Origin of the sequence: Allobosea sp. FBZP-16 (genome assembly GCF_002831785.1) — a bacterium.
GTDB lineage: Bacteria > Pseudomonadota > Alphaproteobacteria > Rhizobiales > Beijerinckiaceae > Allobosea > Allobosea lupini.
In genome coordinates this window covers 1-57,525 of the sequence record NZ_LNCQ01000020.1, presented here as the reverse complement: position 1 = coordinate 57,525, position 57,525 = coordinate 1, and the positions used below count along the sequence as shown (strand labels likewise).

48 protein-coding genes (1 of these 48 only partly in view) are annotated in these 57,525 nt (G+C 67.2%); 29 read left to right on the top strand and 19 right to left on the bottom strand.

Annotation, left to right across the window (positions count from 1 at the left end; genetic code table 11):
- Together CXY91_RS06040 and CXY91_RS06035 are read right to left on the bottom strand one after the other, a co-directional pair.
- A protein-coding gene (locus CXY91_RS06040; RefSeq protein ID WP_091831039.1) for a type II toxin-antitoxin system RelB/DinJ family antitoxin crosses the window boundary here: on the bottom strand, positions 1 to 216 show its 5' portion. It extends 90 nt beyond the left edge of the window; 216 of the gene's 306 nt are visible here — the first part of the coding sequence; its start codon is at positions 214 to 216; its stop codon lies beyond the left edge, outside the window.
- Between the two features lie 71 nt (positions 217 to 287).
- Positions 288 to 1,823, bottom strand: coding sequence for a helicase HerA-like domain-containing protein (locus CXY91_RS06035; RefSeq protein WP_091831041.1), 1,536 nt, complete (start codon positions 1,821 to 1,823; stop codon positions 288 to 290).
- 150 nt (positions 1,824 to 1,973) lie between these two features.
- Between CXY91_RS06035 and CXY91_RS06030 the strand changes: the two genes are divergently transcribed.
- From CXY91_RS06030 to scpA, 4 genes are all read left to right on the top strand, one after another.
- Positions 1,974 to 2,360: a hypothetical protein gene (locus CXY91_RS06030; protein ID WP_100959689.1), complete on the top strand. Its 387-nt coding sequence runs from the start codon at positions 1,974 to 1,976 to the stop codon at positions 2,358 to 2,360.
- 246 nt (positions 2,361 to 2,606) lie between these two features.
- Positions 2,607 to 4,529, top strand: coding sequence for a methylmalonyl-CoA mutase subunit beta (locus CXY91_RS06025; RefSeq protein WP_248307376.1), 1,923 nt, complete (start codon positions 2,607 to 2,609; stop codon positions 4,527 to 4,529).
- Complete coding sequence (gene thiD / locus CXY91_RS06020) at positions 4,526 to 5,353, top strand: bifunctional hydroxymethylpyrimidine kinase/phosphomethylpyrimidine kinase (RefSeq protein ID WP_282569363.1); 828 nt, start codon at positions 4,526 to 4,528, stop codon at positions 5,351 to 5,353. Before CXY91_RS06025 ends, thiD begins: the two co-directional genes overlap by 4 nt.
- The gene (gene scpA / locus CXY91_RS06015; protein ID WP_100959687.1) at positions 5,350 to 7,515 is read left to right on the top strand and encodes a methylmalonyl-CoA mutase; all 2,166 of its coding nucleotides are present in this window, start codon (positions 5,350 to 5,352) and stop codon (positions 7,513 to 7,515) included. Before thiD ends, scpA begins: the two co-directional genes overlap by 4 nt.
- A 28-nt stretch (positions 7,516 to 7,543) precedes the next feature.
- Here the strand turns inward: scpA and CXY91_RS06010 are convergent, their stop codons facing one another.
- The 5 genes from CXY91_RS06010 to CXY91_RS05990 all read right to left on the bottom strand — a co-directional run bounded on the left by CXY91_RS06010 (position 7,544) and on the right by CXY91_RS05990 (position 11,855).
- Positions 7,544 to 7,798: a hypothetical protein gene (locus CXY91_RS06010; protein ID WP_100959686.1), complete on the bottom strand. Its 255-nt coding sequence runs from the start codon at positions 7,796 to 7,798 to the stop codon at positions 7,544 to 7,546.
- 106 nt (positions 7,799 to 7,904) lie between these two features.
- Complete coding sequence (locus CXY91_RS06005) at positions 7,905 to 8,693, bottom strand: ABC transporter permease (RefSeq protein WP_100959685.1); 789 nt, start codon at positions 8,691 to 8,693, stop codon at positions 7,905 to 7,907.
- Positions 8,690 to 9,592, bottom strand: coding sequence for an ABC transporter permease (locus CXY91_RS06000; RefSeq protein ID WP_248307375.1), 903 nt, complete (start codon positions 9,590 to 9,592; stop codon positions 8,690 to 8,692). Before CXY91_RS06000 ends, CXY91_RS06005 begins: the two co-directional genes overlap by 4 nt.
- Entirely contained in the window at positions 9,589 to 10,764 is a 1,176-nt protein-coding gene (locus tag CXY91_RS05995) for an ABC transporter ATP-binding protein (protein WP_100959684.1), read from the bottom strand. Before CXY91_RS05995 ends, CXY91_RS06000 begins: the two co-directional genes overlap by 4 nt.
- Positions 10,761 to 11,855 carry a polyamine ABC transporter substrate-binding protein gene (locus tag CXY91_RS05990; protein WP_100959683.1) on the bottom strand — a complete coding sequence of 365 codons (1,095 nt, stop codon included), beginning with the start codon at positions 11,853 to 11,855 and terminating at the stop codon, positions 10,761 to 10,763. Before CXY91_RS05990 ends, CXY91_RS05995 begins: the two co-directional genes overlap by 4 nt.
- A gap of 152 nt (positions 11,856 to 12,007) precedes the next feature.
- Here CXY91_RS05990 and CXY91_RS05985 point away from each other — a divergent pair, with 152 nt between their 5' ends.
- Positions 12,008 to 12,739 (top strand): DUF3750 domain-containing protein, encoded by a 732-nt coding sequence (locus tag CXY91_RS05985; protein WP_100959682.1) that lies wholly within the window; start codon positions 12,008 to 12,010, stop codon positions 12,737 to 12,739.
- A gap of 172 nt (positions 12,740 to 12,911) precedes the next feature.
- Here CXY91_RS05985 and CXY91_RS05980 read toward each other — a convergent pair whose 3' ends face one another.
- Positions 12,912 to 13,754 (bottom strand): lytic transglycosylase domain-containing protein, encoded by an 843-nt coding sequence (locus CXY91_RS05980; RefSeq protein ID WP_248307374.1) that lies wholly within the window; start codon positions 13,752 to 13,754, stop codon positions 12,912 to 12,914.
- On the bottom strand, positions 13,751 to 15,034 hold the full coding sequence (locus CXY91_RS05975; protein WP_100959681.1) for a cystathionine gamma-synthase family protein: 1,284 nt from the start codon (positions 15,032 to 15,034) through the stop codon (positions 13,751 to 13,753). The genes CXY91_RS05980 and CXY91_RS05975 overlap by 4 nt, the downstream gene beginning before the upstream one ends.
- Before the next feature lie 138 nt (positions 15,035 to 15,172).
- Between CXY91_RS05975 and CXY91_RS05970 the strand changes: the two genes are divergently transcribed.
- Positions 15,173 to 15,631: an Lrp/AsnC family transcriptional regulator gene (locus CXY91_RS05970; RefSeq protein ID WP_100959680.1), complete on the top strand. Its 459-nt coding sequence runs from the start codon at positions 15,173 to 15,175 to the stop codon at positions 15,629 to 15,631.
- Positions 15,632 to 15,775: 144 nt separating this feature from the next.
- Positions 15,776 to 18,208: a penicillin acylase family protein gene (locus CXY91_RS05965; RefSeq protein WP_100959679.1), complete on the top strand. Its 2,433-nt coding sequence runs from the start codon at positions 15,776 to 15,778 to the stop codon at positions 18,206 to 18,208.
- Positions 18,209 to 18,247: 39 nt separating this feature from the next.
- Here CXY91_RS05965 and CXY91_RS05960 read toward each other — a convergent pair whose 3' ends face one another.
- A complete protein-coding gene (locus CXY91_RS05960; RefSeq protein WP_091831072.1) occupies positions 18,248 to 19,249 on the bottom strand; it encodes an alpha/beta hydrolase in 1,002 nt (333 codons plus the stop codon).
- Between the two features lie 82 nt (positions 19,250 to 19,331).
- Positions 19,332 to 20,438, bottom strand: a complete 1,107-nt coding sequence (locus CXY91_RS05955) for an alpha/beta hydrolase (RefSeq protein WP_158673281.1) — start codon at positions 20,436 to 20,438, stop codon at positions 19,332 to 19,334.
- A 127-nt stretch (positions 20,439 to 20,565) separates the two neighbouring features.
- On the opposite strand from CXY91_RS05955, the gene meaB reads away from it, so the two are divergent.
- Both meaB and CXY91_RS05945 read left to right on the top strand, forming a co-directional pair.
- Complete coding sequence (gene meaB, locus CXY91_RS05950) at positions 20,566 to 21,540, top strand: methylmalonyl Co-A mutase-associated GTPase MeaB (protein ID WP_091831077.1); 975 nt, start codon at positions 20,566 to 20,568, stop codon at positions 21,538 to 21,540.
- Positions 21,541 to 21,604: 64 nt separating this feature from the next.
- Positions 21,605 to 22,981, top strand: coding sequence for a TIGR03808 family TAT-translocated repetitive protein (locus CXY91_RS05945; RefSeq protein ID WP_158673280.1), 1,377 nt, complete (start codon positions 21,605 to 21,607; stop codon positions 22,979 to 22,981).
- Here CXY91_RS05945 and CXY91_RS05940 read toward each other — a convergent pair.
- Complete coding sequence (locus CXY91_RS05940) at positions 22,974 to 24,653, bottom strand: SulP family inorganic anion transporter (protein ID WP_100959675.1); 1,680 nt, start codon at positions 24,651 to 24,653, stop codon at positions 22,974 to 22,976. The genes CXY91_RS05945 and CXY91_RS05940 overlap by 8 nt on opposite strands.
- A gap of 51 nt (positions 24,654 to 24,704) precedes the next feature.
- Positions 24,705 to 25,718, bottom strand: a complete 1,014-nt coding sequence (locus tag CXY91_RS05935; RefSeq protein WP_100959674.1) for an asparaginase — start codon at positions 25,716 to 25,718, stop codon at positions 24,705 to 24,707.
- A 144-nt stretch (positions 25,719 to 25,862) separates the two neighbouring features.
- Here CXY91_RS05935 and CXY91_RS05930 point away from each other — a divergent pair, with 144 nt between their 5' ends.
- Together CXY91_RS05930 and CXY91_RS05925 are read left to right on the top strand one after the other, a co-directional pair.
- Positions 25,863 to 26,690: an alpha/beta hydrolase gene (locus tag CXY91_RS05930; RefSeq protein ID WP_100959673.1), complete on the top strand. Its 828-nt coding sequence runs from the start codon at positions 25,863 to 25,865 to the stop codon at positions 26,688 to 26,690.
- Between the two features lie 51 nt (positions 26,691 to 26,741).
- Positions 26,742 to 26,978 (top strand): Lrp/AsnC ligand binding domain-containing protein, encoded by a 237-nt coding sequence (locus CXY91_RS05925; RefSeq protein WP_038361355.1) that lies wholly within the window; start codon positions 26,742 to 26,744, stop codon positions 26,976 to 26,978.
- A gap of 3 nt (positions 26,979 to 26,981) precedes the next feature.
- Here the strand turns inward: CXY91_RS05925 and CXY91_RS05920 are convergent, their stop codons facing one another.
- A complete protein-coding gene (locus tag CXY91_RS05920) occupies positions 26,982 to 27,938 on the bottom strand; it encodes a LysR substrate-binding domain-containing protein (protein ID WP_158673279.1) in 957 nt (318 codons plus the stop codon).
- 202 nt (positions 27,939 to 28,140) lie between these two features.
- Between CXY91_RS05920 and CXY91_RS05915 the strand changes: the two genes are divergently transcribed.
- The 5 genes from CXY91_RS05915 to CXY91_RS05895 all read left to right on the top strand — a co-directional run bounded on the left by CXY91_RS05915 (position 28,141) and on the right by CXY91_RS05895 (position 33,782).
- Positions 28,141 to 29,742, top strand: a complete 1,602-nt coding sequence (locus CXY91_RS05915) for an ABC transporter substrate-binding protein (RefSeq protein ID WP_100959671.1) — start codon at positions 28,141 to 28,143, stop codon at positions 29,740 to 29,742.
- Between the two features lie 146 nt (positions 29,743 to 29,888).
- Positions 29,889 to 30,866 carry an ABC transporter permease gene (locus CXY91_RS05910; protein WP_100959670.1) on the top strand — a complete coding sequence of 326 codons (978 nt, stop codon included), beginning with the start codon at positions 29,889 to 29,891 and terminating at the stop codon, positions 30,864 to 30,866.
- The gene (locus tag CXY91_RS05905; protein WP_100959669.1) at positions 30,863 to 31,783 is read left to right on the top strand and encodes an ABC transporter permease; all 921 of its coding nucleotides are present in this window, start codon (positions 30,863 to 30,865) and stop codon (positions 31,781 to 31,783) included. Before CXY91_RS05910 ends, CXY91_RS05905 begins: the two co-directional genes overlap by 4 nt.
- A 2-nt stretch (positions 31,784 to 31,785) precedes the next feature.
- Complete coding sequence (locus tag CXY91_RS05900; protein ID WP_100959668.1) at positions 31,786 to 32,769, top strand: ABC transporter ATP-binding protein; 984 nt, start codon at positions 31,786 to 31,788, stop codon at positions 32,767 to 32,769.
- Positions 32,766 to 33,782, top strand: a complete 1,017-nt coding sequence (locus CXY91_RS05895) for an ABC transporter ATP-binding protein (protein WP_100959667.1) — start codon at positions 32,766 to 32,768, stop codon at positions 33,780 to 33,782. The genes CXY91_RS05900 and CXY91_RS05895 overlap by 4 nt, the downstream gene beginning before the upstream one ends.
- A gap of 9 nt (positions 33,783 to 33,791) precedes the next feature.
- Here the strand turns inward: CXY91_RS05895 and CXY91_RS05890 are convergent, their stop codons facing one another.
- The 3 genes from CXY91_RS05890 to CXY91_RS05880 form a co-directional block, all read right to left on the bottom strand.
- On the bottom strand, positions 33,792 to 34,178 hold the full coding sequence (locus tag CXY91_RS05890; protein ID WP_091831099.1) for an LCCL domain-containing protein: 387 nt from the start codon (positions 34,176 to 34,178) through the stop codon (positions 33,792 to 33,794).
- An 89-nt stretch (positions 34,179 to 34,267) separates the two neighbouring features.
- Entirely contained in the window at positions 34,268 to 35,545 is a 1,278-nt protein-coding gene (locus CXY91_RS05885) for a vWA domain-containing protein (protein ID WP_100959666.1), read from the bottom strand.
- Positions 35,542 to 36,573: an AAA family ATPase gene (locus CXY91_RS05880; RefSeq protein WP_100959665.1), complete on the bottom strand. Its 1,032-nt coding sequence runs from the start codon at positions 36,571 to 36,573 to the stop codon at positions 35,542 to 35,544. The genes CXY91_RS05885 and CXY91_RS05880 overlap by 4 nt, the downstream gene beginning before the upstream one ends.
- Before the next feature lie 292 nt (positions 36,574 to 36,865).
- On the opposite strand from CXY91_RS05880, the gene CXY91_RS05875 reads away from it, so the two are divergent.
- The 5 genes from CXY91_RS05875 (at position 36,866) to CXY91_RS05855 (ending at position 44,721) form a co-directional block, all read left to right on the top strand.
- Complete coding sequence (locus tag CXY91_RS05875) at positions 36,866 to 39,160, top strand: NADP-dependent malic enzyme (RefSeq protein WP_100959664.1); 2,295 nt, start codon at positions 36,866 to 36,868, stop codon at positions 39,158 to 39,160.
- Between the two features lie 173 nt (positions 39,161 to 39,333).
- Entirely contained in the window at positions 39,334 to 40,965 is a 1,632-nt protein-coding gene (locus CXY91_RS05870; protein WP_100959663.1) for a peptide ABC transporter substrate-binding protein, read from the top strand.
- Positions 40,966 to 41,078: 113 nt separating this feature from the next.
- Positions 41,079 to 41,999, top strand: a complete 921-nt coding sequence (locus CXY91_RS05865) for an ABC transporter permease subunit (protein WP_100959662.1) — start codon at positions 41,079 to 41,081, stop codon at positions 41,997 to 41,999.
- Positions 42,000 to 42,002: 3 nt separating this feature from the next.
- On the top strand, positions 42,003 to 43,124 hold the full coding sequence (locus CXY91_RS05860) for an ABC transporter permease subunit (RefSeq protein WP_100959661.1): 1,122 nt from the start codon (positions 42,003 to 42,005) through the stop codon (positions 43,122 to 43,124).
- A gap of 1 nt (position 43,125) precedes the next feature.
- A complete protein-coding gene (locus tag CXY91_RS05855) occupies positions 43,126 to 44,721 on the top strand; it encodes an ABC transporter ATP-binding protein (protein ID WP_100959660.1) in 1,596 nt (531 codons plus the stop codon).
- A 145-nt stretch (positions 44,722 to 44,866) separates the two neighbouring features.
- Here the strand turns inward: CXY91_RS05855 and CXY91_RS05850 are convergent, their stop codons facing one another.
- Positions 44,867 to 45,982 (bottom strand): branched-chain amino acid ABC transporter substrate-binding protein, encoded by a 1,116-nt coding sequence (locus CXY91_RS05850; RefSeq protein WP_100959659.1) that lies wholly within the window; start codon positions 45,980 to 45,982, stop codon positions 44,867 to 44,869.
- A gap of 81 nt (positions 45,983 to 46,063) precedes the next feature.
- Between CXY91_RS05850 and CXY91_RS05845 the strand changes: the two genes are divergently transcribed.
- Both CXY91_RS05845 and CXY91_RS05840 read left to right on the top strand, forming a co-directional pair.
- Positions 46,064 to 46,711, top strand: a complete 648-nt coding sequence (locus CXY91_RS05845) for a CGNR zinc finger domain-containing protein (protein WP_158673278.1) — start codon at positions 46,064 to 46,066, stop codon at positions 46,709 to 46,711.
- Between the two features lie 103 nt (positions 46,712 to 46,814).
- Positions 46,815 to 47,672: a D-amino-acid transaminase gene (locus CXY91_RS05840; RefSeq protein WP_100959658.1), complete on the top strand. Its 858-nt coding sequence runs from the start codon at positions 46,815 to 46,817 to the stop codon at positions 47,670 to 47,672.
- A gap of 105 nt (positions 47,673 to 47,777) precedes the next feature.
- On the opposite strand, the gene guaD is transcribed toward CXY91_RS05840, so the two are convergent.
- A complete protein-coding gene (gene guaD, locus CXY91_RS05835) occupies positions 47,778 to 49,091 on the bottom strand; it encodes a guanine deaminase (protein ID WP_248307373.1) in 1,314 nt (437 codons plus the stop codon).
- A 132-nt stretch (positions 49,092 to 49,223) separates the two neighbouring features.
- Here guaD and xdhA point away from each other — a divergent pair, with 132 nt between their 5' ends.
- The 6 genes from xdhA to CXY91_RS05805 all read left to right on the top strand — a co-directional run.
- On the top strand, positions 49,224 to 50,825 hold the full coding sequence (gene xdhA / locus CXY91_RS05830; RefSeq protein WP_100959657.1) for a xanthine dehydrogenase small subunit: 1,602 nt from the start codon (positions 49,224 to 49,226) through the stop codon (positions 50,823 to 50,825).
- Positions 50,826 to 50,847: 22 nt separating this feature from the next.
- Entirely contained in the window at positions 50,848 to 53,166 is a 2,319-nt protein-coding gene (xdhB, locus tag CXY91_RS05825) for a xanthine dehydrogenase molybdopterin binding subunit (protein ID WP_100959741.1), read from the top strand.
- Positions 53,163 to 54,029 carry a xanthine dehydrogenase accessory protein XdhC gene (xdhC, locus tag CXY91_RS05820; RefSeq protein WP_100959656.1) on the top strand — a complete coding sequence of 289 codons (867 nt, stop codon included), beginning with the start codon at positions 53,163 to 53,165 and terminating at the stop codon, positions 54,027 to 54,029. Before xdhB ends, xdhC begins: the two co-directional genes overlap by 4 nt.
- A complete protein-coding gene (locus CXY91_RS05815; protein WP_100959655.1) occupies positions 54,013 to 55,572 on the top strand; it encodes an ABC transporter ATP-binding protein in 1,560 nt (519 codons plus the stop codon). Before xdhC ends, CXY91_RS05815 begins: the two co-directional genes overlap by 17 nt.
- Positions 55,565 to 56,641: an ABC transporter permease gene (locus tag CXY91_RS05810; protein WP_100959654.1), complete on the top strand. Its 1,077-nt coding sequence runs from the start codon at positions 55,565 to 55,567 to the stop codon at positions 56,639 to 56,641. Before CXY91_RS05815 ends, CXY91_RS05810 begins: the two co-directional genes overlap by 8 nt.
- The coding region (locus tag CXY91_RS05805; protein ID WP_100959653.1) for an ABC transporter permease at positions 56,638 to 57,525 on the top strand (888 nt) is incomplete at its 3' end. The genes CXY91_RS05810 and CXY91_RS05805, both read left to right, overlap by 4 nt.

The window sequence follows — 57,525 nt, the reverse complement described above, 5'->3', positions numbered from 1 at the left end:
ATCCGCCAGGGCCTGCAGCACCTTCGCGCGGAACCAGGCATCATGTGCATCGCTGGTGCTGACGAGCTCGAGCGGCAATGCGCCCTCGTTCGCCGTGCGGGTCAGCAGAATGCGCACAGCATCCGAGACGGTGAGCCCCATCCCTTCAAGGACCGCCGTCGCGCGGTCCTTCACGTCGGCGTCGATACGCGCCTGCACCAAGGCATTCGAGGCCATGCTAAAACTCCCTTCAGGAGCAAAATGTAATGCACCTGAATGACAATTACCAGATGCGGCAATTGTGCTCGCTACCGCCGCCCGCCGGTGAGGCTCCCGAGCACGCCGCGCAGGATCGCGTTGCCGACCTGGCGGCCGATCGAGGTCGCGGCCGAGCGCGCCGCCGAGGTTATGATCTTCTCGGCCATGCTCTGCGGCAGCGGCCCGCCGCGGCTGCCCGGGCCGGTCTTCGGGCGCTCCTTCGGGCCGCCGAGCCAGCCGCCGATCGTGTCGAGGATGCCGCCGCCACCGTCCGTGGAGGCCTCGACCGGCGAGCCCTCGGCATTCATCCCCTTGCGCTTCATCAGCGCCTCATAGGCCGACTCCCGGTCGACCATGGTGTCGTATTTGCCGGTGAAGCCGGAGTCGCGCATGCATTGCGCCCGCTCCTGCGGCGTGATCGGACCGACCTGCGCCATCGGCGGGGCGATCAGGCAGCGCTCGACCATGGTCGGCGAGCCCTTGCCCTCCAGCGTCGAGACCAGGGCCTCGCCGACGGCGAGCTGGGTGATCGCCTGCTCGGTGTTGATCTTGGGGTTCTGCCGGAAGGTCTCGGCGGCAGCCCGAACCGCCTTCTGGTCGCGCGGGGTGAAGGCGCGCAGCGCGTGCTGGACGCGGTTGCCGAGCTGGGCCAGCACAGTGTCGGGGATGTCGAGCGGGTTCTGGGTGACGAAGTAGACGCCGACGCCCTTGGAGCGGATCAGGCGCACGACCTGCTCGACCGCGGTGAGCAGTGCCTTGGGCGCGCCGTTGAAGAGTAGATGCGCTTCATCGAAGAAGAAGACGAGCTTGGGCTTGTCGAGGTCGCCGACCTCCGGCAGCTGCTCGAACAGTTCAGAGAGCAGCCAGAGCAGGAAGGTGGCGTAGAGCCTGGGATTGGCCATCAGCTTGTCGGCGGCCATGATGTTGACGATGCCGCGGCCGTCGCGATCGGTCTTCATCAGGTCGTTGATGTCGAGCGCCGGCTCGCCGAAGAACAGGTCGCCCTTCTGGTTCTCCAGCACGAGCAGAGCGCGCTGGATCGTGCCGACCGAGGCGGAGGTGACGTTGCCGTATTTAGTCGTCAGCTCCTGGGCGTTCTCGGCGATGAAGGCGAGGATCGCGCGCAGGTCCTTGAGGTCGAGCAGCAGCAGCTTCTGTTCGTCGGCAATGCGGAAGGCGATGTTGAGCACGCCTTCCTGGGTGTCGTTGAGATCGAGCAGGCGCGCCAGCAAAAGCGGCCCCATCTCCGAGATCGTTGCCCTGACCGGGTGGCCCTGCTCGCCGAACACGTCCCAGAACACGGTGGTGAACTGGTCGGGCTCGTATTTCAGCCCGAGCTCCTCGGCGCGCTTGACGAAGGGCGGCTTGGAATTGCCGGGCGCGGCGATGCCGGACAGGTCACCCTTGATGTCCGCGGCGAAGACTGGCACCCCGTGCCTGGCAAAACCTTCCGCCAAAACCTGCAATGTCACAGTCTTGCCGGTGCCGGTCGCGCCGGTCACCAGCCCGTGGCGGTTGGCGAGCTTGAGCAGCAGCACCTCCGGCTTCTCGCTCTTGCCGATCAGGATCGTGCCGTCATCCGCCATGGTCGCGCCTGTTCCGTTGCCATAAGGTCGTAGACAGGGTGTAGCGAACCGAAACGTTGGGCGGAAGCATGAAGATCGCTTCCATCCGAGATAGTTTATGTGTAAACTATCTTGAGAGCACCAGCAAGCTCGTCATAAGAGGACCGCACGATGGAAGAACTGATCTCCCGCATCATGGCCGCTTCCGGCCTCGACGAGTCGCTGGCGAAGAAGGCGATCGGCATCATCCTCGCGTTCCTGCAGAAGGAAGGTCCCGCGGCCGAGATCGGCCAGCTGATGGCGGCGCTGCCGGGTGCGCAGGAGCTGGCCGAGGCCGAAGGCGGCGCCAAGGGCGGCCTGATGGGCGCGATCGGCGGCCTGATGGGCGGTGGCGGCGGCGTGATGGCGCTCGGCGGCCAGCTGATGGGGGCCGGCCTGTCGATGGGCCAGATCCAGAGTGTCTCGAAGGAGATGTTCGCGGTCGGTCGCGAGAAGGCAGGCGAGGACACCATGGGCGCGATCGTCGGCGCCATCCCGGGCCTCGGCCAGTTCGTCTGAGCCGACCCAACCCTCACGAATTTCCGGAACGCCGCCCTACCGGGTGGCGTTTTCGTTTGCGGGCATAGGAGTTCCCTGTCGCGGGGTTGCGCATTTCGGCACGGCTTTCCGACCAAGGGGGCATTTGCGTTCGCGCCGAGCCATGGCAATCAGGACTTCGCGGTTGCACAATGGGCCGCCAACTGGCGTGTGCTTCATCGCCCGACAGGAATGGCGGGAGGAACGCGTGCAAGGAGTTCGCTGCTGATGACCTCGACAGTCCTCGCCGATCTGCCCTTCATGGACGCATTCGCCACCCCGGGCGAAGCGCAGTGGCGCGCCGCTGTCGACAAGGTACTGAAGGGCGCCGATTTCGAGAAGAAGCTGGTCGGGCGGACGGCGGACGGTGTCCGGATCGAACCGCTTTACGAAGCCGCGGCAGAGGGAGGCGCACGCCCCTTACGCGCCGAGGCTGGGCGCTGGCGCGTCGCGGCCCGCATCGATCACCCTGATACGGCTGAAGCAGCAAGGCTCGCCCTCGCCGAGCTGGAAGGCGGCGCCGATTCCCTCAGCCTGAGTTTCGCCGGCGCTCCCGCGGCGCGCGGCTTCGGGCTCAACGCGACCTCTGTAGATGCTCTCGACGCCACCCTCGACGGTGTCATGCTCGATCTCGTCCGCCTGCGCCTCGACCCGGCTCCCGGTGGCCGCAAGCATGCGTTGCTGCTGGCTGATCTTGTCGACAAGCGTGGCCACGCACCCTCCTCGCTCCAGATCGATTTCGGCATGGAGCCGATCGGCGTGCTCGCCAGCTCCGGTTCACTCGCGGTGCCATTGCCAGAGCTCGGCAAGCGCATCACGGAGACGATCGGCAATCTGAAGGCGCGCGGCTTCACCGGCCCCTTCCTCGCCGCCGACGGCCGCACCTGGCACGAGGCCGGCGCGACCGAAGCGCAGGAACTCGGCGCCGTCCTGGCGACAGCCGTGACCTATCTGCGCCTGCTGGAAGCGCAGGGCATCCCGCTCGCCGAGGCGCGCGACGCCATCTCCTTCACCCTTGTTGCTGATGCCGACGAGTTCGTCACAGTCGCCAAGCTGCGGGCCGCACGCCTGCTCTGGGACCGGGTGCAGCGCGCCTGCGGACTTGAACCCAAACCCGTCTTCATTCATGCCGAGACGGCCTGGCGCTCGCTGACCCGGCGCGATCCATGGGTGAATCTGCTGCGTGGCACGATCGCCGCCTTCTCGGCGGGCGTCGGCGGCGCCGATTCGATCGGCGTCCAGCCCTTCACCGCGGCGCTCGGCCTGCCCGACGGCTTCGCACGGCGCATCGCCCGCAACACCCAATTGATCCTGCTCGAAGAAGCCAATCTCTGGCGCGTCGCCGATCCGGCGGCCGGAGCCGGTGGCTTCGAGGCGTTGACGCAGGCGCTGTGCGAGCAGGGCTGGCGCAAGTTCCAGGACCTTGAGGCGGAAAGCGCCGATGGCCTGACTGGGATCGTCGGCGCGCTCGCCAACGGCCATATCCAGAAGGGGCTGGCGCGCGAGCGCGACGCCCGGGCAAAGGCGATTGCAACCCGACGCGAGCCAATCACCGGCACGAGCGAATTTCCGAATCTGTCGGAAGCCTCGGTTTCGGTGCTGGCTCCGCCGCCCCCCATGCCCGGCAACGACGCGACCGGTGCTGCGATCACTGTCGAGGCCCTGCCGAGCATCCGTTTGGCCGAGCCGTTCGAGGCGCTGCGCGCCAGCGCCGATATCGCGCAAGCCGCCGGCGAGCGGCCGAAGGCGTTCCTCGCGACGCTGGGCCCGATCGCAGGGTTCACCGCCCGCTCCGGTTTCGCCCGCAATCTGTTCGAGGCCGGCGGCATCGCTGCGCCCTCCGGCGACGGCTTCGCCAAGGCCGGCGCGACCGATCTCGACGCGCTGGTCGCAGCCTTCCGCGCTTCTGGCGCGAAGCTCGCTTGCCTCTGCGGCTCGGATGAGAGCTATGCCGCCGAGGCAGTAGCCGCTGCGGCAGCGCTGACGGCAGCCGGCGCGACGGTCTGGCTCGCCGGCCGTCCCGGTGAACAGGAGGCCGCACTGCGCGAGGCCGGGGTGACGAACTTCATCTTCGCCGGCTGCGACGCCATCGCCGTGCTGCAGGATGCGCTGGCGATCGCCATATCCCCAGTCAGCACGAGCAAGGGATAGGCATGCCGATCGCCCTCACCATCGCCGGCTCCGACTCCAGCGGCGGCGCCGGCATCCAGGCCGACCTCAAAACCTTCGCGGCGCATCAGGTTTATGGCGCCAGCGTCATCGTCGCGCTGACCGCGCAGAACACCACCGCGGTCACTGCGATCCATCCGGTGCCGGCCGATTTCGTCGCCGCGCAGCTAGGCGCCGTCTTCGACGACCTTTCGGTCGATGCGGTCAAGATCGGCATGCTCGCCACCGCCGAGCTGATCGAGACCGTCGCTGATGGGCTCGAACGCCACAACGCGAAGAACATCGTGCTCGACCCGGTTATGATCGCGGCTTCAGGAGGGCGACTCCTGCAGGAAGATGCGATCGAGGCGCTGAAGCGTCGCCTGCTGCCGCTCTGCACGATCGTCACGCCGAACCTGCCCGAGGCGGCGGCGCTGCTCGGTACTGCCATGGCTGAGACCGAGGATGCCGCGGCTGAGCAGGCCGAGGCGCTGCTGGCGCTCGGCCCGGCCAATGTGCTGGTCAAGGGCGGCCACGGCAGCGGCGACGACAGCGTCGACATCCTGATCGGCAAGGATGGCCGGCGCGAGCGCCTGGTCGCGCCGCGCATCGCCACCAAGAACACGCATGGCACCGGCTGCACGCTGTCGTCGGCGATTGCCTCGGGCCTCGCCCATGGCATCGCCCTCAACGAGGCGGTGGCGCTGGCGAAACGCTACATATCGGCCGCGATCGCGGCCTCGGACGCGGTCAAGGTTGGCCGCGGCCACGGACCGGTGCATCATTTCCACCATTGGTGGGACAGGCCAGACGGGAGCAAGCCATGACCGCGATCCCGGATTTCACGAAGCTCGCTTTCGCCGACGATGCGGCCGGCGCGGCCGCCCCCCAGGCCGCAGGCGAACTCTGGCAAACCCCGGAAGACATTCCGGTCAAGCCGCTCTACACCGCCGCCGACCGCGACGGCCTGCCCTTTGTCAACACGCTGCCGGGCATCGCGCCCTATCTGCGCGGTCCCTACCCGACGATGTACGTCAATCAGCCCTGGACGATCCGGCAATATGCCGGCTTCTCCACGGCCGAGGATTCGAATGCCTTCTATCGGCGAAATCTCGCCGCCGGCCAGAAGGGCCTTTCGGTCGCTTTCGATCTCGCCACCCATCGCGGCTATGACAGCGACCATCCGCGCGTCGGCGGCGATGTCGGCATGGCCGGCGTCGCGATCGACTCGATCTACGACATGCGCACGCTGTTCTCCGGCATCCCGCTCGACCAGATGAGCGTGTCGATGACGATGAACGGCGCGGTCCTGCCGGTGCTGGCGCTCTACATCGTCGCGGCAGAAGAACAGGGCGTGCCGGCGGCCAAGCTCTCGGGGACTATCCAGAACGACATCCTCAAGGAGTTCATGGTCCGCAACACCTATATCTACCCGCCCTCGCCCTCGATGCGGATCATCGGCGACATCTTCGCCTACACCTCGGCGAACATGCCGAAGTTCAACTCGATCTCTATCTCCGGCTACCACATGCAGGAGGCCGGAGCGACGCAGGACCTCGAGCTCGGTTACACCCTCGCCGACGGGGTCGAATATATCCGCGCCGGGCAACGGGCAGGGTTAGGCGTCGACGTCTTCGCGCCGCGGCTCTCCTTCTTCTGGGCCATCGGCATGAACTTCTTCATGGAGGTGGCGAAGCTGCGGGCCGCCAGGCTGATCTGGGCCAAGCTGGTCAAGGATTTCGGGGCGCAGAACGAGAAGTCGCTGCCCTTGCGCACCCATTGCCAGACCTCGGGCTGGTCGCTGACCGCACAGGACGTGTTCAACAATGTGCCGCGCACGATGATCGAGGCGATGGCGGCGACGCAGGGCCATACCCAGTCGCTGCACACCAACGCGCTCGACGAGGCCCTGGCGCTGCCGACCGACTTCTCCGCCCGGATCGCCCGCAACACCCAGATCGTGCTGCAGCAGGAGAGCGGCACCAACCGGATCATCGATCCCTGGGGCGGCTCCTATTATGTCGAGCGATTGACCGCCGAGCTCGCCGCCAAGGCCTGGGGCAATATCCAGGAAGTCGAGAAGCTGGGCGGCATGGCCAAGGCGATCGAGGCCGGCATCCCCAAGCTCAGGATCGAAGAGGCCGCCGCCAAGACGCAGGCGCGCATCGACGGCCGCCAGCAATCGATCATCGGCGTCAATATCTTCAAGCCGGAGAACGAGGCGGCGATCGACGTCCTCAAGGTCGACAATGCCTCGGTCCGCGCCCAGCAGCTCGACAAGCTCCGGCGGCTCAAGGCGGAGCGCAACGAGGCCGAGACGCAAGCCGCCCTCACCGCCCTCACCAATGGCGCGCAGGGCGACGGCAACCTCCTCGACCTCGCCGTCAAGGCGGCACGGGCCAAGGCCACAGTGGGAGAAATCTCGCTGGCGATGGAGAAGGTCTTCGGGCGCCACCGCGCCGAGATCAAGGCGATCTCGGGCGTCTACAAGCGGGAGGTCGGCGAGATGAACCCTGCCGTGACGCGCGTGCAGCTGATGTGCGAGGCCTTCGAGGAAGCGGACGGGCGCCGCCCGCGCATCCTCGTCGCCAAGATGGGCCAGGACGGGCACGATCGCGGCCAAAAGGTGATCGCCTCGGCCTTCGCCGATCTCGGCTTCGACGTCGATATCGGCCCGCTCTTCGCCACTCCGGAGGAGGCGGCACGTCAGGCAGTCGAGAACGACGTCCACATCGTCGGCGTATCCTCGCTGGCCGCCGGGCATCTGACTCTGGTGCCCGAACTCAAGGCTGCGCTCGCCAAGGCCGGCCGGCCCGATATCATGATCGTCGTCGGCGGCGTGATCCCGCCGCAGGATTTCGACGCCCTGATCGCGGCCGGCGCCAGCGCGATCTTCCCGCCGGGCACCGTCATCGCCGATGCGGCCGAGAAGCTGCTGGAAGAGCTCAACCAGCGCCTCGGCTACACGCAGAAGAGCGCGGCGGAGTGACGCGCCGCGCTCCACTGGGTTTCAAAGGTCACCAGCCACCGCGCCAGCGGTAATAGTGGCGCGGCGGGGGCGGCGGGCCGTAGAAGCGCGGGCCCTCGTAGTAGCGCCGCCAGCGCGGCACGCCCCAGTAGCCATAGGCCGGCGGCGCACGCCAGCCATAGCCGGGGCCGTCATAATAGGCCTGCTGGATCAGGACGCCGGCCTCGGCCTTGCTGGGCGATGCCGCGCTGATCCCGAGCGCGGCGGCAGCGATGAGGCCGGCAGAAGCGAGCGTGCGAAACATCGTGATGTCTCCTTGTGCCGGAGCGGAAAGGCTTCCCGCTCTGGCAGGCACTATCGCGCGGCTCGGCTGAACCGGCTTTGAGCGGGACGTTCAGCGAGCGTTTAGCTCACCGCCCGGCCAGTGCGTCCCGCTTCATCAGCAGGGACGCCCCGATCACCGCGACCGCCACCGCCGCGATCATGATCGTGCAGGCGGCGTTGATCTCGGGCGTCACTCCGAGGCGGATCGCCGAATAGAGCCGCATCGGCAGCGTCGTCGCGCCCGGCCCGGTGGTGAAGCTGGCGATGACGAGATCGTCGAGCGAGAGCGTGAAGGCCAGCATCCAGGCAGCGGCGACTGCCGGCCAGATCAGCGGCAGCGTCACGGTCCGGAACGTTTCCGTCGGCGTCGCACCGAGATCACGCGCAGCTTCTTCCAGCGAGCGGTCGAAGCCGGCGAGGCGCGCCTGCACGACGATGCAGGCAAAGCCGAGGCTGAAGGTCGCGTGGGCGATGACGACGGTCCAGTAGCCACGCTCGACTTCGCCGGCGACGAAGAGCAACAGCAGCGACAGGCCGGTGATCACTTCGGGCATGACCAATGGCGCCATCACCATGCCGGAGAAGAGCATGCGTCCCGCGAAGACCCGGTAGCGCGCCAGCGCCAGCGCCGCCAGCGTCCCGAGGACTGTCGCCAGAGTCGCCGAGACCAGCGCGACGCGGATCGTCAGCCAGGCCGCGTCGAGCAAGGGTTCGTTGCGTAGCAGCGCGCCATACCAATGCGTCGAGAAGCCGCCCCAGACCGTCACCAGCCGCGAGGCGTTGAAGGAATAGGCGATCAGCCCGACGATTGGCAGATAGAGAAAGGCGAAGCCGGCGAGGAGCGCGGCCAGATGGAAGGCTCCAAAGCGCCTCATTGGGTCGCTCCGCGCGCCCGCTGCAGCAGCATCAGCGGCAGGACGAGGACGACGAGCAGCACGATCGCCACCGCCGAAGCCAGCGGCCAGTCGCGGTTGGAGAAGAACTCGTTCCAGAGCACCTTGCCGACCATCAGCGTGTCGGAGCCCCCGAGCAGATCGGGGATGACGAACTCGCCGATCGCCGGGATGAAGACCAAAGCCGAGCCGGCGAGGATGCCGGGGATCGAGAGCGGAAGGGTCACGGTCAGGAAAGTGGTCAGCGGCTTCGCGCCGAGATCGGAGGCCGCTTCCAACAAGGTGCCGTCGAGCTTCTGCAAGGTAGAGAACAGCGGCAGCACCATGAAGGGCAGATAGGAATAGACCATGCCGATCAGCACCGCGGCGTCGGTGTTGAGCAGGCGCACCGGCTCGGAGGTCAGCCCGATGCCCATTAGCGCCATGTCGAGCAACCCGTCCGGCCGCAGGATACCGATCCAGGCGTAGACGCGGATCAGGAAGGAGGTCCAGAACGGCAGGATGACGAGGACCAGCAGCATGCCCTGCCAACGCTTGGGAGCAAGCGCCATCGCATAGGCGAGCGGATAGCCGATCGCGAGCGCGATCAGCGTCGTCAGCGCCGCGATGCGCAGCGAAGACAGATAGCTCTGCCAGTAGAGCGGGTCGTCGCCGAGCAGGCGGAAGTTCTCGAGATCGAGCGCGCCGAGGAACTCGCCGAGTTGGCCGATGCCGGGGAAATGCGGCGCATAGGGCGGCTGGTCGGTCGCGGCGTCCGACAGCGCGATCCGGAGCACGATGACGAAGGGCGCCAGGAAGAAGGCGATGAGCCAGAGATAGGGAATGGCCGCGACCAGCAGGCCGCGCCCCGTTCCGCTGGCTCGGGGGACCGGCGTGCTCACGACACCAGCACCATGCCGGCCTCGACGTCCCAGGAGAGCCAGACCTTGTCTTCCCAGGCGAAGGGCCGCTCGATCCGCCGCGTGCGGTTGGTGAGCGAGACCTTGAAGAGCTTGCCCTCGTCGCCACCGACCATGACCTGGACCATGGTCATGTCGCCGAGATAGCCGATATCCCAGATCTCGCCGGCGACCTTGTTGACGCCCTGCGCGGGCTCGTCGTGGCTGAGCGCGATCTTCTCGGGGCGCAGGCCGACGGTGAGCGCATCGCCAGGCCGGCAGCTCGGCGCATCCTCGTCGAGCTCGATCACCCCGGCAGGACCGCTCTCCAGCGTGACGAGATCGCCTTCGACAGCCGCGACCTTGCCCTCGATCAGATTGATGTCGCCGACGAACTCGGCGACGAAGCGGCTGGAAGGCGCCTCGTAGATCAGGTCCGGCGGCGCGATCTGCAGCAGCCGGCCATGGTCCATCACCGCCATGCGGTCGGCCATGGTCATGGCCTCGTCCTGGTCGTGCGTCACGACCATGAAGGTCAGGCCGAGATCGGCCTGCAGGTCCATCAGCTCGTATTGCGTCTCTTCGCGCAGCTTCTTGTCGAGTGCGCCGAGCGGCTCGTCGAGCAGCAGCAGCTTGGGCTGCTTGACCAAAGCGCGGGCGAGCGCGACGCGCTGGCGCTGGCCGCCGGAGAGCTGGTCCGGCCGGCGATTCTCCATGCCTTTCAAGCGGACGCGGCCCAGCATGGTCTCGACGCGCTGGGCGATCTCGGCCTTGGGCAGGCCTTCGCGCTTCAGCCCATAGGCGATGTTGTCGCCGACACTGAGATGCGGGAACAGCGCATAGGACTGGAACATCATGTTGACCGGCCGCTGGTGCGGCGGCACCGCGGTGATGTCGACGCCATCAAGCAGGATCTCGCCCGCGTCGGGCTGCTCGAAGCCGGCGAGCATGCGCATCAGCGTGGTCTTGCCGCAGCCAGACGGCCCCAGCAGCGCGAAGAACTCGCGCTGGTGGATCGCAAGCGAGAGCCGGTCGACCGCGGTCACCGTGCCGAAGCGCTTGGTGACGTTCCTGAACTCGACCAGCGGTTTCGCCGCCGGGTCGTTCCAGGGCTGGAAGTCGCGCCGGACGCTGCCCGGCGAGGCGCGCCTTCCCCCGGCCTCCGGCCTGTTCACCTGCCGCTCTTGACGCGGGTCCACAGCCGGTTGACCACCCGCTGCGTCTTCTGGTCGTAGGGCGTGATCGTGTAGAGGCGGCTCATCACCGCGTCGGTCGGATAGATGCCGGGATTGTCGCGAACCTCGGCCGAGAGCAGCGGCTTGGCCGCGAGATTGCCGTTGGCGTACTGGATGAAGTCCGAGTTCTTCGCCGCCATCTCCGGCCGGTTGACGAAGTCGATGAACTGCAGCGCCGCATCCTGGTTGCCGGCATCCTTCGGGATCACGAAAGAATCGAACCACATCAGCGCGCCTTCCTTCGGGATGACGTAGCTGATCTCGACCTTGTTCTTGGCCTCGACCGCGCGCTTCTTCGCCTGCAGCACGTCGCCGGAATAGCCCACCGCAAGGCAGATATCGCCGTTGGCGAGCGCGTTGATGTACTCCGACGAATGGAACTTCTGGATGTGCGGGCGGATCTTGCGCAGCAACTCGCCGGCTTTTTCGAGATCGGCCTCCTTCTTCGAATCGGGATCGAGCCCGAGATAGCGCAGTGCCGCCGGGAACATCTCCTCGACCGCGTCGAGCACATGCACGCCGCAATTGGAGAGCTTCTTCAGCTTCTCCGGATCGAAGACGATGTTCCAGCTGTCGATGACCGCGTCGTTACCGAGCCGTTCCTTCACCTTGGCGACGTTGTAGCCGATCCCGGTGGTACCCCACATGTAATTCACGGCGTATTTGTTGCCGGGATCGTATTTGGCCAGACGCTGCCTGATCTCGGGCCAGGCGTGCTTGAGGTTCGGCACCTTGGCGGTGTCGATCGGCGTATAGAGTCCGATCGGAATATGGCGTGGCAGGAAGGAAGCGGTGACGACGACGAGGTCGTAGCCGGTCTTGCCGGCAAGCAGCTTGGTCTCGACTGTCTCCATCTGGTCGAAGGTGTCGTAGACGACGGTGATGCCGGTCTCTTTCTTGAAGGCATCGAGCACCTCCGGATTGACGTAGTCCGACCAGTTGAAGATGCGCAGTTCCTTGTTGTCCTGCGCCCTAGCCGGGCTGGCCGCCAGAACGAGCCCGAAAGCCACCGCAGCGGCCACTCTATGCATAACCGACGTCAACGTGCGCAATCTGCCCCTCCTTTGATTTCGCGGCTGCACGCTAGCAGCTTGCGACGAAGCCTCAACCTCGATTTCGTGATCGGTGACGCGCCGTCGCGCCTTGTTGCGGCCCCGCCTCGCGCCCTATTTTCCGCAGAAGAATGATCCGGCGCTTTTTCCTCTTTTTCGCGGTTTTCTTCCTCCTGCCGCTCGGCACGCATGCCGCCTGGTGGCAATGGCAGGCGCGCGCGCCCGACTGGGCCCGCGCCGACTGGTCGAGCGCCGCGCTGCTGCCGGCGCCCGCCATCGCGCCCGAAGCGACTGTCCACATCTTCGCCGCCCGGGTCGGACGCTGGCGCGGCGTCTTCGCCCATCACTCCTGGGTCGTGGTCAAGGAGAAGAACGCCCCTGCCTATACCCGCTTCGACGTCGTCGGCTGGGGCAACCCGGTACGCGTCAACGTGCGCGTCGCCGACGGGCGCTGGTATGGCAATGTCCCGGAGCTGGTCGGCGAGATCAAAGGGCAGGCAGCCGAGGCGCTGATCCCGCGCATCCGCGACGCCGTGAAGAGCTATAGCTACAGCGAGTATGGTTCCTATGCCGCCTGGCCTGGGCCGAACTCGAACAGCTTCGTCCAGCACATCCTTTCCGAAGTGCCGGAGCTTGGCCGTGCCCTGCCGCCGACCGCGATCGGCAAGGACTGGCGCGAAGGCGGCCTCTATGCCGGCCTCACGCCAAGTCGCACCGGGCTGCAAGCCTCGCTCTACGGGCTCGCGGGGGTCACCTTCGGCTGGGTCGAGGGCGTCGAGATCAACCTGCTCGGGCTGGTGGCGGGCTTCGACCTGCAGCGGCCGGCGCTCAAGCTGCCGGGCTGGGGCCGGGTGGGGTTATAGTGTCCCTCGCACAGCGGCTTCGCGATTCAAACGCGAGTCGTCCCGGGCGACCGAAGGGAGACCCGGGACCCATTCCGGAACCTTTCCGATCGAGCTTCAGGAATGGATCCCGGATCGGCGCCGCTGCGCGGCTTGTCCGGGATGACCAATACCGAAGGCCGCAGCAGATCGTTTAGTTCCGCAGCACCAGGCAGGCTCCGCCCGCCTGCCGCAGGCGATTGCAGGTCAATGTCGCCTCGCGCAGGCTCTGCGCCGGAAGCCTGACCCGGTAGAAGCGGCCCCTCCCCCGTCCCGGCACGGCCGAGCCCAGGATCATGGTCGGCTTGGCGGCGAGCAGCGAAGCGAAGCGCGCCGCGACACGCTGATAGGAGGCGATGGCGCGCGCCTTCGAGGTGTTGCCGGCGAGCTGCACGCCGAACGGCCCATAGGCGCCCTCGACCAGCACGGCCGGCGTGGTGATGCGGATCGAAGCCACCGTTGCGAGGCAATCGGTCTCCTCGCGCGTCGCCGGCGGCGGCGTCTCGCCTGCGCCGAGCCGCCATTCCTCGACGGGGCGGCCGGTGATGAAGCGGACATAGGCCTGCGTCTCATAGGGCAGCATGCCGCCACGCTCGACCCAGCGCGCGACACGGTTCGGCCCGCCGTTGTAGGCGGCAGCGGCGAGGCCGAGATTGCCGAACTGGTTCTTCAACGCTGCGAGGAAGGCGGCCGAATGGGGGATCGCCGCCTCGGGATCGAACGGGTCGGCGAGGCCGCGCTCGCTCGCCGTGCCCGGCATGAACTGGGCGATGCCCTGCGCCCCGGCCGGGCTGACGACGTTCGGCCGGAAACTGCTCTCGCGCCAGATCAGGCGGGTGAAGAAGGCGACCGGCAGGCCATGCGTCTTCGCGGCGCCTTCGATCAGGCGGCAGATGGTCTGCGCCACACTCTCGGTCTGCGGCTCGGCCAAAGCCGGGCCGCCGAGCAGCGTGGCGGCGAGCGCCGCGGCGAGGATGCGGCGCCGCCCTGCCCTCACGCGGCGTCGAGCGCCTGGGCGAGATCCGAGATCAGGTCCTCGATATTCTCGATGCCGACCGAGATGCGGATCAGTGCGTCGGTGAGGCCGATCTCCTCGCGCAGTTCCCGGGCGACGCCGGAATGGGTCATCGCGGCGGGATGCGAGACCAGAGTCTCGGTGCCCCCTAAGCTGACCGCGAGCTTCATGATCTGCAGGTTATCGAGCACGGCGAAGGCTTCCTTCTCGCCACCCTTGACGTCGAAGGCGAACGTCGAGCCTGGCTCGACGCATTGCCGGTCGAACACGGCCTTGCGCGGGTCGCCCTCAGCGAGATCGCCGAGATAATGGACCTTGGCGATCTTCGGATGCTTGCGCAGATAGTCGGCGACCTTGCGGCCATTCTCGTTGGCGCGATGCATGCGGATGTCGAGCGTCTCGAGAGAGCGCATCAGCATCCAGCAGGAGTTCGGATCGAGCTGGGTACCGAGCGAGCCGCGCCAGCTCTTCACCTGCCGCACCAGCGCCTTCGAGCCGCTGATCGAGCCGCCGACGAGATCGCTGTGGCCGCCGACATATTTGGTCAGCGACAGCAAGGTCAGGTCCGCGCCGTGCTTCAGCGGCTTCTGGAAGATCGGGCCGAGCATGGTGTTGTCGACCACGACCGGCGGACGATGCCCCTGCGACATCTCCAGCTCGTCGGCGATAGCCTTGCAGGCCGAGAGATCGACAAGGCCGTTGGTCGGGTTGGCCGGGGTCTCGACCAGGATCATCGCGACCCGGCCCTTGGCGGCGGCGTCCTGCGCGACCTTGCGCATCTGCGCGACGTCGACGCCGTCGGTGAAGCCGAAGGGCGTGACGCCGAAGGCACCCATCTGGTTCTTCAGCAGCGTCTCGGTGCCGCCATAGAGCGGCCGGCTGTGGACGATGGTGTCGCCCGGTCGCAGGAAGGCGAAGCAGGTCGTTGCGATCGCCGCCATGCCGCTGGCGAAGACGGCGCAGGCTTCCGCCTCGTCCCAGATCGCCAGGCGATCCTCGAGGATCTCCATGTTGGGATGGTTGAAGCGCGAATAGACCAGGCCCGACTTCTCGCCCGGCTTGAGCTGGCGGCGGCCGGAGGTCAGGTCGAAGAAGTCCTTGCCCTGCTGGGCGTTCTCGAAGACGAAGGTCGAGGTCAGGAAGACCGGCGGCTTGAGCGCGCCTTCCGACATGGCCGGCGAATAGCCATAGCCCATCATCAGCGTCTCGGGGTGGAGCCGGCGGTTGGCGATCCGGTCCTTATGATAGTTGTCGTCGCTCATGACTGCCTCCTCGCCGGCCGATGCGGCCTGGTGACGCGAGCCTAGGACGATCCTAAGGCCATTGCATGAACGATCACCCGTGCTCTAGAGCAAGATTTTGCAGCTTCCTGCTCGAAGATCAGCGCGAAGGAGCAGACCATGCTCGATACGATCGACCGCCGCATGCTCTCCCTGCTCCAGGAGGATGGCCGCATCACCAATCAGGAGCTGTCGGAGAAGGTCGGCCTGTCGCCGACGCCCTGCCTGCGCCGGCTGAAGCGACTGGAAGAGACCGGCGTCATCAGGGGCTATTCGGCGATCGTCGACCCCAAGGCCTATGGCCTGCCCTTCAGCGTCTTCGTCTCGGTCCGGCTCAGCCAGCAGAACACGGAGCAGATCGCCGAGTTCGAGAAGGCAGTCGAGACCTGGCCTGAGGTCGCGGAGTGCTATCTGATGACCGGCAGCCAGGACTATCTGCTGCGCGTGCTGACCGACGGCATCGAGGGCTATGAGCGCTTCCTGAAGCAGAAGATGACACGGCTGAAATGCGTCCAGTCGGTCGAATCCAACTTCGCCCTGGCGACGATCAAGAAGCGCGTCGGCCTGCCGCCGCTCTAACCGGGCACGCGCAAGGAACGATCCAGATCACATGCCGACGCGGCAGGGCCGCCATGTGGCCAGGAGCGGTGGCCGGCCTCCACTCTCCCCCTAAGCTCCCCCGGCAAGGCCCGTCGCCAAAGACGGGCCGCACGGAGGAACACCATGAGCAGAGCAGATCGCGCCCACGGCGCAGCGTCGCTGTTTGCCATCGCCGCCGTCACCATCGCCGGATGCCTGCCCGCGAAGGCCGAGCTGTCCAGCGCCGTGAAGCGCTCCGAACAGACGGTCGCCGGGCTGCAGGGGCCGGCCGAGCTGATCCTCGATCAATGGGGCGTGGCGCACATCTATGCCGCCTCGTCCCGCGATGCCCTCTTCCTGCAAGGCTACAATGCGGCGCGCGACCGGCTCTGGCAGATCGATCTCTGGCGCAAGCGCGGGCTCGGGCTGCTGGCCAAGGATTTCGGCCCGTCCTATGTCGCGCAGGACCGCGCCGCCCGGCTCTTCCTCTATCGCGGCGAGATGGACAAGGAATGGGCGGCCTACGGGCCCGACGCCAAGGCCTATACCGACGCCTTCGTCGCCGGCATCAATGCCCGCGTCGACGAGGTGCGAGCCGGCAAGCAGCCGTTGCCGCTTGATTTCCGCGTCGCCGGCACCTTGCCGGATCGCTGGAGCGCCGAGGACGTCGTGCGCATCCGCAGCCATGGCCTGACCCGCAATGTGCTATCCGAGGTGGTGCGAGCTCGCGTCGCCTGCGCCGCCGGCATCGAGGCCGACCGCTTCCGGCGCGTGCTGGAACCGAGCGTGAAGACCACGGTGCCCGATGGGCTCGATCCCTGCGCGATCAAGCCTGATATCCTCGACGACTACAATCTTGCGACGCGCGACGTCACCTTCGCCGCGCCCGGCGAGAAGCGCGCTGCGCTCGACCGCGACGCCATCTTCGCCGCAGCCGGAGACAGCGTCTCGACCATCGGCTCGAACAACTGGACGATCGCCGCCAGCCGCACCGCGACCGGCCGGCCGATCCTGGCCAACGATCCGCACCGCGCCCACGGGGTGCCGTCGCTGCGCTATGTCGTGCATCTCAACGCGCCGGGTCTTTCGGTGATCGGCGCCGGCGAGCCGGCCCTGCCCGGCATCTCGATCGGCCACAACGGCGAGATCGCCTTCGGCCTGACGATCTTTGCGATCGATCAGGAGGACCTCTACGTCTACGAGACCAACCCGGCCAATCCGAACCAGTATCGCTATGGCAGCGGCTGGGAGGAGATGAGGACCGTCAGCGAGACGATCGAGGTCAAGGGCGAGGCGCCGCGCCAGATCGACCTGAAATTCACCCGCCACGGCCCTGTCATGAAGGCCGAGCCCGACGAGAAGCGCGCCTTCGCCATCCGCACGGTCTGGTTCGAGCCGGGAACCTCGGCCTATTTCAACTCGGCCGAATACATGACGGCGAAGGACTGGCCTGGCTTCAAGAAGGCGATGGCCGAATGGGGCGCGCCATCCGAGAACCAGGTCTATGCCGACAACAAGGGCAATATCGGCTGGATCGTCGGCGGGCGCGCGCCGCAGCGGCCGAACCATGACGGCCTGATGCCGGTGCCCGGCGACGGACGCTATGAATGGACCGGCTTCCTCAAGGCCGGCGAACTGCCCGAGGTCTTCAACCCGACCGAGGGCTTCTTCGCCACCGCCAACGAGATGAACATCCCGAAGGACCATCCGCTGCTCTCCAAGCGCATCGGCTACGAATGGTCCGATCCTTCGCGGATCAACCGGATCAAGGCCGTGCTCGGCACCAAGAACAAGGTGACGCTCGCCGACGCGATGGCCCTGCAGAACGACGACAATTCCGAGAATGCCCGCAAGCTCGCCGTCCTGCTGGCGCCGCTGTCGTCGGACGATCCCGTCACGGCCGAAGGCCTGAAGCTGATCAAGGGCTGGAACCAGGAGATCGCGGTCGACAGCGCTGCTGCTGCTTTGTCCGAGGTCTGGATGAGCAAGCATCTCGGGCGCGCCCTGACGGCCAAGGCAGTACCTGAGAAGGCGCGCAGCGTCATTGGCCCGCTCGATGTCGCGGCGGTGGTCGCTTATCTCGAAGCGCCGGACAACGCGCTCGGCGCCGAGCCGAAGGCAGCGCGCAATGCCTTGCTGCTCGAGACGCTGAAAGCGGCGATGGAGGAGTTGCGGCAGACGCTCGGCCCGGACACGGCGACATGGAACTGGGGCAAGATTCACCACGCCCAGTTCGATCATGCCCTGTCGCCGCTCGCCGGCGGCCCGGATCGGGCACAGCTCAATGTCGGCCGGCTCGCCATGGGCGGCTCGGCCTTCAGCCCGCGCGCGGCCTCCTACCGCATCTCCGACTTCAGGGTGATCGCAGGCGCCTCGTTCCGCATGGTGCTGGATGTCGGCAACTGGGACGACAGCCGCTTCATCAATACGCCGGGCCAGTCGGGCGACGCCTACAGCCCGCACTATCGCGATCTCGCCCCGCTCTGGGCAGCCGGCGATTATGCGCCGCTGCTCTATTCGCGCGAGGCGATCGAAAAGGCGGCGCGCTCGGTCATCGCGCTTAAGCCGGCCGGCTGACGCGGCAAGACCCGGGTACGGAGGCTCCCGCCTCCGTTCTCAGGAGCGCGCCCGGTCGATGGCGCGGCGTACGACCTGCGTCACTTCGCTGTTCGACAGGAAGAGGTCGTGGCGCAGCAGGCTCCAGCCGCGGCCGGCCGTGTCGGCGACGCGCACGCCGAGCTGCTCCAGCCGCTCGCGATCGGCGGCGCCGGCGCGGGCGACGCCGCCGGCGATGCGCGAGGAGATCGCCAGCGCCTTGTCGCCGGGATCGATGATCACGGTCATGCGCTGGGCGATCGGCCCGAGCCGCGGCACAGTCTGCTCGAAAGCGTCGATGTCGACATCGGGCGAGGCCAGCACGACGGCCCCGATCCGGTCGGACAGCCCCTCGAAATCACGCAGCTCGCGCAGACCTTCCATCGTCAGGAAGCTGCCCATCGAATGCGCGACGATGTTGATCCGCCCGATCGTCGGGTTGGCGACCAGCGCCTTCAGCGTCTGGACGAAGCCGTCACGCGACCAGAGCGCGCTTTCGCGATCATAGGCATAGGCGAGCAGGCCGCCGCCGGACGGCCAGGTGAACAGCGCCGTGCGCCCCTCGAAGGCGAGCGCATGCGAAAGCTGGCCGGCGCTGCGTGCGGCCGATTCGAAGGTCTCGTTGAAGCCGTGGACGTAGAGCAGCACGTCGCGGCCGGTCGCAGCGTCCGAGAAGGCGCGGGCGGCATCGCTCGCACTGCGCCGGGTCACGCCGAGCACGGCCCAGTCACCGCTGACGACGGAGCTCACCTGCGCAGCGACGCCGCGGCCTGGCGCCGACAGCCTTACCTCGGCGAAGGTCAGCCCGGTGCCGCGCTCCGAGCCGAAATAGGGTGCGCGGTCGCCCATCGGCTTGCGGGTGGTCGCAACCAGAAGCTGCGGCTCCTTGCCGAAGCTGGACGAATCCGCCGGCCCGACGAAAGGCGAGACGGAGGCTTCGCTCTGCGCGCAACCGGCCAGTCCCGCCCCGAGCAGGGCGACGAAGGAGCGGCGTGAAACGGCGTGTCGCGAAGGCGAGGTCACTGGCGAGGTCCAGGATTGGGGGCGTGCGGACCTTCTGGCCGCCAACCCTTAAGGCCTGATCAACGCGGCCAGAATTGGGCAGTCATTTGTCGCGCGCGGCGAAGGATGGCGAGGCCTTTGAGTCGAGCCCAAGCATGCTGCCGCTCGTGCTGCCATCGAGACCATCGTCGCTGAGCCGCTTGCCGATCATTTGAACGATGCGCGGTGTCGTCGCGAACTTGCCGTGATTGTAGTCGTCGCTGCTGCGGTCTTTCGAGAGATCGATGATCGTCGCCCCGGCCTTGCGCAGATCGGCGACGACGTCGGTATCCTTCTCCGAGATCGCCCCGAGCCTGGCCTTGTCCCCGGCGAACTGGCGCGAGAAGTCGAGCGCGCGATCGTCCGAGGAGACGAAGACGGTCACCGGCCGCCTGATCGTGGCGAGTTGGGTCTTGAACACGTCGAGATCGATGTCGGGCGCCGCAAGCATGACGTTGCGCAGCTTGCCCCCGAAGCTGCCGTCGCCGCGGATCGCCGCCTGGCGCAGGGTCTCGGCCGTCAGCAGCGTCCCCATCGAATGCGCGAGGATGTCGAAGCGGTTGGCGCCGAGGTCACGGGCGATCACGCGCAGGCCGGTCTCGAGCGCATCGCGCGAGAAGTCGGCGCTGTCGCGATCATAGGGATAGGCGAGCACCCGGGCACGCGAAGGCCAGGTAAACAGCACCGGCACGCCCTTGAAGCCGGAATCGGTGACGATCTGGGCGAAGCGAAATGCGGCGTCGGCGAAATTGGTGTTGAAGCCGTGGACGAAGACCAGCACCTCGCGCTCGCTTGGCGGGCGCCGGGCGACCTCCGCCCGCACCTGCTTCAGGATTTCCGGCTCGGTCAGCCGCTCGACGGCGCTGACAGTGAAATGGCTTGCCGGATCGCCGGCGCTGGTGACGCTGCCCGGCAACTCGACCTGGCCGACCTGATGGGCGCGCGGAACGCTGATATCGAGCCGGGCGAAGCCGACCGAAGGGCTGCGCTCCCCGCTGAAATACTCGGGCTGCCCGGTCGTGGCGCGCGAGGTCGCGACGAAGATGCGGACCGTACCGACGGTGTCCTCGGGCTTCGCCGCCGAAACCACCAGAACACGCGGCGGGCCACCGCAGGCGGCGAGCACGAGCGACAACAGTGAGACGAGAACGACAAACCGCAAGCCGGACACGCGACAGGCTCTCCGCACCCCGCGGGACTCGTCTCACCCTCCTCGCCGCTTGGCAAGAGTGGGGATGACGGCCTGGGCCGCCGAAAGCCTCGCTTCCGTTGCGGGCGCTCGCTTGTTACCAGCGGGCATGGTCGATCTCACGGCGCTCGGCGATGCGATTCTCAAGGGCGAGCGCGCCGCGCTGGCACGGGCGATCACGCTCGCGGAAAGCCGGCGCGCCGACCATCGCGAACAGGCGCAGGCCCTGCTCTCGCGCCTGCTGCCACATACCGGCAAAGCGATCCGGGTCGGCATCACCGGCGTTCCTGGCGTCGGCAAGTCGACGACGATCGACGCGCTCGGCAGCTATCTGACCGGCCAGGGCCACAAGGTCGCTGTGCTCGCGGTCGATCCGTCCTCGACGCGCAGCGGCGGCTCGATCCTCGGCGACAAGACCCGGATGGCCCAGCTCGCCATCGACCCGAACGCCTATATCCGCCCCTCGCCCTCCTCCGGGACGCTGGGCGGCGTCGCAGCGAAGACGCGCGAAACCATGCTGCTTTGCGAAGCCGCCGGCTTCGACGTCATCCTGGTCGAGACGGTCGGCGTCGGCCAGTCGGAGACGGCGGTGGCCGACCTCACCGATTTCTTCCTGGTGCTGATGCTGCCCAATGCCGGCGACGAATTGCAGGGCATCAAGAAGGGCATCATCGAGCTCGCCGACATGCTGGCGGTCAACAAGGCCGATGGCGAGGGCGCGACCGCCGCGCGCGCCGCAGCTGCGCAATACAAGGCGGCGCTGCACATCCTCGCGCCGACCTCGCCACTCTGGTCGACGCCGGTGGTGACGATCTCCGGCCTGACCGGCGCCGGGCTCGACGCGCTCTGGGCCAAGATCGAGGAGCACCGCGCCCGTTTCGAGGCAAAGGGGCTGATCGCGGAGAAGCGCCGTCGGCAGGACGTCAAATGGATGTGGGCGATGGTGCAGGACCGGCTGCAGGCCAAGCTCCGGCACGATCCGGCGCTGAAGGCGCGCACGCCAAAGCTGGAAGCGGCCGTCGCCGCCGGCGAGATGGCGCCGACCGCCGCCGCCGCCGAGATCGCCGGAGCGCTCGGCCTGTAATCGGCAGTCGTGCCAGAGGTCGCGGCATGCCTCTTGAAGGCTCTGCGGCATGATGGAGGCTTCGATGACGCTTTCGCGCCGCGACTGGCTGCGGACGGCCCTTTTCGGCACGGTCGCGGCCTCCGCTGGTCCCGTGCTGGCACAGGCGCCGCGCCCGAGCACGCCAGCTCCGCTCGGCATGCTCGGGCTCGAGGCGGCACAGTTCGGCTTGCGCCCCGGCTCCGCCGAGGATCAGTCGCGTGCTCTCCAGGCCGCGCTGGTCGAGGCGGTGAAGCGCGATGCGCCGCTGATCGTCGCGCCCGGCCGCTATCGCATCGCCAATGTCGTGCTGCCGGAGAATACCCGGGTGATCGGCGTTCCCGGCGCGACGCAATTCATCGCGGCGCAGGCCGGGCCGATGCTGGTGGCGCGGCGGATCAAGCGGGCCGCCATCGCCGGCATCATGCTGGATGGGCTCGACATCAAGCTTGGCCAGCGCATCGGCCTGCTCAATGCCGAGGAGGTGCTCGATCTCGCGCTGTCCGACTGCGAGTTCGCCAATGCCGGCTCGGTCGGGCTGACGCTCAACCGCACGGCCGGGCGCATCGAGCGCAACCGCTTCCGCTCGATGCGGGATTCGGCGCTGTTCTCGCTCGATTCGCGCGGGCTCTCGATCGAGGCCAACATGGTCGAGGATTGCGGCAACAACGGCATCCAGCTCTGGCGCAGCCAGGCCGGTGACGATCAGAGCCTCGTTCGCGGCAACCGGCTCAACCGCATCCGCAGCGATGCCGGCGGCGACGGTCCGAACGGCAACGGCATCAGCCTCTTCCGCGCCGGCGGCGTCGTGATCGAAGGCAACACGCTGCGCGACTGTGCGCTGACCTTCATCCGCAACAATTCCGGCTCGAACGTGCAGATCCTCGGCAATCAGGGCCGGCGCTGCGGCGAGACGGCGCTCTACTCGGAATTCGCCTTCGAGGGCGCGATCATCGCCAACAACCTGATCGAGGACTGCGCACAGGGCGCCAGCGTCACCAATCTCGATCATGGCGGACGGCTCGCGGTCGTCGCCAACAACATCATCCGGAACGCCCAGAAGGGGTTGGCGCCGAAGGGCAAGGAGCCTGTCGGCGGCTCGGGCCTTCATGTCGAGGCGGAGGCGGCCGTCACCGGCAACGTCATCGAGAACGCCAGCGATGTCGGCATCACGCTCGGCTGGTCCTGGGCGATGCGCAACCTCGTCGCGACCGGCAACGTCATCAGGCGAACCGGCATCGGCATCACGGTGTCGCTCGTTCCCAAGGAGCGCAATGCGCTGATCGCCAACAATGTGATCAGCGAGGCGAAGCTCGGCGCGGTCGTCGGCACCGAATTCGGCAAGGCGGTGACGGGCGACCTGACCAAGGGCGAGGACAAGCGCGCCGCCGGCATCCGGGTCGAGGGCAATTCGGTCAGCTGACGCTCGCGGCCCTCATTGGCCCAAGCGCCCTCACCGCCTCCTCCACGCTGTGGAATACGTGCTCCGCCCCGATCTCGGCGGTCACGCCGAAATCCCGCAAGGCCTGGAGCGCGCGCACCGACTCGGCCCGGGCGATGGCGAAGGTTCCGCCCTGCGTCCGGCAGGCCGCCGCCACGGCCAGCAAGCCTTGCGCCGCCGTATAATCGATGGCCGGGATGCCGCCGGCATCGAGGACGAGCAAGGTCGGCCTGCGCTCCGCCAGCAGCGCCAGCACGCCGCGCCGGAAGATCTCGGCATTGGCGAAGAGCAGCGGCGCCGGGAAGGCGATCACGAGCACACCATCGACCTGCTCGCCCTGGTGGCCGGGCTCAGGCGGCCACCAGATCGTCGTGCCAGGGATGCGCAACTGCTCGATCGGCTCGCTGCGCGTGGTCATCCAGACCCCGTGCAGCAGCGACAGGCCGATCCCGACGGCGACGCCCGTCTCGACAGGCAGCCAGACGATCGCGATGGCCGTGAGCACGACGAGCGCAAATTCGGAGCGGGACTGACCGGCGATCCGCCGGATGACCTCCACCCGGACGATGCGCTGCGCCACGAAGAGCAGCACGCCGGCCAGCGCCGCCACCGGCACCTGTGCCAGAAGCGAACCGCCCGCGACCGCAAGCGCCAGCACGATCAGCGCCGCCGTCGCCGCGGCGAGCTGCGAGCGCCCGCCGCTTTCGGCCACCACCGCCGTCCTTGGCGGGCTCGCATTGACCGGAAAGGTGCTGGCCAGCCCGGCGAAGAGGTTCGCCGTGCCGAGGCCGATAAAATCCCGGTCGACCTTCGGCTCGGCACCATCTGGATCGCGAAAGGAGCGGCTGACGGTGGCCGTCTGCATCATCACCACCAGCGCGATGACCAGCGCGAGCGGAACAAGGCTGCGGATATCGGCCCAGTCGAGTTCGGGGGGCGCGAAGCTCGGCCAGCCCGTGGGCAGGGCGCCGAGCACCGCGACGCCGTGCGTCTCCAGCCGAAAGAGTACAACCGCCGCCGTTGCTCCCGCCAGCGCCAACAGCGCCCCTGGCACGCGTGGCGCGTGGCGCTCGCACAGGTTCACGAGCGCCAACGTCGCGACACCGATCGCCAGCGAGATCGGGTTGATTCCGCCAAGTCCGCGCCAAAGCGCTGCGAACTGGTCGGCGATGTGATGGCCGCCGCCGGGAATGCCGAGCAGGCCGGGGAGCTGTGAAACGGCGATGTGGACGGCGATGCCGGCGAGGAAGCCGGTCAGCACCGGCACGGACAACAGATCCGCGATCCAGCCGAGCCGGAGCAGGCCGGCGACGATGAGTGTCGAACCGACCAGCAGGGCGAGCAGGGTCGCAGAGCCCGCTGGGATAGCTCCGCCCGCCGCCAATGCCGCGAGCCCGCTGACGAAGATCGGCGTGATCGTCGAATCGGCGCCGGCCGTCAGCAGGCGGCTTGCGCCGAACACGACGAAGCCCAATGTTGCCGCGACGAAGGCATAGAAGCCGACCTGCGGCTCGAAACCGCCGAGCCGCGCCGTCGCCATCTGCTCGGGGATAGTGATCGCCGCCAGCGTCAGCCCGGCCAGCAGGTCGCGGCCGAAGGCGCCCGCGCGGCCGGGCGCAGAAGCATTCTCATCTGGCGTTGGAGCAGGCGGCATCGCGCGGGACCGGAAGCGGGCGGCGACCCTCGCGCCGGTACGCCTTCGCCGTCAAGCACGCGACCGCAGCGCCTCCGCAGCACGGACACGACCCACCTCGATGCCGTTCCAGTTCTTCATGACGGTCTCGCGAAACGGCGCAAAGGCTGCTTCGTCATTGCCTTGCCGCGGCAGGAAGCGCTCGACCAGCGCGGCCATCGCGATCTCGGTGGCGCGGCCGGCGCCGTCATCGCATTTCAGCGCGATGCCGTAGCCGAGCTCGGGCAGCGTGCCGAAATAGACGCCTTCGGCCCCGGTCTTGATGAAGGCGCGAGCGCCGAAGACTTCCATGAAGCGGGTGTCGAAGCGTCCGGTGCCGGCGACCATGAACGGGTTGGCGGCGACCGCCTCGCGAATGCGCCGCGCCGCCTCTGCCCGCCTGGGGCCGAAGCCATTGCCAGTGCCGAAGCGGGCAAAGCCGAGCGCCAGCGCCTTCAGCGGCACGGCATAGGTCGGGATCGAGCAGCCATCTGTGCCGGAGAGCTCGGCCTTGTGCGCGGCGCCGGTCACCTCCTCCAGCGCGGCGCGAACCGCCTGCTGCACCTTATGGCCCGCTTTGACATAGCCGGCCGGTTCCTCGTCGAGGCCGCATGACAGGCAGACGAAGCCGGCATGCTTGCCGGAGCAGTTGTTGTTGAGCGCGCTCGGCTCGCGCCCGGCCTGGGCGAGCGCTCGCGCAGCCGCCTCGCCCATCGGCCAATGCGCACCGCATTCCAGGCAGCCGGCGTCGCGGCCGGCCTTCTTCAGCATGGCCAACGAGGTTTCGGCATGGCGCTCCTCGCCGGAATGCGAAGACACCGCGAGGGCGATCTCGGCCGGGGTCAGGCCGTAACGGTCGGCGGCGCCGCTCTCAAGCAGTGGCAGGGCCTGCAGCGCCTTGACCGCCGAGCGCGGAAAGACGGGATGCTCGACGTCACCCAGCGAGAAGACCACCGCCCCGTCGGCATCGACGACGATCGCCGCGCCGCGATGGCGCGATTCGACCGTGCTGCCACGGGTGACTTCGGCGAGAACGGGATTGTCCATGGTGGGCTCCGGCGCGATCGAGGCTGCGTCTTGTCGCGTTTGTCGCAGCCCCTGTCAAAAGACCTCGACCGGCCGGGTGCGCATGGCGCAAACTGGCTCCAAACCGAGCCGCCAGCTCCGGCCGCGGCACAGCAAGATCAGGACATGATGTCAGTCGATTACGAGACCGAATACAACAACCGCGCCCGTGTTCCCGAGCACCCCGGCATCATCGCCGGCTGGGCCCGCGACGCCGCCGCCTATCGCGAGGTCGCAGTCAGCGAGCGCGGCGTCCGCTATGGCGAGGGCCCGCGCCAGACCTACGACCTGTTCAAGCCGGAAGACGTGAAGAGCCAGGCGATCGTGCTCTTCATCCATGGCGGCTACTGGCAGGCGCTCGATCCGAGCCACTTCTCGCACATGGCGCGCGGATTGAACCTGCTCGGTGTCCCCGTCGCGGTCGTTGGCTACGACCTCTGCCCGCAGGTCGAGGTCGGCCATATCGTCTGGGAGCTGCAGCAGGCTGCCGCGACGATCTGGCTGCGCTACAATTTGCCGGTGGTCGCGGCGGGGCATTCAGCCGGTGGCCAGCTTTCCGCCTGTCTGCTGGCGACGGGCTGGAAGAATGTCGATCCGATGCTCCCCGAGCAGATCGTGCCGGCTGCCTACGGCATCTCCGGCCTCTACAATCTGAAGCCGCTGACGGAGACCAGCATCAACAAGGCGCTCGGGCTGACGCTGGAGGGCGCCGAGCGCGAAAGCCCGCTGTTCTGGCCGGCGCCGTCCGGGCTCGTCATGGACGCGGTCGTCGGCGGGACCGAGAGCGCCGAATACCTCAGGCAGAGCCGCAGGTTGACCGATATCTGGGGCCTGGAAGGCGTGCGCACGCGCTATGAGGAGATCGACGGGGCCAACCATTTCACGGTGATTGCCGGCCTCGCCGATCCTGACAGCGCCATGACGCGCCGCATCGCCGAACTCGCGGGCGCTTGACCCGCCCGCCGCAGGCTCTATCCAGAGGCGACAGGATTCCGGAGCCAAGCGATGCAGACCTTCTTCGTCGAGATCAAATGCAAGCTCGGCAAGACCTATGAGGTCGCCAGCGAACTCGCCGACCGCGAGATCGCCTCGGAGATCTACTCGACCGCCGGCAATTACGACATCCTCGCCAAGTTCCATGTCGCCGCCGATGTCGATATCGGCCATTTCGTCGCCCAGAAGGTGCAGTCGATACCGGAGATCGCCGACACCCACACGATCATCACCTTCAAGGCGTTCTGAGCGCTACCTGATCGGCATGGTCAGGCCGTCCTCCGGCTGCATCGCAATCAGTAGATCGGCAAAGCGGCGCGCCGCCGGCGCGACCGAGCCGGCGGATGGAAACAACAGCATCGTGCGATAGGCGATGGCCGGCGCGAAACGGCGGGCGACCAGCCCGCGCAGGCCGCCGAGCGTCAGTGGAAACGGGTTCAGCAAGGCAAGGCCGACGCGCTGCCTGACCATCTCCGCGACGAAAACAGCCGCCGTCCCCTCTCCGACCAAACGGAGCGCCACGCCGGCATCGGCAAAAGCCTGCTCCACCTTGATGCGCTCGGGAAAGCGCCGCGCCAGGGCGATGATCGGCTCGTCGGCAAGGTCTTGCGGGCTCAGCACCTCGCGATCCGCGAGCGGGTGCTCCTCCGGCATCAGGACATGCGCGACGGCCTCGCGGATCGCTTCGCCGTGGATGCCGATATGCGAGGCCGACATGTCGACCAATCCCAGGTCGACCGCCCTGTCGGCAACTTGGGAGATCACTGTCGAGCTGGTGTCGATCTCGACATTCGCCACGACATCGGGCTCCTGCCGGCGGAATTCCGCCAGAACCGGCGGCAGGACGAACTGAGCCAGGGTCGGCGGGGTCGCGATGCGCAACACGCTGGCCTGGACGGCTTGCCCGGGCCAGCTGTTCAGCCTTTCGAGCGCCGCGAAGATCGGCTGCGCCTCTGCGTCGAGCGCAAAGGCATCTGCAGTGGGCACAAGCCTGCCGCCTTCGCGCGCAAAGAGCGGGCGGCCGACATGAGCTTCCAGCGCGGCGAGCGCCCGCGACACGGCAGGCTGCGAAATCCCGAGCATCTGAGCTGCCGCCACCGTCTTGCGGGTGGCGATCATCGCCTGCAGCACTTCGAGTTCGCGCAGGCTCGGGGGACGGCGCCCGCTGGTCGATGCCGGCGGGCGGGCGGATCTTGCCGTGCTCGCCATGGTCCTGCCCACCCTATCCGCGCCTCGCATCCATCTATGCAGTCAGATTATATATTTCCACAAGCCATATAATTTACAGGTATAAGAAATCGTTCTACAAACCCGGCCGGGCGAGAAGAGGGGCAGACCGGCCAATCCGGCGACTCGCCACCCGCGGCTCAGTTGTTAAAGATGGCGCCCCACAGCCATCGGGAGGTTCGGAATGAAAACGTTCAGCGCCAAGGGGCTGAAAGCTCTCAAGCTCGCCATTGTGGCAGCTCCGGTCGTCGGCATCGCCGGCATCGCATCGGCTCAGGAGCTGAAGATCGGCCTGTCGGCCGAGCTCAGCTCGCTCGACCCGCACTACCACAACCTCACCCCCAACAACATGCTGGCTCGGCATATCTACGAGCCGCTGGTCGGGCAGGACGAGAAGCAGCAGCTGAAGCCGGGGCTGGCCGAGAGCTGGAAGGCGATCGACGACACGACCTGGGAATTCAAGCTGCGCAAGAACGTCACGTTCCATGACGGCTCGCCGTTCACGGCGGACGACGTGATCGCCACCATGCAGCGTGCGCCGAACGTGCCGAAGAGCCCGTCGAGCTTCAACGCCTATGTCCGCGGCAAGGAATTCACCAAGGTCGACGACCACACCATCCGGATCAAGACTACGGAGCCGGCTCCGCTGGTCCCGACCGACCTCTCGACCTTCGGCGTCATCTCGGCCAAGTGCAAGGACACGACCACCGAGGACTTCAACCTCGGCAAATGCGCCGCCGGCGGCACCGGCCCGTATAAGCAGGCCGAGTATGTCGCGGGCGACCGCGTCGTGCTGACCCCTAACGAGACCTACTGGGGCGGCAAGGAGCCGTGGTCGAAGGTCACCTTCAGGATGATCACCTCGGCGCCGACCCGCGTCGCGGCGCTGCTCGCCGGCGATCTCGACGTGATCGAGAACGTGCCGACCTCGGACGTCGCCCGCCTCAAGGGCGATGCCAAGCTCAACGTCTCAAGCACGGTCTCGAACCGGGTGATCTATTTCCACATGGATCACTTCCGCGAGGTCTCGCCCTTCATCAAGGGCAAGGACGGCTCGGAGATCAAGAACCCGCTGCGCAACCTCAAGGTCCGCCAGGCGCTGTCGATGGCGATCAACCGCCCGGGCATCGTCGAGCGCATCATGGAGAAGGAGGCGATCCCCGCCGGCCAGCTCCTGCCCGACGGCTTCTTCGGCACCTCCAAGAAGCTGAAGCCGGTCGCCTTCGACCTCAACGGCGCCAAGAAGCTGCTCGCGGAGGCCGGTTACCCGAACGGCTTCAAGATGAAGCTGCACGGGCCGACCAACCGCTATCTCAACGACACCAAGATCATCGAAGCCGTCGCGCAGATGTTCTCGCGCCTCGGCATCGAGACCGAGGTCGAGACACTGCCGTCGGCGAACTTCTTCACCCGCGCCTCGCAGGGCGGCCAGGGCAATGTGCCGGAGTTCTCCTTCATCCTGGTCGGCTGGGGCGCCGGCACCGGTGAATCCTCGGATTCGCTGAAGGCGCTGCTCGCCACCTTCGATCCGAAGAAGGGCATGGGCGCGACCAATCGCGGCCGCTACTCCAACCCGGCCTTCGACGCCAAGCTGGACGAGGCCCTGCGCACCGTCGACGACACCAAGCGCGACGCCGCTCTGGCGGAGGCGATGGAGATCAGCATGAACGATGTCGGCCTGATCCCGACGCATTACCAGCTGAACACCTGGGCCTCGCGCAAGGGCGTCAAGGTGCAGGCCCGCACCGACGAGTACACGCTCGCGACCGGCATTCGTAAGGACTGACCGGGCCCGTCGATCCGGTCCGGACCGGCTTGAAGCCCGGTCCGGACCGCGCGACACTCTTTTCTTGTTGAAATGCGAAGACGTCACCCCATCGGCCCCGCCGAATGGGGTGATGTTCCGCACTCCGCTCCGGAAGGCACCGGACCATGCTGGCATTCGTCCTGCGCCGCCTGGCGCAAGCTCTCTTCGTCATCGCGGCGATGCTCGTGATCGTCTTCTTCGGCGTGAATGTCGTCGGCGATCCCATCTACATGCTGATCTCGCCCGAGATGGACCAGCAGCAGATCGCCGAGACGGCGCGCGCGCTCGGGCTCGACCGGCCGATCTGGGAACAGTTCCTGGTCTTCCTGAAGAACGCCGCCCAGGGCGATCTCGGCCGTTCCTTCGTCCATGGCGAATCCGCGATCAAGCTGATCCTCAGCCGCATGCCGGCGACGCTGGAGCTCGCCTTCGTCGCGCTGGTGATGGCGGTCGTGATCGGCCTGCCGCTCGGCCTCTATGCCGGCCTGAAGCCGGAGAGCCGGCTGTCGCGCTTCATCATGGCGGTCTCGATCCTCGGCTTCTCGCTGCCGACCTTCTGGGTCGGCCTGATGCTCATCCTGACCTTCGCGGTCGGCCTCGGCTGGCTTCCGGCGACCGGGCGCGGGCCGACGGTCTCGATCCTCGGCTTCGAGACCTCGCTGCTGTCGCTACAGGGCTGGAAGCATGTCGCCCTGCCGGCGTTCAACCTGGCGCTGCTCAAGATCTCGCTGGTGATCCGCCTGGCGCGGGCCGGCGCACGCGAGGCGGCGTTGATGGACTACGTCAAGTTCGCCCGGGCCAAGGGCCTGTCGCAGAGCCGGATCATCGGCGTCCACATCCTCAAGAACATCATGATCCCGATCGTCACCGTGCTCGGTCTGGAGTTCGGCTCGCTCGTCGCCTTCTCGGTGGTGACCGAGACGATCTTCGCCTGGCCGGGCATGGGCCGCCTGCTGCTGGAGGCGATCACCCGCCTCGATCGGCCGGTGATCGTCGCCTATGTCATGGTCGTCGTCGTGCTGTTCGTCACCATCAACCTCCTGGTCGACCTGGTCTATTCGGCGCTCGACCCACGCGTACGCCTGACGGAGGCGACATCATGAGCGACGCCGCTTTGCCCACTGCCGCACCGCCCGTCGAGGCCAAGGAGGAGACGCCGTTCCGGCGCTTCGTCCGCTCCTTCATCGAGGACCGGCTGGCGCTGTTCGGGCTCGCCCTCTTCATCCTGATCGTGCTGCTCGCCCTCGCCGCCCCGCTGATCGCGCCGCAGAACCCCTATGATCTCGCCAGCGTAGACGTGATGGATTCGCGCCAGCCCCCGGGCTCGGCCTCAGGCGAAGGCTTCACCATGTGGCTCGGCTCGGACGGCGTCGGTCGCGACCTGCTCTCCGGCATCCTCTACGGCCTACGCATCTCGCTGATGGTCGGCGCCTTCTCCGGCATCCTGGCGGCGAGCCTCGGCGCGGCGATCGGCCTGATCGCCGCCTATGCCGGCGGGCGCACCGAGAACGCGATCATGCGCCTGGTCGACCTTCAGCTTTCCCTGCCCTCGGTGCTGGTCGCACTGATCCTGGTCGCGGGCCTCGGCAAAGGCGTCGACAAGATCATCATCGCGCTGGTGATGGTGCAGTGGGCCTACTACGCCCGTACCGTGCGCGGCTCGGCTCTGGTCGAGCGACGCAAGGAGTATGTTGAGGCGGCGCAGTCGCTGGGCTTGTCGCATGCCCGCACCGTCTTCCGCCACATCCTGCCCAACTGCCTGGCGCCCGTGATCGTCATCGTCACCGTGCAGACGGCCCATGCGATCTCGCTGGAGGCGACGCTGTCCTTCCTCGGCGTCGGCCTGCCGCAGACCGAGCCCTCGCTCGGCGTGCTGATCGCCAACGGCTTCCAGTACATGCTCTCGGGCAGCTACTGGATCTCGGTCTTCCCCGGCTTTGCGCTGCTGATGACGATCGTCTCGATCAACCTGGTCGGCGACCGCCTGCGCGACGTGCTCAACCCGCGGCTGGAGAAGTGAGCATGGCGCCAGTTCTCGAAGTCACCAACCTCAAGACCCATTTCTTCACCCGTGCCGGCACGGTGAAATCGGTCGACGGCGTCTCCTTCCATGTCGATCGCGGCGAGGTGCTCGGTCTCGTCGGCGAATCCGGCTCGGGCAAATCGGTCACCGGCTTTTCGGTGATGGGCCTGATCGACCCCCCCGGCAAGATCGTCGAGGGCTCGATCAAGCTCAATGGCAGGGAACTGGTCGGGCTCGACGAGGAGGGCTTCCGCAAGGTCCGCGGCCGCGAGGTCGCGATGATCTTCCAGGACCCGATGATGACGCTGAACCCGGTCCTGCGCGTCGATACGCAGATGATCGAGGCCGTCACCGCCCATGACAAGGTTTCGCACAAGGCAGCCCGAGACCGCGCCCGCGACGCCCTTGCCAAGGTCGGCATCCCCTCGCCCGAGGAGCGGCTCAACGCCTATCCCCACCAATTCTCCGGCGGCATGCGCCAGCGTGTCGCGATTGCGATCGCCCTGCTGCACCGCCCGCCTCTGATCATCTGCGACGAGCCGACGACGGCGCTCGACGTCACCATCCAGAGCCAGATCCTGGCGGAGATGCAGTCGCTCTGCGCCGATACCGGCACGGCTTTGGTCTGGATCACCCATGACCTCGGCGTCGTCGCCGGCCTCGCCGACCGGATCGCGGTGATGTATGCCGGCCGCATCGTCGAGACCGGCGCTGTCGATCCGGTGCTCGACACACCCCTCCACCCCTATACCAACGGTTTGCTCGGTTCGCTGCCGGCCGAGGGCGAGCCCGGCGCGCCCTTGCGCCAGATCAGGGGCTCGACGCCGTCGCTGGCGCGCCTGCCGCAGGGCTGTGCCTTCGCAGCGCGCTGTAATTACGCGCAGGCCGATTGCCTCGCTATCGCCCCCGACGTCACCCCGTTCGCGGGCGAGCGCGGGGTGCGCTGCCACCATCCGCTGAACCTCGCCGGAGTCGCGGCATGAGCACGCCGATCCTCACCCTCGAAGGCGTCTCGAAGCGCTTCACCAAGCCACTCGACGCCGCCTCGAAATTCGCCAACCTGCTCGGCGCCAACTACAGCGAGCAGACCGTCCACGCCGTCGACAGCGTCGACCTCTCGATCCGCCAGGGCGAGGTCGTCGGGCTCGTCGGCGAATCCGGTTGCGGCAAGTCGACCCTCGGGCGCGTCGTCGCCGGCGTTCATCATGCCAGCTCCGGCCGCGTCTCCTGGCGCGGCCGCTATACCGACGAGATGTCGTCGGAGGAGCGCAAGGCGGCGACGCTCGCGATCCAGATGATCTTCCAGGACCCGATGTCCTCGCTCAACCCGCGCCTGCGCGTCACCGACATCGTCGGCGAGGCGCCCGTCGTGCACGGGCTGGTGCCGAAGGCGCAGCAGGACGCCTATGTCGCCGAGATGCTCGACCGGGTCGGCCTCGACTCGACCTATCGCCGCCGCTACCCGCACCAGTTCTCCGGCGGACAGCGCGCCCGCATCGGCATTGCCAGGGCGCTTGCGGTCAAGCCGCAGTTCCTCGTCTGCGACGAGAGCGTCGCCGCACTTGATGTATCGATTCAGGCCCAGGTTCTGAATCTTTTCATGAAGCTGCGCGACGAACTTAACCTGACTTATCTTTTCATTAGCCATGATCTCTCGGTGGTCCGCCACCTCTCCGACCGCGTCGTGATCATGTATCTCGGCCGCGTCGTCGAGGCGGCGCCGGCGAGCGAATTGTTCAAGGGCCCGCAGCACCCTTACGCGAAGGCGCTCCTCGCCAACGTCCCGACGATCAGCGCCCGCAAGAAGCGCTTCGCTCCGCTGAAGGGCGAGATCCCTTCGCCGCTGCATCCGCCCTCCGGCTGCCATTTCCACCCGCGCTGCCCGCAGGCGGGGCCGCGCTGCAGGGCCGAGCGCCCGGCACTGAAGGAGATCGCGACGGGCCATGTCGCCGCCTGCCATCTGCACGATGGCGGCGTCGGCGCGCTGGCGGCCTGAGGGCTCCCTTTAGAGTGGTGAGAGCTGCCAGGCATACTGATAGCGCCCGTATTGGGTGCTGGTGACGCCGTTGCGCTGCGTGCCGGGGAACTCCTCCGGCGGCGTCACCACCGTCACCCTGAAGACGCCTGTCTTGCCCGGCTTCAGCAGGCCCATATGGACGGCGGCCGCGCCGATCGTCGAATCGCCGCTGTAGACATCGGTGCCCCAGAGCTGGCCTTCCAGAACGCCCGTGACGCGGAAATAGTAGACGGCGCCGACCTTCTCGCAGAGCCCGTGCATGTTGGTCGGCGCATCCGAGGCGATTGAGTTCTGCTCGAGCAGCGTCTTGAGCTGCCGGCGCGAGAGTTTCCCGCGCTTGTCGAAATAGGCGACGAGATCCTGCACGACTTTCACGATCCACCTCCCTAGCGCGCGTTCCGTTCGACCGGGATCGGTCGAACGAAAAGAATTCGCGCAAAATCGAAAAGTTGAGCATGTTCTCGTCACAAAAGTGGTCCCCACTTTTGCGGAACATGCTCTTGCATGACAATCACGCGTCCATAGGACGGCTGGAACGAGGCTGACGCTTTCGGCAACGCCCAGAGCACCGCGTAGGGCACGGGCTCGTTGGGATAGGTGATGTCGCCATCGGTGATGATGATCGCCGAGCTCACCCGCGGATCATCCGCCAATGCGGCGAGCGCCGGTGTCAGGTCGCTGCCGCCATAGCCGCTGATCTGGTAGTCTGCGAGCGCTGCCGGCGACAGCACCTCGTCCGCGGTGACGACTGTGTCGCACTGGACGACGCGGATATCGTCGACCCCGGCCGCGTCGCAGAAATCGGCGATGGCGCCGAGCGCCTGCGGGATGTCGTCGCCCATCGAGGCGCTGGTGTCGAGGATGACGTTCAGCATCCAGGAATGGCGCTTGCGTCCGGGCATCACGACGTCGCTGCGATCATGGCCGCGGCGCGAGGCACGGGTGTAGGTGCGCTCGCCCGGCGCGGCGCCGTCGAGCCAGGCCTGGAGCGCGACATGCCAGGGCGTGTGGAACAAGCCGCGCTGCGCCCGCACGTTCTGCTGCTGGCCGCCCGGGCTGTCGCCCCTGCCGCGCAGGGCCCCCATCGCCTTTGCCAGCACCATGCCGCGGACCGCAAGATCGCGGACCGCCCGCGCCCGCTCGGCCTGGTCGGCGCTGTCCTCGGGGAAAAGCTCGCGCTCGCGCCGGGCGTCGAGCGCATCGCCCATCGCCCCGGGAGGCGCCTGACGCGCCGCGCCGAGCACTTGCTCGACGGTGATGGCCTGCCCCTCCCAGACTTGAGTCCGCGACGACATGTAGCTGCCGGTGCGGCGCATCTCCAGCACGATGTCCTCGGCCGAGCGCTCACGTGCGCCCTGCATATCGAGCCCGCCAGCCGGGATCTTGGTGGTGCCGAGCGCATGCCGCAGCATGTCGTTGATGATGTAGTCGTGGGCATAATTGAACTCGAGCGTGGCGCTGCCGCGGGCCCTGTCATGGGTCCGCAGCGCCAGGTGCAGGAGTTCGTGGGCGAGCACGAAGACGAGATCGTCGCCGGAGAGCCTGGCGGTGAAGGACGGGTTCGCCAGCAGCCGGCCGGAGGCGAAGACCCCCATGGTCGGCACGCGCTCGTCGATCTCGACGCGCACGGCCGCGGCAAGCCCGGCCAGATGGGGGAACGGCACCGTCACCAGCCGCAGGCCCCGCATGATCCGCCCATGGGTGGCGCGGTCGGCAACCGAAAGATCGGGCGCCGTGCTCATGCCGCAACCTTGCGCAGGAGGTCGTACATCGCCCGGTCCGCGCCGAGCGCCCCCCAGACCTCCACCATGTCGTTGAGCACGAGCAGTTGATGCTCCTGCGACAGGCTCCGCAGGAAGCGGTTGATCACCGCCGGCTTCGTGCCTTGCGCGCGCCCGTCCCTGACGAACTGGCGGATGCAATCGAGGATGAACCAGCGGGCGGAATCCCCCTTGGGCAGCAGCTCGGGCTTGCGCAGATAATCCTCGAGCGGGCGCACTGCGCCGATCGAATCCTCGGCGAGCGCGCAGAATACCACGGCGTCTTGCGGCGAGAGCCGGCCGAAGGCGAGCGCGCGCCGCAAGTCATTGCTGAGGAAGCCGGCCTTCTCGGCCATGTCGAGCGCTCGTGACAGCAATGTCCAGGCGCGCGGTGTCGAGAACGGCACAGGCTCGGCCGGCACCGGCCGCATCAGCGCGTCGGGAATCGTCGCGATGAAGCTGCGAATCTCGGCGCGCACGCCGGCACGCTGGGCCCAGGCGAGCCAATCTGCGGTATCGACGCGCAATTGCAGGATGGTGACGCGGTTGACCAGTGCCGAGCTCATCGCCCGCACCAAAGCGCGGTCCTGCAGGCGGTTGCCGGCAGCGACGACCCAGGTGCCTTTCGGCAGGGCATGCTCACCGAGCCGCCGCTCCAGCAGCAGCGAATAGAATGCCTTCTGGACATCGGGCGAGCAGGCCGGCAACTCGTCGAGGAACAGGCAGAACGGCTCCGGCTTCTCCGGCAGCAGCACCCGCGGCGGGCAGAAGACCGAGCGTTCGCCGACGATGCGCGGAATGCCGCTGACGTCCTCGGGAGCGATCTGGGTGCCGAGCAGCGAGCGACAGGGCAGTCCCGCCTCACGCGCGGCTTCATAGACCAGCTCCGACTTGCCGAGTCCGGGCGGCGAGAGCAGCAGGAAGCTCTGCTCATGCGCCATGCACTGGATCAGCTGCTTGGCCTGTCGCAGCGAGACGACTTCCTCGAAGGCGGAACGCGTCGCTTCCATCAACCCCTCCCAAGAGCACCCCGCCGGGATCACGTCCGCGGGTCCGGCGGGAGGTAGTCTGCAACAGCCGAGGCCGTTGAAATCATTATTTCTTTGTAATGTTTAGTTTTGTTTCACGGCTGTTTCACGGACCACCAGCTTCCGCGATTCTGGCGCTCCTGCCGCACTTGCCGGCGAGGCGCGGCCCTGTTTTCCCGACGGCACAAGTCTTTCGCCACCCGCTCCGGCTTGACGCCCACCCGTTTCCGCGCGACCTCCTCAACTCGCAACGGTAGCGCAGAGGAAGCGTGGGATGGCTAAGAGCACCTTGTCGGCGGACCTTCGTTCGGGCGCGCTCGTCTACCACCGCCTTCCCAAGCCGGGTAAGCTGGAGATCCAGGCGACCAAGCCGCTGGGCAACCAGCGCGACCTGGCGCTGGCCTATTCGCCCGGCGTCGCCGCCGCCTGCGAGGCGATCGTCGAGGATCCGGCTGAGGCTGCCGAACTCACCTCGCGCCAGAACCTCGTCGCCGTCATCACCAACGGCACTGCCGTGCTCGGCCTCGGCGACATCGGGCCGCTCGCCTCGAAGCCCGTGATGGAGGGCAAGGCCGTCCTCTTCAAGAAATTCGCCGGGATCGACTGCTTCGACATCGAGGTCGAGCAGAAGAACATCGAGAAATTCGTCGAGGTCGTCGCCGCGCTTGAGCCGACCTTCGGCGGTATCAATCTCGAGGACATCAAGGGCCCCGAATGCTTCGAGATCGAGGAGCAGCTCAAGGCCCGGATGAACATTCCGGTCTTCCATGACGACCAGCATGGCACCGCGATCATCGTCAGCGCCGCCGTCCTGAACGGGCTCGACCTAGCCGGCAAGAAGATCGGCGACGTCAAGATCGTCGTGTCCGGCGCCGGCGCGGCCGCGCTGGCCTGCCTCAACCTGCTCGTCTCGCTCGGCGCCCGCACCCAGAACATCTGGGTCACCGACCTCGACGGCGTGGTCTATAAGGGCCGCAATACCCTGATGGACCGCTGGAAGGAGGTCTACGCGCAGGAGACGCAGGCGCGCACGCTCGCCGAAGTCATCCCCGGTGCCGACATCTTCCTCGGTCTGTCCGCCGCCGGCGTGCTGAAGCCGGAGATGGCCAGGGAGATGGCGCAAAAGCCGCTGATCCTGGCGCTCGCCAACCCCTATCCGGAGATCATGCCGGAGGAGGCGCTGGCCGTCCGGCCGGACGCGATGATCTGTACCGGCCGCTCGGATTATCCGAACCAGGTCAACAACGTCCTGTGCTTCCCCTACATCTTCCGCGGCGCACTCGACGTGCAGGCGACGACGATCAACGAGCCGATGAAGCTCGCGGCGGTGCGTGCCATCGCTGCACTCGCCCGCGAGGCGACCTCGGACGTGGCGGCACGCGCTTATGGCGGTGAGGCCTCGACCTTCGGCGCGAACTCGCTGATCCCCAACCCGTTCGATCCGCGCCTGATCCTGCGCATCGCGCCTGCGGTGGCCGAGGCGGCGATGGCGACCGGCGTCGCCAAGAAGCCGCTGATCGACCTCGAAGCCTATCGCGAGGACCTGTCGCGCTTCGTCTTCCGTTCCGGCTTCCTGATGAAGCCGCTCTTCGCCAAGGCGAAGGCCGACCCCAAGCGCGTGATCTATGCCGAGGGCGAGGACGAGCGCGTGCTGCGCGCCGCCCAGATCGCGATCGAGGAAGGCATGGCGATCCCGATCCTGATCGGCCGCCCCTCGGTGATCGAGACCCGCGTCAAGCGCTTCGGCCTGACGATCCGGCCGGGCATCGATTGCGAGCTGGTCAACCCCGAGGACGACCCGCGCTATCGCGACTACGTCCAGACCTATCTCGACATCGCCGGCCGGCGCGGCATCACGCCAGAGGCGGCCCGCTCGCTGGTGCGTACCAACAACACCGTGATCGCGGCGCTGGCCGTGGCGCGGGGCGAGGCCGATGCGATGATCACCGGGCTGGAGGGGCGCTTCCTGTCGCGGCTGCGCCATATCCGCGACATCATCGGGCTCGAGCCAGGCGTCTGCGACATCGCGGCGATGACGCTGATCATCACCAGCAAGGGCGCGTTCTTCCTCGCCGACACCCATGTGAAGCACGACCCCACTGCGGAAGAGATCGCCGACATGACGATCCTCGCGGCTGGCCATGTCGAGCGCTTCGGCATCACCCCGAAGATCGCCCTGCTCTCGCATTCCGACTTCGGCGCGGCCGACACGCCGTCCTCGATCAAGATGCGCAAGGCGGTGAAGCTGATCCAGGAGCGCGCGCCGGAGCTGGAATGCGATGGCGAGATGGAGGCCGACACGGCCCTCCTCGCCACGATCCGCGACCGGGTGCTGCCCTCCTCGAAGCTGAAGGGCGTCGCCAACGTCCTGATCTTCCCCAATCTCGACGCCGCCAACATCGCCTACCAGTTCGCCAAGGTGCTGGCGGACGCGCTGCCCGTCGGCCCGATCCTGATCGGTGCCGCCAAGCCGGTGCACATCCTCACCGGCTCGGTCACGGCACGCGGCGTCGTCAACATGACCGCCGTCGCCGTCGCCGAGGCGCAAGGACGGGCCGCCGCAGGCTAACCTTGCGCCAGTTCCCGTTGAAGCTGTTTCTGAGCCAGCTTTCGAAAGCGGCTCAGAGACTTAAGCCGAACGGTTGATACCGGCTTTTCGCTCTTGGCGGGCGGCGCGCGATAGGCTCATACTTCGATTCAGGAGCGGGAAAGGGGCCCGTCCGAATCGTTCGGAGAGCGCTCATGTGTGAGATCCACCGTCAGTCCGGTTTCAGGCGCGCCATCCGGCCGCTCGCGCTGGCGAGCGGCCTTTTTCTTGCGCTCGCAGGCTTTGCCGGCGCCGCCATGGCGCAGGTCGTGTTCCATCGCGGCAATGACGGCGATCCCGAGACGCTCGATTCGCACAAGACCTCGACGGTCAGCGAAGCCCATCTCCTGCGCGATCTCTCCGAAGGCCTGGTGATCCACCACATCAACGGCGAGGTCGTTCCCGGCGTCGCCGAGAGCTGGACGATGGCGCCGGACGGCAAGAGCTACAGCTTCAAGCTGCGCGCCAACGCCAAATGGTCGAATGGCGACCCGGTCACGGCGAACGATTTCGTCTTCTCGTTCCGGCGCATGGTCAATCCGGAGACGGGCGCGAAATACGCCAATATCCTCTACCCCATCCTCAACGCCGAGAAGATCAACAAGGCAAGCGAAGGCGCCAAGCTCGAGGATCTCGGCGTCAAGGCGATCGACGAGCGCACGCTCGAGATTTCGCTGGAGCGGCCCACCCCCTATTTCCTGGAATTGCTGACGCACCAGACCGGCCTGCCGGTCCATGTGCCGTCCGTCCAGAAATTCGGCAAGGACTTCGTCAAGCCGGAGAACTGGGTCTCGAACGGCGCCTACACGCTGAAGGAATTCGTGCCGAACTCGCATATCCGGCTGGAGAAGAACAAGGCCTTCCACGACGCGGCGAACGTGAAGATCGACACGGTGATCTACTATCCGACGCCCGACTTCTCCGCCGCCGCCCGCCGCTTCCAGGCCGGCGAACTGCAGATGACATCCGACATTCCGGCCGATCAGGTCCAGCAGCTTCGCGAGAAGCTCGGCAAGGAGCAGGTCCGGATTTCGCCCTATCTCGGCACCTATTTCCTGATCATCAACACCGCCAAGAAGCCGTTCGACGACATCCGGGTGCGGCGCGCGCTGTCGCTGGTGATCGATCGCGAATTCATCGCCGAGGAGATCTGGGGCGGCACCATGCTGCCGGCCTATGGCGTGATCCCGCCGAATATCGGCAACTACGGCGAGCGCGCCGAAGCCGACTTCAAGGGCGCCTCCCCGCTCGACCGAGAGGACGAGGCCAAGAAGCTTCTCGCGGCCGCAGGCTTCGGGCCTGGCGTGCCGCTCAAGGTCCAGCTGCGTTACAACACCACCGACAACAACCGCCGCACCGTCATCGCCATCGCCGAGCAGTGGAAAGCGATCGGCGTCGAGACCAGCTTCATCAACACCGACGGCAAGACCCACTTCGCCCTGCTTCGCGACGGCGGCGACTTCGACATCGCGCGCTATGGCTGGATCGGCGATTATTCCGATCCGCAGAACTTCCTGTTCCTGTTCCAGAGCGACAATACCGGCTTCAATTCCGGCAAGTACAACAACCCGACATTCGATGCGCTGATGAAACAGGGCGCCGACGAAGTCGACATCGCCAAGCGCGCCGCGATCCTGCGCGAGGCGGATGCGATCCTGGCGGCCGAAGTGCCCTGGATCCCGGTGCTCTACTATTCCTCGAAGAACCTGGTCTCGCCGAAGGTGCAGGGCTTCCAGCAGAACCTGCGCGGTGCGTTGCCGACGCGGTTCATGAGCCTGAAGCCGTGATTCCAGACGCGTCATGGCCGGGCTTGCCCCGCCCATCTCAGGCCGAAGCGGGCGCCCGCCAGCGATAATGAGATGTTCGGGTCGAGCCCGAGCATGACGTAGGGACCAGCCCTGTGCTCACCTACATCCTGCGCCGCCTTGCCGCCGCGATCCCGACCCTGTTCGTGATCGTGACGCTGTCGTTCTTCCTGATGCGCGTCGCGCCGGGCGGGCCGTTCGATCTCGAGCAGCCGCTCGAAGCCAAGGTGATGGAGAACCTGCGGCGCATCTACAAGCTCGACCAGCCGCTGTTCCAGCAATACCTGACCTATCTCGCTGCCCTGCTGCGCGGCGATTTCGGCCCGTCCTTCTATTTCCGCGACTTCTCGATCGCCGAACTCTTCGCCCAGGGTCTGCCGGTCTCGATGCGGCTCGGAGCCTGTGCGCTGCTGCTCGCGCTGGCGATCGGCGGCCCGCTGGGCGCGCTCGCGGCCTTTCGCCAGAATGGCGCGGCCGACCATGCGGTGATCGGCTTCGCCACCGCCGGCATCACCATCCCGAACTTCGTCGTCGCACCCATCCTGCAGATCGTCTTCGGCCTGAGCCTCGCCTGGCTGCCGGTCGGCGGCTGGAACGGCGGCGCCTTCCGCAACACCGTGCTGCCGACCGTGACGCTCGCCCTCCCCCAGATCGCCGTCATCGCCAGGATGACGCGCGCGGCGATGATCGAGACGCTGCGCGCCAACCATATCCGCACCTTACGGGCCCAGGGCCTCTCGACCACGACCATCGCGCTGCATGCGGCGCGCGGCGCGGCGCTGCCGGTCGTCTCCTATCTCGGGCCGGCGGCGGCGAGCCTGCTCACCGGCTCGGTCGTGGTCGAGACGATCTTCGGCATCCCCGGGATCGGGCGCTATTTCGTCGAGGGTGCGCTCAATCGCGACTACACGCTGGTGATGGGCACGGTCGTCGTGGTCGCGATCTTCGTGCTGCTCTTCAACCTCGTGGTCGACGTGCTCTATGCGCTGCTCGACCCGCGCGTCAGGCTGGAGTGAGCGATGAGCGACACGACCACCTGTGCCCCGCCGCCCACCGGCCGCTCGCTCTGGCAGGACGCCCGCATCCGCCTGTTGCGCAATCGCGCTGCGGTGGCGAGCCTCGTCGCACTGGCGCTGATGATGCTGGCCTGCCTCGTCGGACCGCTGCTGACCGGCCACCCTTACGACCGGGTCTACCAGGACTATGTCCGTGTCCCCGGCAGCCTCTCCGCCTATCCGAAGGCGGAGGCCTTGCCCGGCGCTGTCCAGCGCATCGCCACGCGGATCAGGGCGACGCCGAGCGAGATCGTCGCGCAGGCTGATCGCGTCAGGCTGGTACTGACCGCGCAGCGGCCGATCGACCAGCGCCTGCTGGTCTATTTCGACCGCTCCGACCAGTTCGGCACGCCGGTCATCACCGCCAATGAGCAGGAAGGCCGCCGGCTCAGCCTCGAAGTCCCGATCGAGCGGCAATATTTCCTGTTCGGTACCGACTCCAATGGCCGCGACCTGCTGACCCGCACGCTGATCGCCGGCCGGGTCTCGCTCGCGATCGGCCTGCTCGCCACCGGCGTCGCATTGATCATCGGCGTCGCCTATGGCGCGACCGCAGGCTATCTCGGCGGGCGCATCGACATGGTGATGATGCGCATCGTCGACGTGCTCTATTCGCTGCCGTTCATCTTCTTCGTCATCCTCCTCGTCGTCTTCTTCGGCCGGAACTTCATCCTGATGTTCCTAGCCGTGGGCGCGATCGAATGGCTCGACATGGCGCGCATCGTCCGGGGCCAGGCGCTCTCGATCCGGCGGCAGGACTATGTGCTGGCGGCCGAGGCGCTCGGCGTCTCGACCGGCGGCATCCTCAGGCGCCATGTCATCCCCAATACGCTCGGGCCGGTCATCGTCTATGTCACCCTGCTGGTGCCGAAGGTGATCCTGCTGGAGAGCTTCCTCTCCTTCCTCGGCCTTGGCGTGCAGGAGCCGATGACGAGTTGGGGCGTGCTGATCTCGGACGGCGCGCGCGCCATCCAGGCGACGCCATCGATGCTGATCTTCCCTGCCGCCTTCCTGGTGACGACGCTGTTTGCGCTCAACTTCCTCGGCGACGGCCTGCGCGACGCGCTCGACCCGCGGGATCGCTGAGATGGCGGACGAACCCATCCTGTCCATCCGCGAACTCAAGGTCCGCTTCCGCACCAATGACGGCCCGTGCGAAGCGGTGCGCGGCATCGACCTCGATGTCGGCCCAGGCGAGTTCGTCGCGGTCGTCGGCGAATCCGGCTCCGGCAAGAGCCAGAGCGTGATGGCGGCGATGGGCCTCCTCGCCAGCAACGGCGAGGTCTCCGGCGCGATCCGCTATCGCGAGGTCGATCTTCTCACGCTGCCGCCGTCGGTCCTGAACAGCTATCGCGGCCGCAAGCTCGCGATGATCTTTCAGGAGCCGATGACCTCGCTCGATCCGCTGTTCCGGATCGGAGCGCAGATGACGGCGCCTCTGCGCAAGCATCAGAGCCTGTCGCGCAAGGCGGCGCGGGCGCGGGCCCTCGAACTGCTGAAGCTGGTGCGCATCCCGCACCCGGAGCGCCGACTCGATTCCTACCCGCACGAACTCTCGGGCGGGCAACGCCAGCGCGTGATGATCGCGATGGCGCTCGCCAACGATCCCGACATCCTGATCGCCGACGAGCCGACGACAGCGCTCGACGTCACCATCGAGGCGGAGATCCTCGCGCTGATCGCCGAGCTCAGGCAGCGGCTGCGCATGGCGGTGATCCTGATCAGCCACGATCTCGGCCTCGTCCGGAACTATGCCGAGCGCGTCTATGTGATGAAGGCCGGCGAAGTCGTCGAGAGCGGCCCGGTGCAGGCGATCTTCGAACGACCGCGGCACCCCTACACCAAGGCGCTGCTCGCGGCCGAACCGCATGGGCGCAAGGCACCTCCGCCGCAGGATGCGCCGATCCTGCTCGAAGCCCGCGACGTGCGCGTCTCTTTCGACCTGTCGCGCGGTTTCCTCAGGCGCGAGAAGGCAGTGCTGAATGCCGTCGACGGCGTCGACCTGACGCTGCGGCGCGGCCAGACGATCGGTATCGTCGGCGAATCCGGCTCGGGCAAGTCGACGCTCGGGCGCGCCTTGCTCAAGCTGCTGCCCTCCTCCGGGATCGTCCGTTTCGAGGATCGGGCGCTGACCCCGCTCGACCGCGCCGCGATGCGGCCGCTGCGCCGCGGCCTGCAGGTCGTCTTCCAGGATCCGTTCGGCTCGCTGTCGCCGCGCCTCACCGTCGGCGAGATCATCACCGAGGGGCTGCTGGTGCACGAGCCTGCTCTGTCGCGCGCCGAGCGCGAGCGGCGGGCCGCGGCGGCGCTCACGGAGGTCTGTCTCGACCCTGCCCTGCGCAATCGCTATCCGCACGAATTCTCCGGCGGCCAGCGCCAGCGCATCGCCATCGCCCGCGCCATGATCCTGCACCCGGCGCTGGTGGTGCTGGACGAGCCGACCTCGGCGCTCGACCGCACGGTGCAGCAGAGCATCGTCGCCCTGCTCAAGGAGCTCCAAGCGGCGCACGATCTGTCCTATCTCTTTATCAGCCACGACCTCGCGGTCGTCCGTGCCATGGCCGACGAGATCATGGTCATGAAGGATGGCAGGGTGGTCGAGCGCGGGCCGACGGAGGCGATCTTCGAGGCGCCGCAGCAGGACTATACCCGACGCCTTATCGCGGCCGCGCTGAAGCACTGACACGAAAAACGCCGCCTCGCTGGAGCGAAGCGGCGCCCTATCGGTGTCCGGCCAGGGGAGGCCACCGACACCGGCTAGAGGAGTATCCTCATCGCATTTTCGTCACGCGAGCCGGTATCCGCTTCGCTCGAAAATGCTCTGGCTATCAATTCTCGACATAGCTGATCTTGCCGTCCGCACCCTTCTTCCAGGTGTAGACGGTGTAGTCGAGGTTGGTGCGGTCGCCCTTCTTGTCATAGGACATGTCGCCGAGCACGGTCTTGAACGTCATGCCCGAATGCATCGCGGCGGCAACCTTCTTCGGATCGAGCGATTTCGCCTGCTCGGCCGCCTGCTTCATGATCTGGACCGCGGCGTAGGAGTAGAGCGTGTAGGCCTCCGGGTTGATGCCCTTGGCCTCGAAGCGCTTGACGACCTCGGCCGCCACGGGCCGCTTGCGCGGATCGGGCGGGAAGGTCATCAGCGTGCCTTCGGTGCCCGGGCCACCGATCACGGCGTATTCGTCGGACGTGATGCCGTCGGCGCCCATAGCCACCGTCGTCAGGCCCTGGTCGCGCATCTGGCGGACGATCAGGCCGAGCTCGGTGTGCAGTCCGCCCCAATAGAGCAGGTCTGCCTTGGCCGATTTGATCTTCGAGACCAGCGCCGAGAAGTCCTTCTCGCCGGTGTTGACGCCTTCGTAGAGCACTTCCTTGATGCCGGCGGCGTGCAGACCCTTGCGGGTCTCTTCGGCGAGTCCCTGACCATAGGTCGTCTTGTCATGGACGACGACGATGACCTTGCCCTTGAAGGTCTTGGCGATATGGCCGGAGGCGACGACGCCCTGCTGGTCGTCGCGGCCGCAGGTGCGGAACACGTTCCACAGGCCGCGCTCGGTGATCTTCGGATTGGTGGCCGACGGGCTGATCATCAGCATGCCGTTCTCGGCGTAGACCTCGGATGCCGGCATCGTCACGCCGGAGTTGAAGTGGCCGACAACCCATTTGACGCCGTCGCCGACGAACTTGTTGGCGACCGAGACGCCCTGCTTGGGATCGCCGACGTCATCCCCGCTCGAAATCACGATCTGCTGGCCAAGGATGCCGCCGGCCGCATTGATGTCAGCCACGGCCTGCTCGGCCCCGTTCTTCAATTGCGCACCGAAGGCGGCGCTGGCGCCGGTCATCGGACCGGCGACGCCGAGCTTGATCTGCGCCAGCGCTGCGCCATGCGACATCGCGAATGCGCCTGCGGCGAGCATCGCGATCAGATTGGTCCTCATATCCGTTCTCCTCCACGGTCCGAGCCGTGGCCGGACGCTACGTCGCTTGCATTAACCTGTAAATCTGAGATAGCTGGTTACATGACGACTGATCGCACCGGCGGCCCCAGCCGCGCCAGCTCCTTGCCGCTCGTCGCAAGCGAGCTCGCCTTCGACTTCACCAACACCACCTCGGATCGCGGCGGGCCCAGCCAGCTCGAGCATCTGCGCGAGGGGCGCGACGTCGTGCTCTGGGCGCGGCACGCCAAGGTGATCAGCGACAGCGACCGCGATGCGTCACTGGCCGCGGTCGAGGCGGACGCCGATCTGGCGGCACGCCTGCTCGCCGAGGCACTGGATCTGCGCGACACGATCTATCGGATCGGCGCCGCGATCAGCCGCCGCCAGCCGCCGGCGGAGGAAGACCGTATGCAACTCGCAGCCATCCACGCGCATTGCCTCGCCTGCGCCAGGCTGTCTCCGTTCGGCGACGGCTTCGTCTGGCGCTGGGACGCCAGCCAGACCCTGAGCGAGGCCATCCGCGGGCCGATCGCACTGTCGGCTCTGACCGTGCTGACCCAGCAGAACCTCGCCCGCATCAAGCAATGCGAGGGCGACCATTGCGGCTGGCTGTTCTTCGACACCACCAAGAACCGGCTGCGGCGCTGGTGCGAGATGTCGGTCTGCGGCAACCGCGCCAAGGTCCGCGCCTTCCGCCAGCGCCATTTCGAGGCGAAGACGGCGGGCTAGCACCGCCCTGCATCAGGCGCCGGTCGGCAAGCCGGCATGATATCTCGCCTCGCGCGCCGGGCTCGGCTAGGAAGGTCCGTCCTTCCCGCATGAGACCATCCCCATGAGCCGCACCGTCTACGTCAATGGCGCCTATCTTCCCGAGGAAGAGGCGACGATCTCGATCTTCGACCGCGGCTTCATCTTCGGCGACGGCATCTACGAGGTCTCGGCCGTGCTCGGCGGCAAGCTGGTCGATTGCGAGGCGCATCTGGCGCGGCTCGAACGCTCGGCCGGCGAGATCGGGCTCGACCTGCCCTGCTCGCGAGCCGAGCTCATTGCCATCCATCGGGAGCTCATCGCCCGCAACAGCCTGGACGAAGGCAGCATCTATCTGCAGGTCTCGCGCGGCGCCGCCGATCGCGACTTTGCCTTCCCCAAGGGCGTCAAGGCGTCCCTGGTCCTGTTCACGCAGGCGCGCCAGTTCGCCAATACGCCGCTGGCGAAGACCGGCATCAAGGTCGTCAGCACGCCGGACCTGCGCTGGGCTCGCCGCGACATCAAGAGCGTCAATTTGCTCGCGCCGGTGCTGGCCAAGCAGTTCGCGGCCGAAAACGGCGCGCAGGAGGCCTGGATGGTCGAGGACGGCGTCGTCACCGAAGGCGCCTCGTCGACCGCCTGGATCGTCAAGGGCAAGACGCTGATCTCGCGCCCGCTCTCGCACAAGGTGCTGCCGGGCATCACCCGCACGGCCGTGCTCGCCTTTCTGGCCGAGAGCGGCTTCACCTTCGAGGAGCGCGAATTCACGCTGGACGAAGCGCTCGACGCCGAGGAGGCCTTCATCACCTCGGCGACCAGCCTGGTCATGCCGGTGACGACGATCGACGGCCACAGCATCCACAACGGCGCGCCGGGGCCCGCGACGATCCGCCTGCGCGAGATCTATCTCGACCACGCCCGCAAGGGCGGCGTGCTGGGCTGATCGACCGCGACCGTCATGCTCGCCCTCGTGGCGAGCATCCACGTCTTGAACACCGTCTTTGAACCACGAAGACGTGGATGGTCGGGACAAGCCCGACCATGACGACTAGGCGGTGGCAGACGTTGCCAACTCCCCCGCGACATAGGTCGCGACGACATTGCGCTCGTCGCCGAGCGTGACCAGCACGAAGAGCTCCTCGGCTAGATCGCGCACCGTCTCCAGCCGGTGCGCCATCGCGCGCGTCGCGGCGGGATCGAGCACGACGATATCCGCCTCGTGGCCCGGCTCGAACGAGCCGATCAGATGATCCAGGCCCAGCGTCGCGGCATTGCCCAGCGTGATCGCATGCAGCGCCTCGAAGGCCGAGAGCGACTGCCCCTGCAGCTGCAGTATCTTGTAGGCCTCGGCCATCGTCCGGAGCATCGAATAGGAGGTGCCGCCGCCGATATCGGTGGCGACCGCGACCTTGACGCCTTCATGCCGCGCTCTCTGCCAATCGAACAGACCTGAGCCGAGAAAGAGATTCGAGGTCGGGCAGAACACTGCGATCGCGCCAGCTTCGGCAAAGGCGCGCCATTCGCGCTTGGTCATGTGGATGCAGTGGCCGAGCAGGCTCTTCTTCCCCAAGAGGCCGTAGTCCTCGTAGATGCCGGCATAGTCCGCGGCTTGCGGGTAAAGCTCCCGGGCGAAGGCGATCTCGGCCCGGTTCTCGTTGATATGGGTCTGGACGAAGCAGTCCGGGTGCTCCGCGACCAGCCTTTGCGACGCCGCCATCTGCTCCGGCGTCGAGGTCACGACGAAGCGCGGCGTGATCGCATAGAGCTGGCGGCCCTTGCCATGCCAGCGCGCTATCAGCTCCTTGCTGTCGGCATAGCCGCTCTCGGCCGTGTCGGTCAGCGCCGGCGGCGCGTTGCGGTCCATCATCACCTTGCCGGCGATCATGCGGGTGTTGCGCCGGTGCGATTCGGCGAAGAAGGCGTCGGCCGATTGCTTGTGCACCGAGCAGTAGACCGCAGCTGTGGTGGTGCCGCTCGCCAGCAATTCGTCGAGCAGGAAGGCAGAGAGCTTCTCGGCATGGCCCTGCTGGGCCAGCTTCTGCTCCTCGACGAAGGTGTATTTGTTCAGCCACTCCATGAGTTGCGCGCCATAGGAGGCGATCACCTGCGTTTGCGGCATGTGGATATGGGCATCGATGAAGCCCGGCATGATCAGATGCGGGCGATGATCGGTGATGGGAGCGCCGGCCGGCAGCGTCGGCAGCATCTCGCTCGCCTCGCCAGCAGCCTTGATCAGGCCGCCTTCGATGACGAGCAGGCCGTCCTCGACATAGCGATGCGCGGCCTCGCCGATCGCGTGCGGATCGTCGACGAACCAGAGAAGCCGGCCGCGCAGGGCCGAGATCGCACCGTCTTTGCTCAAGGCTCGCCGCTCCGGCTCAAATCGCGATCATATCTGCACCAAATCAAAGCTTCCGGCCAAGCCGCGAACGTGCCTAATCTTGGGGCATGAACCCGATTTGCCAGCGGCCGGACCGCCATGCACCGAACCGCCATGCGTGAGACCGTGCGTTTCCTGCTCGGCGACGAGCCGGTCGAGATCGCCTCCTGCGATCCGACCCGCACCGTGCTCGACTGGCTGAGACTCGACCGCCGCCGCACCGGCACCAAGGAAGGCTGTGCCGAGGGCGATTGCGGCGCCTGCACCATCGTGGTCGGCCGGCTCGATGGCGACCGTCTGCGCTACGAGGCGATCAATGCCTGCATCCGCTTCCTGCCGACTCTCGACGGATGCCATGTCCTGACCGTCGAGCACCTCAAAGATGCGGACGGAGCACTTCACCCGGTGCAGCAGGCGATGGTCGACTGCCATGGCTCGCAATGCGGCTTCTGCACGCCGGGCTTCGTGATGTCGCTGCTGGCGCTCTGGCTGAACGAGCGGTCACCGTCGGTGCAGCGGATCGAGGATGCGCTCGCAGGAAACCTCTGCCGCTGCACCGGCTACGAGCCGATCATCGCTGCCGCACAGCGCATGGATAGTGCCGAGCGCGAGCAGGATCGTTTCGTCGCTGGGATGGGCGCTGTCATCGCCCGGCTGAAGGCGCTCGCGGATGACGAAACGATCTCGATCGGCGATGGTGAGCGCCATTTCTACGCCCCCGCCAATGTCGCGGCACTGGCCGAACTCGTCAGCGCCCATCCGCAGGCGACACTCGTCGCCGGAGCGACCGATGTCGGCCTGTGGGTCACCAAGGGCATGCGCCGGCTCGATCCGGTGATCTACCTTGGCCGCATCGACGAATTGCGCGCGATCTCGGACGAAGGCGATCATCTTCGCTTCGGCGCGATGGCGAACCAGGTCACGGTGCGCGAGGCATTGGCAACCATCTCGCCGCAGCTCGACGAGATGCTGCGCCGCTTCGGGGGCGAGCAGGTGCGCAATGCCGGCACGATCGGCGGCAACATCGCCAACGGCTCGCCGATCGGCGACCTGCCGCCGGCGCTTATCGCCCTCGGCGCGACCTTGGTGCTCGCGCGCCGCCTCCCCATTCTCAGCCCTCATCCTGAGGAGCCGCGCAGCGGCGTCTCGAAGGATGATCCAGAGCGCGCTGGAGCATCCTTCGAGACGCGATCTGCGATCGCTCCTCAGGATGAGGGCCCTGTTAGGATCGAGCGGCGCCAGCTTCCGCTCGAAGCCTTTTTCCTCGATTACCGCAAGCAGGATAAGCGGCCGGGCGAATTCGTCGAGGCCGTGCTGGTGCCGAAGCTCCCGGCGGACGCGCTCTTCCACATCTCGAAGATCTCGAAGCGCTTCGACGAGGATATCTCAGCCGTTTGCGGCGCCTTCTATCTCGAGCTCGATGACACCGGCCGCACCAGCACGGCGCGGCTCGCCTATGGCGGCATGGCCGGCATCCCAAGGCGGGCCAAGGCTGCGGAAGCTGCTTTGCTTGACCGTTCGTGGGACGAGGCCGCAGTGGCTGCCGCAATCGCCGCGCTGGCGCAGGACTTCACACCGCTGACTGACATGCGCGCCTCGGCCGCCTACCGGCTCAAGGTCGCCGGCAACCTGCTGCGACGCTTCCTGATCGAGACGACGGCGCCCGAGACATCGACCCGCGTCGCCGGCCTGCTGGCGGAGGCTGCCAATGGCTGACGCGCGCAAGCGGCTCGACGCCATGGCGACACGGCCGATCGTCGGCTCGCCCCTGAAGCACGATTCCGCCGAGAAGCATGTCGCCGGCGAAGCGCTCTACATCGACGACATCGCCGAGCCGGCAGGCCTTGCCCATGCTTATATCGGCCTCTCCACCATCGCGCATGGCCGGCTGCTGTCGCTCGACCTGTCGGCCGTCGAGGCTGCTCCCGGCGTGCTCGCAGTCCTCACCGCAGCAGACATCCCCGGCGAGAACGATATCTCGTCGACGCACAAGCACGACGAGCCGGTGTTCGCGACGAGCGACATCCTGCATCACGGTCAGCCGCTCTTCGTCGTTATCGCCGAGACGCGCGAGCAGGCCCGCCATGCCGCGCTGCTGGCCAAGGCGACCTATGACGAGGCGCCTCCCCTGCTCGACGTCGCCGCCGCCCGCGCTGGCGGCTCCGAACTCGTCACCGAGCCGCTCAAGCTCGAACGCGGCGATGTCGCCTCCGCCCTAGCCGCCAGCCCGCGCCGGCTCAAGGGCTCGATGGAGATCGGCGGGCAGGACCATTTCTACCTGGAAAGCCAGATCTCCCTCGCCATCCCCGGAGAGGACGAGGACATGCTGGTACTGTGCTCGACCCAGCATCCGAGCGAAGTCCAGCACATGGTCGCCAACGTCCTTGGCGTGGGCGCGCATGCGGTCACCATCGAGGTCCGGCGCATGGGCGGCGGCTTCGGCGGCAAGGAGACGCAGGCCAATCTCTTCGCCTGCGTCGCGGCGCTCGCCGCCCGCAAGCTGAAGCGGCCGGTGAAGCTCAGGCCAGACCGCGACGACGACATGGTCATCACCGGCAAGCGCCACGACTTCGTCGTCGATTACGAGGTTGGCTTCGACGATGACGGCCGCATCCATGCGGTCGATGCCGTCTATGCCGCGCGCTGCGGCTGGAACGCCGATCTCTCCGGCCCGGTCACGGACCGCGCGCTGTTCCACATGGACAACTGCTATTTCTATCCGGCGGTGCGGGCCCGTTCCGAGCCCCTGCGCACGAACACGGTTTCGAACACCGCCTTCCGCGGCTTCGGCGGGCCGCAGGGCATGGTCGGGGCCGAGCGCTTCATCGAGGAAGTCGCCTTCGCCACCGGGCTCGATCCGCTGGAGGTGAGGAAGCGCAACCTCTATGGCGGCGAAGGCCGCGAGATCACGCCCTATCACCAGGAGGTCGAGGACATGATCGCCGCCGAGGTGATCGAAGACCTCGAACATTCCTGCGACTACCGCGCCCGCCAGGACGCAATCCGCGCCTTCAACCGGACGAGCCCGGTGATCAAGCGCGGCATCGCGCTGACCCCGGTCAAGTTCGGGATCTCCTTCACCGCGACCTGGTACAATCAGGCCGGTGCGCTGGTCCACGTCTATACCGACGGCACGGTGGCGCTGAACCATGGCGGCACCGAAATGGGCCAGGGGCTCTACCAGAAGGTGGCGCAAGTGGTGGCGCAGGCCTTCGGCATCGGGCTGGAGCAGATCAAGATCACCGCGACGACCACCGGCAAGGTTCCGAACACCTCGGCAACAGCCGCCTCCTCCGGCTCCGATCTCAACGGCATGGCGGCGCTCGACGCCTGCGAGACGATCAAGCAGCGGCTCATCGCCTTCGCCTGTGAGCACTGGCAGGAAAAGCCGGAGGCGATCGCCTTCCTGCCCGGCAGAGTGCAGGTCGGTGCGCGCGAGATCGCGTTCGTCGAGCTGGTCAAGGCGGCCTACATGGCCCGCGTCCAGCTCTCGGCTACGGGCTTCTATGCGACGCCGAAGATCCATTGGGATCGCAAGGCCGGACGCGGCCGCCCCTTCTACTATTTCGCCTATGGTGCCGCCGCGGCCGAAGTCGCGATCGACACGCTGACCGGCGAGTACAAGGTCGAACGCGTCGACATCCTGCACGACTGCGGCAATTCGCTGAACCCGGCGATCGACAAGGGCCAGATCGAGGGCGGCTTCGTCCAGGGCATGGGCTGGCTGACCACCGAGGAGCTGGTCTGGGACGAAAAGGGGCGCCTGAAGACCCACGCCCCCTCGACCTACAAGATTCCGGTCGCCTCCGACCGACCGCGCATCTTCAACGTCGCGCTCTTGGAGAAGGCGCCCAATCGCGAGCACACCATCCATCGTTCCAAGGCGGTCGGCGAGCCGCCGCTGATGCTGGCGATCAGCGTGCTGCACGCGCTCTCCGATGCGGTGGCGAGCGTCGGCGACCATCGGGTCTGCCCGCAGCTCGACGCGCCAGCCACGCCGGAGCGCGTGCTCGACGCGGTCGACAGGGTAAGGGCGCAGGCGGAGGCGGTACGATGACCCCCGCCAACTTCCTCGCCGCTAGCCTCACCGAAGGCGCCGTCATCGTCCGCATCACGGAGGCCCAGGGCTCGACCCCGCGCGAGGCCGGCGCGACGATGATCGTCAGCGCCCGCAGCAGCGCCGGCACCATCGGCGGCGGCCAGCTCGAATTCCACTGCATCGACCTCGCCCGGATCATGCTCGACAGCGGCGGCCCGCAGCAGTTGATCGATATCCCACTCGGCCCGCAAATGGGCCAGTGCTGCGGCGGACGCGTGCGGGTGGCGATGGAGCCCGCCACCGCCGCCCATCTTGAAGCGCTCAGGCAGGACGAGGCGAATGCAGCGGCCGAGCGGCCACAAGTGCTGATCTTCGGCGCCGGCCACACCGGCAAGGCGCTGGCGCGCAGCCTTGCCTTGCTGCCGGTCGCAGCGAGCCTGATCGACGATCGGTCCGGCCAGTTCGGCGAGGTGCCCGCGACCGTCGCCTGCCTGCAGCTCGAAGATCCCGAGACCGCGCTGGCCGCTGCGCGGCCGGGCTCCGCCTTCGTCGTCCTGACCCATAGCCATGCGCTCGATTATCGCCTGGCCGAGGCGGCGCTGCTGCGCGGCGACGCGGCCTATGTCGGGATGATCGGCTCGGGCACGAAGCGCGCCCGCTTCGAGGCAAGCTTCCGCCGCCGCCATCCCGGCAGCAAGGTGCTGGCCGGCTTCACCTGCCCGATCGGCGGATCGGATGTGCATGACAAGCGTCCGGAGGTGATCGCCGCCTTGACGAGTGCCGAGCTGGTGCGTTGCTTGCTTGGCGAGAAGGCGGGCCTCGCGGGGAGGTCCGCCACGGGACGCGCGAGGCCACGGAACCGCCATGACGCAGCCGCCTGACCAGACGGCACCTTCGCGCCTGGCGCTCGCCCATGTCTCGAAGAGCTTTCCGGGCGTGAAGGCCAATCAGGACATCAGCCTTTCAGTCCGCCCCGGCGAGATCCATGCCCTGCTCGGCGAGAACGGCGCCGGCAAATCGACCCTGGTCAAGATCATCTATGGTGTGCAGCGCGCCGACGAGGGGCAGATCAGCTTCGACGACCGGCCGGTCGAGATCGCCTCGCCCAAGGCAGCGCGCAAGCTCGGTATCGGCATGGTCTTCCAGCATTTCTCGCTGTTCGATGGCATGACCGTGCTGGAGAACATCGCACTCGGCCTCGACGAGACCGTCCCGGCCGAGGAGCTGAAGGCGCGGATCAAGGCGATCCTCGACAGCTATTCTTTGCCGCTCGACCCGGACCGCGAGGTGCATACGCTCTCGGTCGGCGAGCGCCAGCGCATCGAGATCGTGCGCTGCCTGCTGCAGAAGCCGAAGCTGCTGATCATGGACGAGCCGACATCGGTGCTGACGCCGCAGGAGGTCGAGCGCCTGTTCGAGACGCTGCGCCAGATCGCCAGCGAGGGCTGCTCGATCCTCTACATCAGCCACAAGCTGCACGAGATCAAAGCGCTGTGCGAGGCCGCCACCATCCTGCGCGGCGGCAAGGTCGTCGCGACCTGCGATCCGCGTGTCGAAACGACGCGACGCATGGCCGAACTGATGATCGGCGCGGAGCTGAAGAGCATCGAGCGGCCGGCTGGTGACGGCAAGGCCGGTGCGGCCCGGCTTTCGGTCGAGAAGCTCGACATGCCGGGCGAGCCGCCTTTCGGCACAAGCCTGAAGGCCATCTCCTTCTCCGCCCAGGCCGGCGAGATCCTCGGCATCGCCGGCGTCGCCGGCAATGGCCAGGCCGAATTGCTGATGGCGCTTTCGGGCGAGCATCTCGCCTCCCGCAATGAGGCGATCCGGCTCGACGGCCAGCCGATCGGCCTGGCCGATGCCGGCGCCCGCCGCGCCGCCGGCCTCGCCTGCGTGCCCGAAGAGCGCAACGGCCACGCCGCCGTGCCCGAGTTCTCGCTTGCGGAGAACGTCGTGCTGACTGCGCGCCATCGCCTGCCCCTCGCGCCATCGGGCGTGATCCGGCAAGGGCCGGTCGAGGCTTATGCGAAGGATGTCATCGCCCGCTTCGATGTCCGGACAACCGGCCCGGCGGCGCTCGCCGGCTCGCTCTCCGGCGGCAACCTGCAGAAATTCATTATGGGCCGCGAAATCGGGCAGCGCCCCGACGTGCTGGTGGTCGCGCAGCCGACCTGGGGCGTCGATGCCGGCGCTGCCGCCGCAATCCGGCAGGCACTGGTCGACCTCGCCGCGCAGGGCTCAGCCATCGTGGTGATCTCGCAGGATCTCGACGAGTTGCTCGAGCTCTCCGACCGGCTCTGTGTGATCAACGAAGGGCGACTGTCGCAGGCGCGGCCGGTCGCGGGCCTGAAGCTCGAAGAGATCGGCCTGTTGATGGGCGGCGTCCATGGCGAAAGCCATCAGGTGGAGCCGGCGCATGCTTGAATGGCGGCGCCGGCGCGAGCCCAGCAAGGCGATGCTGTATCTCAGCCCGCTGATCGCGATCGGGCTCACCATGCTGACCGGCATGCTGGTCTTCGGCGCGATCGGCTATGACGGCCTGCGCGCGGTCACTGCGATCTTCATCACACCCCTGATCGAGCCGCAGCGCTGGGCCGATCTCGGCGTCAAGGCGGCGCCGCTCATCATGATCGCGCTCGGCCTCGCCATCGGCTTTCGCGCCAATGTCTGGAACATCGGCGCCGAGGGACAGTACGTCATGGGGGCGATCGCCGGCACCGGCGTCGCGCTCCTGACCCATGACATGACTGGCTGGTGGATCCTGCCGGCGATGGCGCTCGCCGGCGTCGTGGGCGGCGCGGCCTATGCGGCGCTCCCCGCCCTGCTCAAGGTGCGCCTCCAGGTCAGCGAAATCCTGACCAGCCTGATGCTGACCTATGTCGCGGTGCAGTTCCTGTACTACCTCGTGCGCGGCCCGTGGAAGGACCCGGACGGCTTCAATTTCCCGCAGACCAAGATGTTCAGCGCCAGCCAGACGCTGCCGGCGGTCGCGGAAGGCTCGCTCGTCCATCTCGGCGTGCCGCTGGCGATCCTGCTGGCGCTGGTCGCCTGGTTCGTGATGGCTAAGACCGTCGCCGGCTATGCCGTGCGCGTCGTCGGGCGCGCCCCGGCAGCGGCTCGCCATGGCGGCTTCGACGCCAACCGCGTGACCTGGGTGGCGCTGCTCGCCGGCGGTGGCCTTGCCGGACTCGCCGGCATCTTCGAGGCGGCCGGTCCGTTCGGCCAGCTGACGCCGCAGTTCCCGGTTGGCTACGGCTTCACCGCGATCATCGTCGCCTTCCTCGGCCGGCTCTCGCCTCCCGGCATCGTCTTCGGCGCGCTGGTACTGGCGGTGACCTATGTCGGCGGCGAGATCGCCCAGAGCACGGTGCGCCTGCCCTCGGCCGCAACCGGCATGTTCCAGGCGTTGCTGCTGTTCTTCCTGCTCGCGACCGATGTGCTGGTGCGCTACCGGCTCGCCTGGAAGGCGCGCCCGGCAAGGAGCGCGCCATGACCGCCGCCATCCTCGTCTCGATCTTCATGACGCTCGCCGCCGCTGCGACGCCGATCCTGCTCGCGAGCCTCGGCGAGCTCGTCACCGAGAAGGCCGGCGTGCTCAATCTCGGCGTCGAGGGCATGATGCTGTGCGGCGCCGTCGCGGGCTTTGCGGTGGCCTACTCGACCGGCAGCGTCCCGCTCGGCTTGCTGGCGGCGACGCTGGCGGGCGTCGCGGCTGCTATGATCTTCGCGCTGCTGACGCTGGGGCTCGGCTCGAACCAGGTCGCGACCGGCCTCGCGCTGACGATCTTCGGCATCGGCGCCTCCTCGCTGATCGGCGCCGGCTTCGTCGGGCGCACGATCACGCGGCTCGGCCCGCTCTTCCCGGCCGACTACGCCGCCCATCCCTGGCTGCGCCTCGTCTTCGGTCATGACGCCATCGTCTACCTCTCGCTCGCGCTCGTCCTCGCCGTCAGCCTGTTCCTGCGCCGGACCAAGGCCGGGCTGATCCTGCGGGCCGTCGGCGAGAATGCCGATTCCGCCCATGCGATCGGCTATCGGGTGCTGGCGATCCGCACCGCCGCGACCGCCTTCGGCGGGGCGCTGGCCGGGCTCGGCGGCGCCTATTTCTCGCTGGCGCTGACGCCGATGTGGGCCGACCGCCTGACCGCCGGCCGTGGCTGGATCGCGCTCGCCCTTGTCGTCTTCGCCGCCTGGAAGCCGGGCCGGCTGCTGATCGGCGCCTATCTCTTCGGCGCGGTCGCGACCTTCGAATTGCAGGCCAAGGCGGCCGGCCTCAGCTTCATCGCGCCCGAGGTGCTGGCGATGACCCCCTACCTTGCGACGATTGTGGTTCTGACCATGATGTCGCTAGGACGGAGAACCGGCGGGCGCGACGCG

Coding starts and splice junctions, on each gene's coding strand:
- CXY91_RS06010 (WP_100959686.1), bottom strand. CDS start 7,798: ATGTTTCGCACGCTCGCTTCTGCCGGCCTCATCGCTGCCGCCGCGCTC.
- CXY91_RS05985 (WP_100959682.1), top strand. CDS start 12,008: ATGATCCGGCGCTTTTTCCTCTTTTTCGCGGTTTTCTTCCTCCTGCCG.
- scpA (WP_100959687.1), top strand. CDS start 5,350: ATGACCGCGATCCCGGATTTCACGAAGCTCGCTTTCGCCGACGATGCG.
- CXY91_RS06005 (WP_100959685.1), bottom strand. CDS start 8,693: ATGAGGCGCTTTGGAGCCTTCCATCTGGCCGCGCTCCTCGCCGGCTTC.
- meaB (WP_091831077.1), top strand. CDS start 20,566: ATGGTCGATCTCACGGCGCTCGGCGATGCGATTCTCAAGGGCGAGCGC.
- xdhB (WP_100959741.1), top strand. CDS start 50,848: ATGGCGACACGGCCGATCGTCGGCTCGCCCCTGAAGCACGATTCCGCC.
- CXY91_RS05990 (WP_100959683.1), bottom strand. CDS start 11,855: ATGCATAGAGTGGCCGCTGCGGTGGCTTTCGGGCTCGTTCTGGCGGCC.
- CXY91_RS05870 (WP_100959663.1), top strand. CDS start 39,334: ATGTGTGAGATCCACCGTCAGTCCGGTTTCAGGCGCGCCATCCGGCCG.
- CXY91_RS05885 (WP_100959666.1), bottom strand. CDS start 35,545: ATGAGCACGGCGCCCGATCTTTCGGTTGCCGACCGCGCCACCCATGGG.
- CXY91_RS06035 (WP_091831041.1), bottom strand. CDS start 1,823: ATGGCGGATGACGGCACGATCCTGATCGGCAAGAGCGAGAAGCCGGAG.
- CXY91_RS05925 (WP_038361355.1), top strand. CDS start 26,742: ATGCAGACCTTCTTCGTCGAGATCAAATGCAAGCTCGGCAAGACCTAT.
- xdhC (WP_100959656.1), top strand. CDS start 53,163: ATGACCCCCGCCAACTTCCTCGCCGCTAGCCTCACCGAAGGCGCCGTC.
- CXY91_RS05880 (WP_100959665.1), bottom strand. CDS start 36,573: ATGGAAGCGACGCGTTCCGCCTTCGAGGAAGTCGTCTCGCTGCGACAG.
- CXY91_RS06025 (WP_248307376.1), top strand. CDS start 2,607: ATGACCTCGACAGTCCTCGCCGATCTGCCCTTCATGGACGCATTCGCC.
- CXY91_RS05895 (WP_100959667.1), top strand. CDS start 32,766: ATGAGCACGCCGATCCTCACCCTCGAAGGCGTCTCGAAGCGCTTCACC.
- CXY91_RS05930 (WP_100959673.1), top strand. CDS start 25,863: ATGATGTCAGTCGATTACGAGACCGAATACAACAACCGCGCCCGTGTT.
- CXY91_RS05840 (WP_100959658.1), top strand. CDS start 46,815: ATGAGCCGCACCGTCTACGTCAATGGCGCCTATCTTCCCGAGGAAGAG.
- CXY91_RS05845 (WP_158673278.1), top strand. CDS start 46,064: ATGACGACTGATCGCACCGGCGGCCCCAGCCGCGCCAGCTCCTTGCCG.
- CXY91_RS05935 (WP_100959674.1), bottom strand. CDS start 25,718: ATGGACAATCCCGTTCTCGCCGAAGTCACCCGTGGCAGCACGGTCGAA.
- CXY91_RS05815 (WP_100959655.1), top strand. CDS start 54,013: ATGACGCAGCCGCCTGACCAGACGGCACCTTCGCGCCTGGCGCTCGCC.
- CXY91_RS05850 (WP_100959659.1), bottom strand. CDS start 45,982: ATGAGGACCAATCTGATCGCGATGCTCGCCGCAGGCGCATTCGCGATG.
- CXY91_RS05970 (WP_100959680.1), top strand. CDS start 15,173: ATGCTCGATACGATCGACCGCCGCATGCTCTCCCTGCTCCAGGAGGAT.
- CXY91_RS05940 (WP_100959675.1), bottom strand. CDS start 24,653: ATGCCGCCTGCTCCAACGCCAGATGAGAATGCTTCTGCGCCCGGCCGC.
- CXY91_RS05915 (WP_100959671.1), top strand. CDS start 28,141: ATGAAAACGTTCAGCGCCAAGGGGCTGAAAGCTCTCAAGCTCGCCATT.
- CXY91_RS05855 (WP_100959660.1), top strand. CDS start 43,126: ATGGCGGACGAACCCATCCTGTCCATCCGCGAACTCAAGGTCCGCTTC.
- CXY91_RS05860 (WP_100959661.1), top strand. CDS start 42,003: ATGAGCGACACGACCACCTGTGCCCCGCCGCCCACCGGCCGCTCGCTC.
- CXY91_RS05945 (WP_158673280.1), top strand. CDS start 21,605: ATGACGCTTTCGCGCCGCGACTGGCTGCGGACGGCCCTTTTCGGCACG.
- CXY91_RS05905 (WP_100959669.1), top strand. CDS start 30,863: ATGAGCGACGCCGCTTTGCCCACTGCCGCACCGCCCGTCGAGGCCAAG.
- CXY91_RS05920 (WP_158673279.1), bottom strand. CDS start 27,938: ATGGCGAGCACGGCAAGATCCGCCCGCCCGCCGGCATCGACCAGCGGG.
- CXY91_RS06030 (WP_100959689.1), top strand. CDS start 1,974: ATGGAAGAACTGATCTCCCGCATCATGGCCGCTTCCGGCCTCGACGAG.
- CXY91_RS05900 (WP_100959668.1), top strand. CDS start 31,786: ATGGCGCCAGTTCTCGAAGTCACCAACCTCAAGACCCATTTCTTCACC.
- CXY91_RS05965 (WP_100959679.1), top strand. CDS start 15,776: ATGAGCAGAGCAGATCGCGCCCACGGCGCAGCGTCGCTGTTTGCCATC.
- CXY91_RS05910 (WP_100959670.1), top strand. CDS start 29,889: ATGCTGGCATTCGTCCTGCGCCGCCTGGCGCAAGCTCTCTTCGTCATC.
- CXY91_RS05810 (WP_100959654.1), top strand. CDS start 55,565: ATGCTTGAATGGCGGCGCCGGCGCGAGCCCAGCAAGGCGATGCTGTAT.
- CXY91_RS05975 (WP_100959681.1), bottom strand. CDS start 15,034: ATGAGCGACGACAACTATCATAAGGACCGGATCGCCAACCGCCGGCTC.
- xdhA (WP_100959657.1), top strand. CDS start 49,224: ATGCGTGAGACCGTGCGTTTCCTGCTCGGCGACGAGCCGGTCGAGATC.
- CXY91_RS05875 (WP_100959664.1), top strand. CDS start 36,866: ATGGCTAAGAGCACCTTGTCGGCGGACCTTCGTTCGGGCGCGCTCGTC.